Source organism: Tenacibaculum finnmarkense genomovar ulcerans, from assembly GCF_900239495.1.
GTDB lineage: Bacteria > Bacteroidota > Bacteroidia > Flavobacteriales > Flavobacteriaceae > Polaribacter > Polaribacter ulcerans.
Window position 1 is genome coordinate 51,249 of record NZ_OENE01000003.1, and the last position, 57,671, is coordinate 108,919.

Annotated in this window: 49 protein-coding genes and 1 tRNA gene (2 of these 50 cut by a window edge); 28 read left to right on the forward strand and 22 right to left on the reverse strand. The window is 31.4% G+C overall.

Features of this window, described 5'->3' with window-relative positions:
* The 4 genes in view from DPIF8902391_RS00235 to DPIF8902391_RS00250 are tightly spaced (at most 14 nt apart) and all read left to right on the forward strand, a layout consistent with a single transcriptional unit that may run on beyond the window.
* A protein-coding gene (locus DPIF8902391_RS00235; protein ID WP_172504702.1) for an NAD(P)/FAD-dependent oxidoreductase crosses the window boundary here: on the forward strand, nt 1–700 show its 3' portion. 320 nt of this gene lie to the left of the window's left edge; the window shows 700 of its 1,020 coding nt (coding positions 321–1,020); its start codon lies beyond the left edge, outside the window; its stop codon occupies nt 698–700.
* Between the two features lie 13 nt (nt 701–713).
* Complete coding sequence (locus DPIF8902391_RS00240) at nt 714–1,610, forward strand: sterol desaturase family protein (RefSeq protein ID WP_172504703.1); 897 nt, start codon at nt 714–716, stop codon at nt 1,608–1,610.
* A 2-nt stretch (nt 1,611–1,612) separates the two neighbouring features.
* Nucleotides 1,613–1,951, forward strand: coding sequence for a 2Fe-2S iron-sulfur cluster-binding family protein (locus DPIF8902391_RS00245; RefSeq protein ID WP_058884031.1), 339 nt, complete (start codon nt 1,613–1,615; stop codon nt 1,949–1,951).
* A 14-nt stretch (nt 1,952–1,965) separates the two neighbouring features.
* The gene (locus DPIF8902391_RS00250; protein ID WP_058884032.1) at nt 1,966–2,778 is read left to right on the forward strand and encodes a formate/nitrite transporter family protein; all 813 of its coding nucleotides are present in this window, start codon (nt 1,966–1,968) and stop codon (nt 2,776–2,778) included.
* Between the two features lie 8 nt (nt 2,779–2,786).
* Here the strand turns inward: DPIF8902391_RS00250 and DPIF8902391_RS00255 are convergent, their stop codons facing one another.
* The 5 genes from DPIF8902391_RS00255 to DPIF8902391_RS00275 all read right to left on the reverse strand — a co-directional run bounded on the left by DPIF8902391_RS00255 (nt 2,787) and on the right by DPIF8902391_RS00275 (nt 8,879).
* Nucleotides 2,787–3,302, reverse strand: a complete 516-nt coding sequence (locus tag DPIF8902391_RS00255) for a flavodoxin (protein WP_058884033.1) — start codon at nt 3,300–3,302, stop codon at nt 2,787–2,789.
* A gap of 75 nt (nt 3,303–3,377) precedes the next feature.
* The gene (locus tag DPIF8902391_RS00260; protein ID WP_172504704.1) at nt 3,378–5,438 is read right to left on the reverse strand and encodes a PepSY-associated TM helix domain-containing protein; all 2,061 of its coding nucleotides are present in this window, start codon (nt 5,436–5,438) and stop codon (nt 3,378–3,380) included.
* 11 nt (nt 5,439–5,449) lie between these two features.
* Complete coding sequence (locus tag DPIF8902391_RS00265) at nt 5,450–5,752, reverse strand: hypothetical protein (RefSeq protein ID WP_172504705.1); 303 nt, start codon at nt 5,750–5,752, stop codon at nt 5,450–5,452.
* A 2-nt stretch (nt 5,753–5,754) separates the two neighbouring features.
* Nucleotides 5,755–6,084, reverse strand: coding sequence for a hypothetical protein (locus DPIF8902391_RS00270; RefSeq protein ID WP_058884035.1), 330 nt, complete (start codon nt 6,082–6,084; stop codon nt 5,755–5,757).
* Between the two features lie 125 nt (nt 6,085–6,209).
* The gene (locus tag DPIF8902391_RS00275; RefSeq protein ID WP_058884036.1) at nt 6,210–8,879 is read right to left on the reverse strand and encodes a TonB-dependent receptor; all 2,670 of its coding nucleotides are present in this window, start codon (nt 8,877–8,879) and stop codon (nt 6,210–6,212) included.
* Between the two features lie 207 nt (nt 8,880–9,086).
* Between DPIF8902391_RS00275 and DPIF8902391_RS00280 the strand changes: the two genes are divergently transcribed.
* Nucleotides 9,087–9,608, forward strand: a complete 522-nt coding sequence (locus tag DPIF8902391_RS00280) for an acyl-CoA thioesterase (RefSeq protein WP_058884037.1) — start codon at nt 9,087–9,089, stop codon at nt 9,606–9,608.
* A gap of 68 nt (nt 9,609–9,676) precedes the next feature.
* Here DPIF8902391_RS00280 and DPIF8902391_RS00285 read toward each other — a convergent pair whose 3' ends face one another.
* From DPIF8902391_RS00285 to DPIF8902391_RS00310, 6 genes are all read right to left on the reverse strand, one after another.
* The gene (locus tag DPIF8902391_RS00285; RefSeq protein WP_058884038.1) at nt 9,677–10,711 is read right to left on the reverse strand and encodes an AI-2E family transporter; all 1,035 of its coding nucleotides are present in this window, start codon (nt 10,709–10,711) and stop codon (nt 9,677–9,679) included.
* Between the two features lie 10 nt (nt 10,712–10,721).
* A complete protein-coding gene (locus DPIF8902391_RS00290) occupies nt 10,722–12,152 on the reverse strand; it encodes a murein hydrolase activator EnvC family protein (RefSeq protein ID WP_058884039.1) in 1,431 nt (476 codons plus the stop codon).
* Nucleotides 12,152–12,922 carry a DUF4292 domain-containing protein gene (locus DPIF8902391_RS00295; RefSeq protein WP_172504706.1) on the reverse strand — a complete coding sequence of 257 codons (771 nt, stop codon included), beginning with the start codon at nt 12,920–12,922 and terminating at the stop codon, nt 12,152–12,154. The genes DPIF8902391_RS00290 and DPIF8902391_RS00295 overlap by 1 nt, the downstream gene beginning before the upstream one ends.
* A gap of 24 nt (nt 12,923–12,946) precedes the next feature.
* Nucleotides 12,947–13,849 carry a tetratricopeptide repeat protein gene (locus DPIF8902391_RS00300; RefSeq protein WP_172504707.1) on the reverse strand — a complete coding sequence of 301 codons (903 nt, stop codon included), beginning with the start codon at nt 13,847–13,849 and terminating at the stop codon, nt 12,947–12,949.
* Nucleotides 13,850–13,922: 73 nt separating this feature from the next.
* Nucleotides 13,923–14,939 (reverse strand): sugar phosphate nucleotidyltransferase, encoded by a 1,017-nt coding sequence (locus DPIF8902391_RS00305; RefSeq protein ID WP_172504708.1) that lies wholly within the window; start codon nt 14,937–14,939, stop codon nt 13,923–13,925.
* 54 nt (nt 14,940–14,993) lie between these two features.
* The gene (locus DPIF8902391_RS00310) at nt 14,994–16,655 is read right to left on the reverse strand and encodes an ABC transporter ATP-binding protein (protein WP_058884043.1); all 1,662 of its coding nucleotides are present in this window, start codon (nt 16,653–16,655) and stop codon (nt 14,994–14,996) included.
* A 301-nt stretch (nt 16,656–16,956) separates the two neighbouring features.
* Here DPIF8902391_RS00310 and DPIF8902391_RS00315 point away from each other — a divergent pair, with 301 nt between their 5' ends.
* A complete protein-coding gene (locus DPIF8902391_RS00315; RefSeq protein WP_172504709.1) occupies nt 16,957–19,380 on the forward strand; it encodes a GEVED domain-containing protein in 2,424 nt (807 codons plus the stop codon).
* A gap of 76 nt (nt 19,381–19,456) precedes the next feature.
* A complete protein-coding gene (locus DPIF8902391_RS00320) occupies nt 19,457–21,331 on the forward strand; it encodes an ABC-F family ATP-binding cassette domain-containing protein (RefSeq protein ID WP_172504710.1) in 1,875 nt (624 codons plus the stop codon).
* A gap of 86 nt (nt 21,332–21,417) precedes the next feature.
* Here the strand turns inward: DPIF8902391_RS00320 and DPIF8902391_RS00325 are convergent, their stop codons facing one another.
* Nucleotides 21,418–22,137, reverse strand: a complete 720-nt coding sequence (locus DPIF8902391_RS00325) for a 3'-5' exonuclease (RefSeq protein WP_058884046.1) — start codon at nt 22,135–22,137, stop codon at nt 21,418–21,420.
* Nucleotides 22,138–22,349: 212 nt separating this feature from the next.
* Between DPIF8902391_RS00325 and DPIF8902391_RS00330 the strand changes: the two genes are divergently transcribed.
* Both DPIF8902391_RS00330 and DPIF8902391_RS00335 read left to right on the forward strand, forming a co-directional pair.
* Nucleotides 22,350–23,045, forward strand: coding sequence for a response regulator transcription factor (locus DPIF8902391_RS00330; RefSeq protein WP_058884047.1), 696 nt, complete (start codon nt 22,350–22,352; stop codon nt 23,043–23,045).
* A gap of 57 nt (nt 23,046–23,102) precedes the next feature.
* Nucleotides 23,103–24,146, forward strand: a complete 1,044-nt coding sequence (locus DPIF8902391_RS00335) for a sensor histidine kinase (protein WP_058884048.1) — start codon at nt 23,103–23,105, stop codon at nt 24,144–24,146.
* Between the two features lie 88 nt (nt 24,147–24,234).
* Here the strand turns inward: DPIF8902391_RS00335 and purD are convergent, their stop codons facing one another.
* The 4 genes from purD to rnpA all read right to left on the reverse strand — a co-directional run bounded on the left by purD (nt 24,235) and on the right by rnpA (nt 29,313).
* Entirely contained in the window at nt 24,235–25,509 is a 1,275-nt protein-coding gene (gene purD / locus DPIF8902391_RS00340) for a phosphoribosylamine--glycine ligase (RefSeq protein ID WP_172504711.1), read from the reverse strand.
* An 88-nt stretch (nt 25,510–25,597) separates the two neighbouring features.
* A complete protein-coding gene (locus DPIF8902391_RS00345) occupies nt 25,598–27,277 on the reverse strand; it encodes a DUF6909 family protein (protein ID WP_172504712.1) in 1,680 nt (559 codons plus the stop codon).
* A gap of 37 nt (nt 27,278–27,314) precedes the next feature.
* Entirely contained in the window at nt 27,315–28,940 is a 1,626-nt protein-coding gene (locus DPIF8902391_RS00350; protein WP_198912910.1) for a S41 family peptidase, read from the reverse strand.
* Entirely contained in the window at nt 28,930–29,313 is a 384-nt protein-coding gene (gene rnpA / locus DPIF8902391_RS00355; RefSeq protein ID WP_058884051.1) for a ribonuclease P protein component, read from the reverse strand. The genes DPIF8902391_RS00350 and rnpA overlap by 11 nt, the downstream gene beginning before the upstream one ends.
* 266 nt (nt 29,314–29,579) lie before the next feature.
* Here rnpA and DPIF8902391_RS00360 point away from each other — a divergent pair, with 266 nt between their 5' ends.
* The 3 genes from DPIF8902391_RS00360 (at nt 29,580) to DPIF8902391_RS00370 (ending at nt 32,498) form a co-directional block, all read left to right on the forward strand.
* Nucleotides 29,580–30,758, forward strand: coding sequence for an acyl-CoA dehydrogenase family protein (locus DPIF8902391_RS00360; protein WP_058884052.1), 1,179 nt, complete (start codon nt 29,580–29,582; stop codon nt 30,756–30,758).
* A 691-nt stretch (nt 30,759–31,449) separates the two neighbouring features.
* On the forward strand, nt 31,450–32,157 hold the full coding sequence (locus DPIF8902391_RS00365; protein ID WP_172504713.1) for an energy transducer TonB: 708 nt from the start codon (nt 31,450–31,452) through the stop codon (nt 32,155–32,157).
* Between the two features lie 44 nt (nt 32,158–32,201).
* Nucleotides 32,202–32,498, forward strand: a complete 297-nt coding sequence (locus DPIF8902391_RS00370) for a carboxypeptidase-like regulatory domain-containing protein (protein WP_172504714.1) — start codon at nt 32,202–32,204, stop codon at nt 32,496–32,498.
* 138 nt (nt 32,499–32,636) lie between these two features.
* On the opposite strand, the gene DPIF8902391_RS00375 is transcribed toward DPIF8902391_RS00370, so the two are convergent.
* Nucleotides 32,637–32,718 (reverse strand) — tRNA-Leu (locus DPIF8902391_RS00375).
* A 125-nt stretch (nt 32,719–32,843) separates the two neighbouring features.
* On the opposite strand from DPIF8902391_RS00375, the gene DPIF8902391_RS00380 reads away from it, so the two are divergent.
* The 5 genes from DPIF8902391_RS00380 to DPIF8902391_RS00400 all read left to right on the forward strand — a co-directional run bounded on the left by DPIF8902391_RS00380 (nt 32,844) and on the right by DPIF8902391_RS00400 (nt 36,438).
* On the forward strand, nt 32,844–33,785 hold the full coding sequence (locus DPIF8902391_RS00380; protein ID WP_172504715.1) for a ribose-phosphate pyrophosphokinase: 942 nt from the start codon (nt 32,844–32,846) through the stop codon (nt 33,783–33,785).
* A gap of 26 nt (nt 33,786–33,811) precedes the next feature.
* The gene (locus DPIF8902391_RS00385) at nt 33,812–34,387 is read left to right on the forward strand and encodes a 50S ribosomal protein L25/general stress protein Ctc (RefSeq protein WP_058884056.1); all 576 of its coding nucleotides are present in this window, start codon (nt 33,812–33,814) and stop codon (nt 34,385–34,387) included.
* A gap of 115 nt (nt 34,388–34,502) precedes the next feature.
* Nucleotides 34,503–35,069, forward strand: coding sequence for an aminoacyl-tRNA hydrolase (gene pth / locus DPIF8902391_RS00390; protein ID WP_172504716.1), 567 nt, complete (start codon nt 34,503–34,505; stop codon nt 35,067–35,069).
* 116 nt (nt 35,070–35,185) lie between these two features.
* Nucleotides 35,186–35,677, forward strand: coding sequence for a hypothetical protein (locus tag DPIF8902391_RS00395; RefSeq protein ID WP_172504717.1), 492 nt, complete (start codon nt 35,186–35,188; stop codon nt 35,675–35,677).
* Nucleotides 35,678–35,682: 5 nt separating this feature from the next.
* Nucleotides 35,683–36,438, forward strand: coding sequence for an LVIVD repeat-containing protein (locus DPIF8902391_RS00400; protein ID WP_144430004.1), 756 nt, complete (start codon nt 35,683–35,685; stop codon nt 36,436–36,438).
* Nucleotides 36,439–36,562: 124 nt separating this feature from the next.
* Here DPIF8902391_RS00400 and DPIF8902391_RS00405 read toward each other — a convergent pair whose 3' ends face one another.
* The 5 genes from DPIF8902391_RS00405 to mutS form a co-directional block, all read right to left on the reverse strand.
* Nucleotides 36,563–37,015 (reverse strand): 6-pyruvoyl trahydropterin synthase family protein, encoded by a 453-nt coding sequence (locus DPIF8902391_RS00405; RefSeq protein WP_058884060.1) that lies wholly within the window; start codon nt 37,013–37,015, stop codon nt 36,563–36,565.
* Between the two features lie 106 nt (nt 37,016–37,121).
* The gene (locus DPIF8902391_RS00410) at nt 37,122–37,307 is read right to left on the reverse strand and encodes a hypothetical protein (protein WP_058884061.1); all 186 of its coding nucleotides are present in this window, start codon (nt 37,305–37,307) and stop codon (nt 37,122–37,124) included.
* A gap of 3 nt (nt 37,308–37,310) precedes the next feature.
* Entirely contained in the window at nt 37,311–38,078 is a 768-nt protein-coding gene (locus tag DPIF8902391_RS00415; protein ID WP_172504718.1) for an enoyl-CoA hydratase/isomerase family protein, read from the reverse strand.
* 91 nt (nt 38,079–38,169) lie between these two features.
* The gene (locus DPIF8902391_RS00420) at nt 38,170–39,489 is read right to left on the reverse strand and encodes an MATE family efflux transporter (protein ID WP_172504719.1); all 1,320 of its coding nucleotides are present in this window, start codon (nt 39,487–39,489) and stop codon (nt 38,170–38,172) included.
* A gap of 9 nt (nt 39,490–39,498) precedes the next feature.
* Entirely contained in the window at nt 39,499–42,117 is a 2,619-nt protein-coding gene (mutS, locus tag DPIF8902391_RS00425) for a DNA mismatch repair protein MutS (protein WP_206758859.1), read from the reverse strand.
* Between the two features lie 64 nt (nt 42,118–42,181).
* On the opposite strand from mutS, the gene DPIF8902391_RS00430 reads away from it, so the two are divergent.
* The 11 genes from DPIF8902391_RS00430 to DPIF8902391_RS00480 all read left to right on the forward strand — a co-directional run.
* Nucleotides 42,182–42,709 (forward strand): RNA methyltransferase, encoded by a 528-nt coding sequence (locus DPIF8902391_RS00430; RefSeq protein WP_058884065.1) that lies wholly within the window; start codon nt 42,182–42,184, stop codon nt 42,707–42,709.
* Nucleotides 42,710–43,081: 372 nt separating this feature from the next.
* The gene (locus tag DPIF8902391_RS00435; protein WP_172504720.1) at nt 43,082–45,031 is read left to right on the forward strand and encodes a tetratricopeptide repeat-containing sensor histidine kinase; all 1,950 of its coding nucleotides are present in this window, start codon (nt 43,082–43,084) and stop codon (nt 45,029–45,031) included.
* Nucleotides 45,024–45,701 carry a response regulator gene (locus tag DPIF8902391_RS00440; RefSeq protein ID WP_058884067.1) on the forward strand — a complete coding sequence of 226 codons (678 nt, stop codon included), beginning with the start codon at nt 45,024–45,026 and terminating at the stop codon, nt 45,699–45,701. Before DPIF8902391_RS00435 ends, DPIF8902391_RS00440 begins: the two co-directional genes overlap by 8 nt.
* 496 nt (nt 45,702–46,197) lie before the next feature.
* Nucleotides 46,198–47,679 carry a glycerol kinase GlpK gene (gene glpK, locus DPIF8902391_RS00445; RefSeq protein ID WP_172504721.1) on the forward strand — a complete coding sequence of 494 codons (1,482 nt, stop codon included), beginning with the start codon at nt 46,198–46,200 and terminating at the stop codon, nt 47,677–47,679.
* A gap of 201 nt (nt 47,680–47,880) precedes the next feature.
* Nucleotides 47,881–49,041 carry a homogentisate 1,2-dioxygenase gene (locus DPIF8902391_RS00450; protein ID WP_058884069.1) on the forward strand — a complete coding sequence of 387 codons (1,161 nt, stop codon included), beginning with the start codon at nt 47,881–47,883 and terminating at the stop codon, nt 49,039–49,041.
* A gap of 233 nt (nt 49,042–49,274) precedes the next feature.
* Nucleotides 49,275–50,438 carry a 4-hydroxyphenylpyruvate dioxygenase gene (hppD, locus tag DPIF8902391_RS00455; protein WP_058884070.1) on the forward strand — a complete coding sequence of 388 codons (1,164 nt, stop codon included), beginning with the start codon at nt 49,275–49,277 and terminating at the stop codon, nt 50,436–50,438.
* A 103-nt stretch (nt 50,439–50,541) separates the two neighbouring features.
* Nucleotides 50,542–51,462 carry a tryptophan 2,3-dioxygenase family protein gene (locus tag DPIF8902391_RS00460; protein WP_172504722.1) on the forward strand — a complete coding sequence of 307 codons (921 nt, stop codon included), beginning with the start codon at nt 50,542–50,544 and terminating at the stop codon, nt 51,460–51,462.
* Between the two features lie 120 nt (nt 51,463–51,582).
* Entirely contained in the window at nt 51,583–52,368 is a 786-nt protein-coding gene (locus DPIF8902391_RS00465; protein WP_172504723.1) for a DUF3108 domain-containing protein, read from the forward strand.
* Between the two features lie 84 nt (nt 52,369–52,452).
* On the forward strand, nt 52,453–53,724 hold the full coding sequence (locus DPIF8902391_RS00470) for a peptidoglycan DD-metalloendopeptidase family protein (RefSeq protein ID WP_101955450.1): 1,272 nt from the start codon (nt 52,453–52,455) through the stop codon (nt 53,722–53,724).
* A 9-nt stretch (nt 53,725–53,733) separates the two neighbouring features.
* On the forward strand, nt 53,734–55,302 hold the full coding sequence (gene pgi, locus DPIF8902391_RS00475) for a glucose-6-phosphate isomerase (protein ID WP_172504724.1): 1,569 nt from the start codon (nt 53,734–53,736) through the stop codon (nt 55,300–55,302).
* A gap of 136 nt (nt 55,303–55,438) precedes the next feature.
* Nucleotides 55,439–57,671, forward strand: partial view of a TonB-dependent receptor gene (locus tag DPIF8902391_RS00480; RefSeq protein ID WP_058884074.1) — the 5' portion only. Its footprint extends 272 nt past the window's final position; only the first 2,233 of its 2,505 coding nucleotides appear in the window; its start codon is at nt 55,439–55,441; its stop codon lies beyond the right edge, outside the window.

Here is a 57,671-nt window from a genome sequence, read left to right on the forward strand (position 1 = left end):
AAGTTTTGAACCAAGAAAACCACCGATTCCAAATATCGCTGATTTTGAAGATAAGGGCGTGGAATACATGATTAAAGAACCTGAATTATATCGTAATAAAGACGTGGTAATTGCAGGTGGAGGCGACTCTGCTTTAGATTGGTCAATCTTTTTAACCGACATTGCAAAATCGGTTACTTTAGTTCACCGAAGAAATGAATTTCGTGGTGCCTTAGATTCTGTTGATAAAGTACAAGAATTAAAAGATGCAGGAAAAATCAACCTAATAACACCTGCAGAAATTAAAGGAATTATTGGGGATAATCATGTTGAAGGTGTTGTAATTGCCGAAAAAGAGAAAGAAGAATACACGCTAAACTGTGATCATTTTATACCTCTTTTTGGTTTATCACCTAAATTAGGACCTATCGGAAATTGGGGCTTAGAGATTGAAAAAAATGCCATCAAAGTAAATAATGCCTTAGATTATCAAACAAATATTCCAGGAATTTATGCCATTGGCGATGTAAATACCTATCCTGGGAAATTAAAGTTGATTTTATGTGGTTTTCACGAAGCAACTTTAATGTGTCAAAGTGCGTTTAAAATTATTTATCCTGATAAAAAATACGTAATGAAATACACCACAGTAGGCGGTGTTGATGGTTTTGATGGAACTCGAAAAGAAGCGCCAAAGGCGGTGATTAAAAAAATAGAATAAACGTTTTTTAAACATGATTTTTATCGAATATATAGCGCAATTATCAGAAGATAAACTCTTGTATTTTGCCTTGCCTATATTTTTTATAAGCATGTTTGTTGAATATCAATTCGCAAAAGAAAAATACCAGCTAAAAGATACTGGAATATCGCTATTAATGATGGTTTTTTCGGCTATTATAGAATTTATTCCAAAGATTTTAGCTTTTATTGTATTTGTATATATACATGAAATCAGCCCATTTAAAGATGTTGTTCAACGTCAATGGTGGGCTTGGATTTTATTGCTGTTTGCCGATGATATTTCATACTATTGGTTTCATCGCTTAAACCATGAAGTGCGGTTGTTTTGGGCAGGGCATGTACCGCATCATTCATCAATATATATGAATTTAGGAACAGCATTGCGCCAAGGTGTAGGGGAGCGAATTCATAAATTCTTTTTTTGGTTGTGGATACCCTTATTGGGTTTTGATCCATTAATGATGTTTACCGTGATGGGAATTAGTTTAATATATCAATTTTTTGTACATACAGAATTGGTTGATAAACTACCCAAACCAATCGAGTTTATATTTAACACACCCTCACATCACAGAGTGCATCATGCGTCTAATATTCGATATTTAGATTGTAATCATGCAGGTATTTTAATTATTTGGGATCGACTTTTTGGTACTTTTTCAAAAGAATTAAAAGCTGTTGAAAAACCTGTTTATGGGTTAACAGTAAATATTGAAACTAAAAATCCGATAAAAGTAGCAACACACGAATATGTTGCTATTTGGAAAGATGTTAAACGTGCCAATAAGTTTTCAGACAAATTAAATTATATATTTAATTCACCTGGTTGGTCACACGATGGCGAAGATCATCGAGCGAAAACGTTACGTAAAAAAATGAATTTGTAAAAATGGAAGTACTACAAGATATTACACTAAAAATAACCGATCGAGAAGGCGTATTACACGAAGTTGTTGCACCAACCGATATGGCAATGAATTTAATGGAAGTTGTTCGTTCCTACGAGCTAGCTCCTGAAGGAACTATTGGAATTTGTGGCGGAATGGCAATGTGTGCTTCTTGCCAGTGCTATGTAAAATCAGCACATGAACTGCCTGAAATGGGCGATGATGAAGATGCCATGTTAGCCGAAGCTTTTTATGTAGAAGATAATAGCCGTTTAGGGTGTCAGTTACAAATAAAGCCTGAAATGGATGGTTTAGAAATTGAATTAGCTCCTGAGAGTTAAAAAATAAATTTTAGATGTCAACAAAAGTATTTAGTCCCGAAGAAATTGTAAATCAAACATTAAACTCAAGCGTTAAAAAAGTTGAAAAATCATTTTTAACCAGTTTGTTATTAGGAATATTAGCAGGTTCTTTTATTGGTTTAGGGGCTTTATTTTACACTATTGTAAAATCTGACCAAACCTATAGCTTTGCTACCAAGCAAATTTTGGGAGGCTTTGTATTTTCTTTAGGATTAATTTTGGTGATAATTGCAGGTGCTGAATTATTTACAGGAAATAATTTAATTGCAATTGCTTGGGCAGAAAAAAAGGTTTCTACCAAACAAATGATGCGTAATTGGGGCATTATTTTTTTTAGCAATATGATTGGTGCTATAAGTTTAGCGGTTATGGTTTATTTTTCAGGACACCTTGATATGAATAACGGAGCAATAGCCGAAACCTATTTAAAAATGGCAGATGCAAAATGTAATTTGCCTTTTATGACCGCATTTTTTAGAGGAATATTATGTAATATTTTAGTTTGTTTAGGGGTTTGGATGGCAATGGGCGGAAAAACAATTACCGATAAAATATTGGCAATAGTCTTTCCGATAACCTTATTTGTAGCCGCAGGTTTTGAACACAGCATTGCTAATTTATTTATTATTCCGCTAGGTTTGCTGATTAAAACTTTTAGCGATGTTCAAATTACTACGTCGTTTTTAAGTATTTCAGGGATGATAAAAAACCTGATTCCTGTTATTTTAGGAAACATAATTGGGGGAAGTGTTTTTATTGGATTAATGTATCATTTGATATTTTTAAACAACAAAAAAAAAGCCTAAATTAATGGTTAACCTAAAAGCTCTTTTTGAAGCTGATCGATCCATTTATCAATACGATTAGGTGTTAAATGAGCCTCATTGTCTTGGTCAAGGGCTAGTCCATAAAATAAGTTTCCAGGGGCTATTAAGGCTTTCGATTCTGTAAAATCGTAGTCTTTAGTGGGCCATTTTCCAATTATTTTTCCACCATTTTTTAAAACTACTTCGGCAAGCATTCCTACGCCATCTATAAAATATTCACCATAACCGTATTGATCGCCTAAACCAAAAAGAGCAATGGTTTTATGGGTGAAATTAATGGTTTTAAACTCGTCAAAATAATCTTCCCAATCACTTTGTAAATCGCCATCATACCAGGTAGAAAGTCCTAAAATGATAAAATCAAACCGCTCAAAATCGGCAGGGCTTACATTGCTAACTTCTATAACTTCTAGTTCTGAAAGTGTCCATTGATCAACAATTGTATGGGTAACTTCTTCGGTCATTCCTGTGTCTGAACCGTAAATTAAACCTACTTTTTTCATTGCTTATTTTTTTAAGGTTACTAATGTATGTTTTTTCTGATTATTTTCTTCTTTGGTCAAAAATATTTTGCTTTTTTAGATATTAACAGCTTGTTTTCTCCATTGATTTAGGTTAATAACTAAAAGAATACTGGCAATAGCGGTAAGTAATAATATCCATATTTTTGAAAGTTCATCAGGGTGTCCTATTGCTTCTTCAATAACATGATAACAGTTAAAAATTGCAACAATTACTCCCCAAATTAACGAGGTTATTTTAAACCATTTTTTTGATAATTGAATGGTTAATAAAGCGAATAAAAATACTGTTCCTTCCATTAAAATACGCCATTGATGCGCCCAAAATGGCGTGCTACCATCTGAACCTTCAATAAACACGGTTTGATTAAAAAATACGGTTGCTAATCCGTAAATATGATGAAAAATATATCCGAAGATAATAAGCATCCAAAGGCTAATAATTTTTGTTTTCATAGGTAGTTGATTGTTGTTTTGATGGGCTACAAGAGCTTGCTCTTTTATAATGTTTTGCTTTTTTAAGGCTTTAATTTCGTTGTAATTAATGGGGTTTTTAGCCAATGAACTTTTTTCTTGAATAGCTGGCTTTAATTTTACGGCAAAAATAATAGCGGTTATTGCTAAAAATATCCAAAGTAAATCAATAGTTAGTATATCGTATTGTTGGGCTTTGTAGGTTTTCCAAATCCAATTGTTGGTTACAAATCCGTTTATTATAGGGATTAGTAATCCTAAAATACCACCTGTCCATAGGGTGTATTTGTTTGTTTTATAATTATTTCGAACATATCGTAAAATAATAATTGCAATAAGCCAACTGATAAAAAAGAAATAATAAATCAGCGATTTCCTGTCATTATTATACGCTTGTGGAAGTAATTTTACAAAAATAAAGGATAGGGCTATTACAGGAAAAAGCGACAAACAGATGGCCATATATATATGTCCTACTTTGTTGGTGTATAGTCTTTTTGATAAAGGAATGCTTTTTTTATTTCTTGCTTCGAGCCAAATAAGTACGCCTGTAATAATAACAAAACAAGTAATTAAAGCCAGGATAAAATAAATGATTTTTAAGCCAATACCACCGTAATGCCCAAAGTGTAGTTTTCCGATAGATGCCTGAATGTTTTCAAGATAGACTTCTTTTTCAGGTGCTTTTATGTCTTCTATTTTATTGGTAAAAGCATCTATGGTAATTCGACCTTGTGCTAAAAAATGTATTTTTTCTGATTGATTGACCATTAATTGATACTTCATATTTGTACCGCCATAATTTTTAATGGTAAATCGTTTTATTTTAGTGTTTTTCCATCTTTGGGCATTTTTTACCACAAAATCATTTGCACTTGGTATTTGTTGGGTAGTTTTAGCAATCCAAGGATAGGTTTTTAACTGTGGTCTTAAATCTTCTAGTAGTTTATCTTGATTATTATTGTATAAAAAATTAGCAGGTAGTAGGACTAAAATACTTAATCCGAAGTAAGCACCTGTTAGTGCGTATATCAATTGAAAAGGCAAACCAATAACGCCTAAAGCAGTATGTGCATCAGCCCAAACTCGTTTTAAAATTAGCTTGGGATTAAATGTGTAAAAATTTGAGACTATTTTTTTCCAATGAACAATAATTCCTGTAACAATGGCAAATAGAAAAAATACCGAAACAAGCCCTGCTAAATAAATGCCGATATAGGGTAATTGCGAAAAAAAATGAAGTCGGTAAATAAATTCGCCTAACGAATAAAATTCAGTGTACGATTTTCGCTCGTAGGTATTGGTGTTTAATGAAAAATAAGCAGCTGTTTTAGCTTTTTTAGAAGCGAGTGAATCTTTAGATGGGCTAAGAGATATAAATGCTTCTTCGCCTTTTTTTTGAAGCCTGAAAAGAATGTCTCTACCTTCTAATTGATAGTCGTTTTTTAAGGCGTTTAAAATGCCGTCATAATTAACGTTTTCTTTAGGTGTTTGCTTTACAAAAGTTCCTTTTTCCCAGTTAATTATTTCTTCTTTAAAAAAAGAAAAAGCGCCTGCAAAAAAAATAACATACAAGGCAACACTAATAACAATACCACTTACGGTATGGGTATTAAAAAAAACATTGTAATTTCGTTTACTCATAGTGTGGTTTTTTAAACAATCGGGTAGTGTATTTTTCCGTAGTAAACAATGCTAAATAATACGAGTATTACTAAGCTATAAATTAAAAACACTTTCCAGGCGTTTTTAAATAAAAAAGGAACAATAATTAGGGTTACCCATATAATAAATAAGGTATATATCGAGGTAATTAATAGTTCTTTTTGATACGGTAAAAACAGTGTTAAAGCCAAATGTAGTAAGGCACTTATTATATAGCCTCCTAGTATTCCTGAAATAATTTTAATAGCTTTTTGCCAGGCAGATGTTGTTAAATACTTTGTGTTTGCAGGCATAATTATTGAATTAAAAATTCTAAAGCAGTTATGATTATCAAAATAATTAAAACACTTGTATAAAATATTTTTTTAAAAGGATTTATTAAAATAAGCAAACTTCCTACTAGCGTTATGGCTAGTAAATTAAATAGAATACCTGCGGTAATTCCGTTTGTTTTTATTGATATGTAAAAAGAAACTAGTAGTAAAATGCTTCCAATTATTTTAGAGATAAAACTATTTTGTTGCATCCAAATTTCTAAAAAACTACTATTTAAAACGGCCTTTTTAGAGGTGTTTAGTAAGAAAATAAAACCGATAATGTTTAAAAGTATAGCAATGGTGTTCATACTTGTTTTTTTGCTTTTAAAATTACACAGCCCAAAGCATGAGAACTATGGGCTGCGCTGCATTTAAAGATAAAATAATTCAAAATAATTCAACACAATAAAAGGTAAAGTCGGGGGACTTTGTTTTAGAATTTATAAGAAACTGTTCCTAAAAAGGCTCTTGAAGGTTGTGCGTTAATTGTGGTCCAACCGGTATAATATGTTTTGTTTGTTAGGTTGTTTACTTTAAAACCTACTCGAATTTTTTTAAGATTATAATAAGCCGAAGCATTTAAAATAGTATAGCTAGGTAGGGTAAAAGTTCCTGATGTTTTATTGTTTACCGTTAGGTTTTCAGAGGCTCCATTAAAACCAAATCCTAGACCAAAGTTTTTAGCAAAGCTATCTTCTTGAAAAGCATAATCTGCCCAAAAATTATACAAACCTTTTGGTCCTGCAGCTTCGGGTCTTCTGTTTTTAAATTCGATAATTTCTCTTTTTGCTTTTTGGCTATAAACATTGGTGTATTTCATGTCGTTAAAAGAGTAAGAACCTCTTAAGTTTAACCCACTAATAGGGTTTGCATTTAATTCGAATTCGAATCCTTTACTAACTACCTCTGCAATATCAATTGTTTTAGGAAATAAAGGTATTGTTGGGTCGGAGGTTGTAAAATCTTTAACGGTTATGTTGTAATAACTAGCACCTATATTTAATTTATTGTTAAAGAAATTAGTTTTTATTCCTCCTTCAAATTGCTTGGCTTTTTGTGGTTGAAAAACATCAACAGTTCCCGAAGCATTTACAACAGGATTTACGTTTACAAAACCAGTTTGATAGTTGGTAAATACCGATAATTTATTTTTTAATGCCTGATACGACACTCCAAAATTTGGTGATAAGGTAGTTTTGGTATAATCATCTTCTTTTCTAGATAACTGCCCGTCTTGAATAAAATGATCTAAACGCAAACCAACATTAACAATTAGTTCAGGTGTAATATTTATTACATCAGAAACATAGGCTGCTAGTGTTTGTTGTTTTGTTTGATTTTTAAAAGCGGGTATTTTTTTAAAATCAGCATCTAATTGCGCTTTATTAGGGCTGTAATTCGCATTAGGTGTAAATGAATTGTTCGCGATTGTTCCATTACCATTTAAAAAGGCATCAATATATGGAAATCTGAAAAAGCTAGCGGTTATTCCATCAGAAACGGCACTTAAACCTAGGGCGTTTAAAGTACCAATTAATTGCGGAAATTGGCTTTGCTTGGTCAAATTTGGATTTCCATTTTTATTTCGATTATTTCGAGTATTAGAAACATAATCAACACCAAAAACAAGCCTGTTACGCAATTGACCAATATTGAAATTTCCTGTAAAATTTTGCTGTAAATTAAACCTTGTTTCGTTGGCGTCTCTTTTACTGTAAGTTCTAACAAAAGAATCAGTAGCTAACATTTTTCCTGCTTCGGTTGTTATTTGAGTAGTAAATGGGTTTATGTTAGCGTTAATAAAAGCAAGTTGAGGCGCTGTTATTAATCCATTATTTTTTGCATTTTCTAATTGATTATATACTTGGTTTATTTGTAAAAGTGCTGCAATACCACCATCAAACTGATATTGATAATAGCCTTTAGTTTGGGCATAACTACTAGAAAATACTGTTTGAGAAGTCCAAGTATCCGATAGTTTATAATCAGCAATAGCCCTTGTATTAAATGTAGGATTGGTTAAATTAATGTCGTTATTGGTAAAGGATTTTTTAGGATCGACTCCCATTTCTTTAATATTTTTAGATATTAAAGGCAGTCCTCTACGTAAAAATAGCATTGAAGGATTGGTTTGTTTTGTTTTAGAAAACTCTAATCCTGCCGATATATTTAATCGGTTATTTACTCTTAAAGAAAGCGAAGGCGCTATAAAATAAGTGTCTTTAAAACCAGCATCCTGAAAACTACCTTGCGTTAAAAAAGAAGCATTAACTCTAAAGAACGCTTTTTTAGAAGCGTCTAAACTTGTATTATAATCAACCGATGCTCTATGAAGCCCAAAAGAACCTGCGGTGTACGAAACACTTCCACCAGTACCTTGGTAAGGTTTTTTAGTTACGATATTAATTAAACCACCTAAAGAAGTTTCAGTACTACCAAACAGGGTAGCAGCGGGGCCTTTTATAACCTCAATACGTTCAATATAAGAAGGATCTATGGCACTAAAAGTAACACCAGCAATACCATCAATAAGTCTTGGTTGTACAGAAAATCCTCTAGTAGAAAAAAAAGAAGTTCCATTTCCAGGACCTCTTCCTGTAGCTTCCCAAAGCTTGTAAACCCCTGTTGCATTCGCCATTGCTTCATCTAAATTAGTTACAACTTGAGATTCTAGCATTTCCGAAGTAACCGTAGTATATACTTGAGAATTTTCTATATCTTTTAAAGGCAATTTAGATACATAAGCTGTTTTTTTACGAGAAAACTTGTTGTTTCGACTCGTTAAAAGAACCTCTTGAAGCAATTCATTTCCTTCATATAAAATGATATTAGAAAGGTTTGCAGGCGCATTTACTAAAATTTCTCTGGTTTTAAAACCGATATATGATACGATTAAGGTAAATTTTCCTTTTGATGTTTTAATTTCAAAATTTCCATCAAAAGCTGTTTCTGCTCCTATATTTTTTTCTTTTATTAAGATATTAACACCAACCAAAGGTTCGTTATTATTATTTAACACACGACCACTAATACTATTTCCTTGCGCTACTGTATTTGATATTCCAGCTACTAGTATAAAAAGCGCTATTATAAGTTTATTCAATTTACTTATTTAGATTTAATAAAATTTATTTTAACAAAAGTATTAACTAGAAATCAAACTTCAAAAGTTTATTTAGATTAGTTTTAAATAAAGAGCCAATAAAGTTGTATCTATTTATAAATCAGTCGTTATAAAGCAGGTAAATAATCAATAGTTAAATAATCTATTTTTTAGCTTTATGTATATCTTTGTATAAAAATTTAATTGATGACAGCTAAAACACCCATAGAATCATTAACGGTATTAACCGACCTTGTTTTACCAGGAGAAACAAATTATTTAGACAATCTTTTTGGAGGAGAATTATTGGCTCGTATGGATAGAGCCTGTAGTATTGCGGCACGCCGTCATTCAAGAAGAATTGTGGTTACCGCTTCGGTAAACCATGTGGCTTTTTCAAAAGCAGTGCCTGTGGGAAGCGTTGTTACTGTAGAAGCAAAAGTTTCAAGAGCCTTTAAATCATCTATGGAAATTTATGTAGATGTTTGGACAGAAGACCGTCAGTCAGGGGTAAAAACAAAGGTAAATGAAGGAATTTATACTTTTGTTGCAGTAGATGAAACAGGAAGACCTGTACCGGTAGCGCCTATTGTTCCAGAAACTGATTTAGAAAAAAAGCGTTTTGAGGGGGCTTTACGTCGAAAACAATTAAGCTTGGTTTTAGCAGGGAAATTAGATCCGAAAGAAGCAACAGAGCTCAAAGCATTATTTTTAGGTAAAGAAGAATAGTTTTGTGAAATTTTATGATAATTATAAAAAAATAGCCTGTTTAAAAATTTTAAGCAGGCTAATCTTTTTTATATTGTATCAATTTCTCCGTTTTCAGATAAAAAGATAGCCACTGTTTTTGTTCTTTCAAATTGAGAGAAAACAATAATCATAATTACGGTAATTGGCACACTTAAAACCATGCCTGTAACACCCCATATTTTACCCCAAATAGCTAAAGATAAAATGGTTACCAAAGGGCTTAAATTTAATGATTTTCCAAAAACCTTAGGCTCTATAAAGTTACCAACAATTACCTGAACCGCGCCAACGGCAATTAATACAATTAAAAATGGCGAAAGTTCTCCAAATTGAATTAAGCTAAATACGGCAGGGAAAATGGTGGCAATTAATGAGCCAATAGTTGGAATATAGTTTAATAAAAAAATTAAAAAAGCCCAAAAAGGAGCACTATCAACACCCATTAATAGCAAAATAAAGTAACTTAAAATACCGGTAAGCAAACTTACATAAGTTTTTAATCGAAGATAATTTGATATAGAAACTTCAATTTTAGATAAAATAAATTGGATGCTAGTGTTTTTAGTGTCTTTTCCGTTAAATAATTTATGAAGTTTTTTCTTGAAGCTACTTTCTTCTAAAAACATAAATAAGGCATAAATTATAATCATAAAAGTATCACCAAGTAAGCCACTAATAGCGTTTGCTGTTTCTGCTAAAACAGCTCCATAGTTAAAATCACCAACAATTAATTTTGCCGATTTGATAATATCAATATGAAAATAATTGTTTAAGTTTTTTATAACAACATCAATATTAGGTTCATATTTTGAATAGGAAGTAGATAAATCAACAATACTATTGGTAATAATTTCAGACATAAAACTAAAACTGAAAATAATAATAGTAAATACAAAAACATTGCTCAACCAAATAGGAATGAATTTTTTAGCAAAGGGTATTTTATAAATGTTCTTACGAATTTCACGAGTTAAAAACCAAAAAATTAAGGCAAAAATAAATGGAATTATAATTCCTTTACCAATAACTAAAGTTGCTATAATAACACCAATTATGATGATAAAATTTGCTGAATTTTTCATGTGTTTATCTTTATTTTTTGCGAATCCATTTTGCGGGGTTTAATTTTGCGGTATCTTTAAATAAAACAAAAAGTAACTTGGTTTTTCCTGAAATTTTATTGGTAAAAACCCTTCCTATTTTATCTCCAGTTTTTATGAGCGTGCCTTTTGCTACATATACCTTTTCAAGATTGTTATATGCCGATATATAATTAGCGTGCTGTATTAATACCGATTTTTTACCACCAGACTGCGATTGTATAGCAAGTACTTTACCATTAAAAATACTTTTAGCATCTGTATTTACCTTGGTTACAATGTGTAAACCAGGGCTATTAATATTAATTCCTGAAAATGTTGGATGTGGTTGTACGCCATATTTTCGGGTAATAATTCCTTTTACAGGCCAAGGTAAATTTCCTTTATTTTGCTCGAAGTTGTGTAATAATTTTTTTTCATCAGCATCTAAAACAAAGCTGTTTGCTGTTTTTTTCTTTTCATTTTTACTAGCGAGTTCTTTCTCTTTTGCTTTTTTATTGGCAGCTGTAATTTCTTTTTTTGTTGTTTCGGCAAGTTCTCTCGCTTTTTGAAGCGCAATTTCTCTTTCTTTTTTATCAGCAAGTTTATTTGCTCTTTTTCTTGCGTCAGTAATTGCTTTGAGTCGTGCTTTTTTTCTTCTTTTGGCTTTTGCAAGTGCTTTTGCTTTGGCTATTGCTCGTTTTTTTCGATTAGCTTTCGCTATTTCACGTAAAATTAACTTATCAATACGGGCTGTAATTTGTTTTTCTTCTTTTATTTTACTGCGTAAATTTTGTTTGTACTTTTTTTCAGCTCCTTTGATTTTAGTAACTAAGGTTTCTTGGTTTTTTTTATCGGTTTCAATGGCCGATTTTTGCGATTTTTCATCAGAAATTAATACTTCTTTTTTCTTTTTCTTCTGAATTAATGCGTTGTTAATCTTCTTAATTTCATTTAATTTGACAATAATTGCGAGCCCTTGATTTTTCCGATACTCATTATATTGCTGCATATATTTTAAACGTTTATACGCCTGATAAAAGCTTTCAGAAGATAGCAAAAACATTGTTTTACTTTGTAAAGACCTACTTTTATAGGTTTTTACAACCATATTTGTATATGCTTCTTTTAAGCTTTTAAGCTGCTTATTATAGCTGTTTAACTGCTTTTGATTATTGTTTATTTCTTTAGAAATTTTCTGAGATTCTAATTCAATCACTTTAATTAACTGTGCTCTGGTGTCAATTTTTTGTGTTAAATCTTTTAAATCATCTAAGGCATCACCTTTTTCTTTTTTGGTTTCAAATAATAAATGATTAATCTGTTTAATTTCATTTTTTAACTTCTTATGTTTTCTTTCAAGGGTTTTCCTTTCTTGGCTAAACGAAGAAAAACTCCATAAAACGAAGCATAAAAAGGAAAGATATAAAACAATTTTTTTCATTATAATTTAATTTCTTTATAGCCTTTTGGTATGCTAAAATTAATGTTTAGTTTGGTGTTAAAATTTACCGAACGCGTAGTAATATCAATTGCAGTAAGTGCTTGTTTTTGTTTCGCATTTATGATTATTTTCTTAGGAAATAAAACACCATTATTTGTTGAATAACTAGGATATTTAATCTCTAAACGTTGTTTTTTAGCAGTATTTACAATTGATTGTTTGTTCAGTTTATAATGCAGCGGGTTTACCTGAAAAAAGATATCAAATAATTCTGATTGTTTTTTAGGCGAAAGCTGGTATGCTTTATTAGTAATAACTACTTTTTGTCTTTTATTTTTTACATTTAATAACGACTGCCCTAATAACATATTTTGTAGCTGTTCAAAATTAATAGCTGTTCCTAGTAATTTTTGAAGCATTTTAAAATCTCCATCAAAATAATTTTTATAAAATGGCGAATAAAATTGCACTCTTGTAGGGGTGATTTTTGCTTTAAAAACAGTAATAAATTTAACACCTTTTAGCCATATAACATTCCCTTTTTCTATTTTCATTCGAACAGAAAGCGCTACTTTTTCTTTTGTTGTGCTGTAGTTTACTTTTAAACGAGCATCAATTGTTTTTTCATCAAAATTAGCGGCAACGTGTTTTTTAGCTACTTTTCTTGCTGATATTTCTTTAATTGTTGTTGAATTATTCGTTAAATTTTTACTTGATTTACAAGCCGTAAAACTTAAAAATAAGAAACTAAGTGCTACAAGGTATTTCATAAGTGTTATAATGCTGAAGAAAAATTATTTTAAAATTTTAGCAGCTTTGTTTTTAAAATCAGCGGCTTTTTTAAGCTGTTTCAAACTTTTATAAGCTCTTGCCATTTCTAAATAAAATTTTGCTTCAATTTGAGGATTATCAATTACAAAATCAATGCCATTTTGCAAACTTTGTAATGCTTTTTTATGTTTTTTATTGTTGTTTAACGCTTTCCCATTCATTAAATAAACAAAAGGCTGTGCAGGAAATAAGGCTACACCCTGAGTACTGTATTTTAATAAATCGATGTGTTTATTTGTGGCTAATTTGAGTAATAAAGGCTGTAAGTTTTTAAATGATTTTTCATTTTCAAAAACAGCTCTTATCGTAGTATTCGCTAATTTTTTAGGCTGTTTTTTAATTGTTGTTTTATCATTTTTTTGATTTTCTTCGAGCCTTTTTAAAATTTTCTGTAACCTTGAATTTAATAATTTAGCCTCTTTTAACTCTAATAAAACTCTTTTTGCAGCTAAAACATCGCTGTTTTTTAAATGAAGATATACTAATTCTTGTTTTTTCTTCGGATGTGTTTTTGCAATTTTTTCTTGTACTTCAATGGCATTTTCAAAATTAGCCATTTTTTTTAAAATACTAACCTTATGTGTTAGCATCCATAAATTATCGGGAGCTATATGTAGGCCTAATTCAATATATTCTAAAGCCTCAATGTATCTACCTAATTTTAGGTTGTTTTTAGAAAGTTCAAAAAAAACTGCTTCATTATTAGGTAGTAATTCATTGCAGTTATTTAAATATTCAATGGCTTTTTTATGATTAAAAAGTGCTTTTTGAGAAAGCGCTTTAAAAAAATTATTTTCAAATAAACTGTTGTCTTTTTTACCGCTAGCAATTGCTGAAGTAGTGCTGTGCTGCGCGTTTAAGAACAATGTAAAAAACAACAAGAAAAAAGGCAATAGCACGTGTTGTGCTATTGTCTTTCCTTTTTTTGGCTTGCTATTTTTATGTAAGATCTGTATAATCACCTATACTTACTGATGTATAATTAGCATTATATTTGGCATGATTACCAATCATTGCATTGTCTAATGTTGCATTTTGAATGCGAACATTTGTTTGAATTAATGAATTTTCAATCGTTGAATTTTCAACAATACTATTTTCACCAATAGAAACATAAGGTCCTATTTTAGTATTTTTTAAAATTACATTTTTTCCAACATAACAAGGCTGAATAATTTCTGAATTTTCTAAAATAACATCATCAGAAACTAAATTATTACCATCGGCTTGTTCAAAACCTAACACTTGTTTGTTAGTATCAACCGTTGGATCTTTTTTACCACAATCCATCCAAGCATCTACTTTTCCAGGGATAAATTTAGCGCCTTGTTGTTTTAAAGATTCTAAAACTTCTGTTAATTGAAATTCACCAGAAGGTCTGATATCATTATCAATTAAATGCTTAATTTCTTCACGAAGTTTATCACCATCTTTAAAATAATAAATTCCGATAATGGCTAAATCAGAAACAAATTCTTTTGGTTTTTCAACAAAATCAGTAATAAAACCATCATTTAATTTTACCACACCAAAAGCGCTTGGGTCTTCCACTTGTTTTACCCAAATAGCACCATCAGCATTGGCATCTAAAGTAAAATCAGCTTTAAATAAAGTATCAGCAAAAGCGACAACACAAGATCCGTTTAAGGCTTCTTTAGCACAGTAAATTGCGTGTGCAGTTCCTAAGGCTTCTTCTTGAACAAATACAGAACCCTTAGCACCTAAACTTTTAGCAATTGCTATTAATTTATCTTTAGTATCCGAAGGAAAACCCTTGGCAGTACTTCCAATAATAAAGGCAATTTCATCAATAGGTTGATTTACTACCGCAGTAATATCTTCCACCAAACGCTGTACAATCGGTTTACCCGCAATAACGGTTAATGGTTTTGGAGTAGTTAAACTATGAGGTCTTAAGCGCGACCCGATTCCTGCCATTGGAACTATAATTTTCATATTTTTTTGTTTTTTTAACGCTGCAATATACCATTAATATAGGTTTGAAAAAAGTTACAAACCTTTTGGTATTGCTGCAATCAATGTTTTTGTATAGCTTGTTTTAGGATTGTTATAAATTTCATCGGCATCGGCAATTTCTTCTATTTGTCCTTTATTCATAACAACCAACTGATCTGACATATATTTTACGACCGATAAATCATGAGAAATAAACAAATATGTAAAATTAAATTCGGCTTTTAACTCGTTTAATAAATTTAAAACCTGTGCTTGTACCGATACATCTAAGGCAGAAACCGATTCATCACAAATAATTAATTTTGGTTGTAAAGCGATGGTTCTGGCAATTCCGATTCGTTGTCGCTGTCCGCCAGAAAATTCATGTGGATATCGGTCAAAATGTGCTTTTTCTAAGCCTACTTTTTCTAATAAATTGAGCACATATTCTTTGCGTTCTTTAAAGGAATTTAAAATATTGTGTACTTTCATCGGTTCGACAATTGCATTTCCTACGGTAATTCGTGGGTTTAACGATGAAAAAGGATCTTGAAATATAATTTGGATATCTTTTCGCAGTTTTTTTAAGGCTTTTTTAGAAAGCCTTGTAATATCTTCTCCTTTATAAATTATTTGCCCTGAAGTTGCTTTTTCTAGCTGTAAAATACTGCTGCCAAGTGTTGTTTTTCCGCAGCCACTTTCGCCAACCAGCCCAACAGTTTCACCTTGGTAAATTTTAAACGAAACATCATTTACAGCCTTTACAACAGTCCTTTTTGAAAACCAACCTACTTTTGATACATATTCTTTATGCAGATTTTTAATTTCTAAAAGCGGTGTTTTTGCATATATTTTTTGATGAAATTCCTTGCGTTCTTCATCGGTATATACTTCGGTTTTTACGGTGTTTTTGATAAAATCAATAACGGTTGGTAATATTTTAAAGCGTTTTTTTAGGGTTGGTTTTGACTTGATTAATGCCTTGGTATAATTTTCCTTCGGATGTAAAAAAAGTTCTTTTGTTATACCTTGTTCCACTACTTTTCCTTTGCGCATTACAACAACAGTATCGGCAATTTCTGATACCAAGCCTAAATCGTGAGAAATAAAAATAATGCCCATTTTATATTCCTGTTGTAGTTCTTTTAAAAGTGCAATTATTTCTTTTTGAACCGTAACATCTAAAGCTGTTGTAGGCTCATCAGCAATTAAAAGTTGGGGTTTACAGGCAATTGCCATCGCAATCATGACACGTTGTTTTTGTCCGCCACTAATTTGATGCGGATAGGCATTAAAAATAGCCATTGGTCGTGGTAATTTAACCTTTTCAAAAAGTAAAATTACGGCTTGTTTTATCTCTTTTTTAGATAAATTAGTATGTAATTCTAAGACCTCAGCAACTTGAAAACCACAGGTTAATGTTGGGTTTAAAGAGCTCATTGGTTCTTGAAAAATCATGGCTATTTGGCTGCCTCTAATTTTTTGAAAATCGCTATTTTTATAATTTAAAACATTTTGTTCTTTAAATAAAATTTCGCCTGTTATTGTAGCGTATTTAGGCAATAAGCCTAAAATAGCTAAAGAGGTTATTGATTTTCCACTACCACTTTCGCCTACAATACCTAGTATTTGGGTTTGTTGTACATTAAAAGAAACTTCTTGAATAACAGAAGCGGCGTTTTTAAAACTTATTTCTAAATTTTTAACTTGAAGCATTTGTGTAAAATTTCAATAAAAATACAATTAATATCTTTCAATTCTTTTTAAAAAATGATGACAATTGCAATTCTTTGATATGCCCTTGTAAATGAGTATCCCGCTGTTTTAATATGATTAGGGTGTTTTTTGTGTGATTTTTATAATAAACAATTGTTTTTGTTACGATAAAAATACTTTACGCGCTAATTTTTTATATATTTGCTACTTGTACAGTGGCTTTTTACTGTTTTTTTATCAAAAATATAATAGTTTAAACAGCCCCTTTTAATTTATAATTAATTTTTTAAAACTCTTCAAAATGACTAAAAAATTTACACTAGCACTCTTGTGCTTAATTTTTACTGGCGCAACTTTTGCACAGCAAAAAAGAACTTGTTACGCAATGGACGATTTAGCCGAGCGACAAATTAAGGATCCTGGGCTTAAAAAACGAATGGCAACTATTGAGGAATTTACCCAAAGAAGCTTAAAGCGTATGCAAAACCAGCAAAGTAAAAAAGTTGGTGAAATTATAACACTTCCAGTGGTAGTACATATATTATATACCAATGCTACCAATAATATTAGTACGGCACAAATTGAATCGCAACTAGCTGTTTTAAATGCCGATTTTAGAAGAACAAATGCTGATAGAACAAATAAATGGGCACAGGCTGCTGATTCTCAAATTGAATTTAAATTAGCAACTATAGATCCTAATGGAAACGCAACCACAGGTATTACTAGAACACAGGTAAGTAAATCTACTTGGTTAACGGGTAATAACTTTATGAAAAAATCGGCTGAAGGAGGAGTTAATCCATGGGATACTTCTGAGTATTTAAATATGTGGATTGTTGATAATATAACAAGACCAACAGGAGGAACTATTTTAGGATATGCACAATTTCCAGGAGGATCAGCAGCAACCGATGGGGTTGTAATGGCAGATCAATTTTTTGGAACAATAGGTACTGCTGCAGCGCCTTTTGATGGAGGAAGAACTACAACGCACGAGGTAGGACATTTTTTAAATTTACGTCATATTTGGGGAGATGGTCCTTGTGGATCTGATGATTTTGTATCAGATACTCCAGAATCTGATGCTGCAAATTATGGCTGTAAATCGGCACATACTTCTTGTGGATCGTTAGATATGGTTGAAAATTATATGGATTATTCAGATGATTCTTGTATGAATTTATTTACTTCAGGGCAAAAAGATAGAATGCGTACTGTTTTAGGTGTAGGCGGTTCTAGACATGCCTTAGCTACCTCGGATAAATTTGGAGAAGTAGTGGTTGTTCCTGCTTCTTATTGTGTATCAAAAGCAGAAAATACCACTGATGAATCTATTCAAAAAGTAGTATTAGGAGCAATTAATAATACTTCAACAGCTGGCTCTGGATATGATGATTATACATCAATTTCAACTGATTTAACCAAAGGTGAATCAACTACAATTAGTATTACACCAAAATGGTCAGGTACAGTTTACAAAGAAGGATATGGTGTTTGGATAGATTATAATAACGATGGCGATTTTGACGATGAAGGAGAGGCTGTTTTTACAAAAGCACCATCAAAAGACACAGCAGTAACAGGAACTTTTACAGTGCCTTTATCAGCAACAAATGGGGCTACAAGAATGCGTGTTGTTTTAAAATATAACGCAACACCAACCGCTTGTGAAGCAGTTATTAAATATGGAGAAGTAGAAGATTATACCGTTGTTATTGGAGAAAATACCGCCGATACAACAGCACCAACAGCACCTACAAATTTAGCGGTGTCAAATGTTGATAAAACAAGTGTAACTTTAAATTGGTCAGCAGCTACAGATAACGAAGCGGTAACAGGATATAATGTATATCAAGGAGCTACTAAATTAGGAACAACTACAAATACAGCTACCGATATTACTGGTTTAAGCCCAGCGACAAGCTATACTTTTTCAGTAAAAGCAATTGATGCAGCAGCAAATCAATCAGAAGCAAGCAATGTAATAAATGTAACAACCCTAGCAAATCAACTTGTTTATTGTGAATCAAAAGGAACTAATTCATCTTATGAATGGATTGATGCTGTTTCTTTAGGAGGAATGACAAATACTTCTGCTAGTAATGGCGGATATGCTGATTTTACTTCAAAAACAGCTACTTTAGGGCAAGGAAGTTCAAACGAAATAACTGTAAGTGCAGGTTTTAAAAGTACTGCATATACCGAGCATTGGGCTGTTTGGATAGATTTTAACCAAAACGGAATATTTGATACTTCAGAAAAAGTAGTAACAGGGGCGTCGTCAAGTAAAGACTATTTAACATCTACATTTAACGTTCCTGCTTCAGCACTTTTAGGGCAAACAAGAATGCGTGTTTCTATGAAATATAACGCAAGTCAAACTGCTTGTGAAACATTTAAAGATGGTGAAGTTGAAGATTATACGGTAAATATAACTGCTACAACTACCAAAGAAGCTTTACTAAGTGGTAATAGATTAGTAAATGAAGCAAGTACTGCATTGCAAGTATATCCAAACCCTGCGGTAAATTTTGTACATGTTAATTTAGCTTCAAAAGCAAAAAACACTAGCTATAAAATTATAAATATAACAGGAAGTACTGTGCAAAAAGGTCGTTTAAATACTGCTAAATTAAATGTTACAAACCTTAGTTCAGGAATGTATATTTTAGAAGTTTATGATGGGCAAAAAGTACTAACATCAAAATTATTGAAGAAATAAGAAGCCTTTCTTATTAAATAAATAAAACCCGAGCATTTGCTCGGGTTTTTTGTTTCTTTGCATTAAAATATAGAATATGAATTACCTATCAGTTGAAGGCATTGCAAAAGCGTATGGAGAAAAAGTGTTATTTGAAGACATTTCTTTCGGAATTAATAAAGATCAAAAAATAGCTTTTGTTGCTAAAAATGGTAGCGGTAAAACCTCTATTTTAAATATTGTAGCAGGAGTTGATACCGCTGATGCTGGGCAAGTTGTTAGTCGAAAAGATATTGACATTGCTTATTTATCGCAAGCGGATACTTTAAACCCCGATTTAACTATTGAAGAAACTATTTTTTCTACGGATAATAAAGTTTTATCAGTAATTAAACAATATGAAAAAGCCGTAGAAAATCCTGAAAATGCAGATGCTTTTCAAGAAGCTTTTGAATTAATGGAGCAATACAATGCGTGGGATTTTGAAACGCAATACACACAAATTTTATCGAAATTAAAACTAGACAACTTACAATTAAAAGTAGGAAAGCTATCAGGAGGACAAAAAAAGCGTTTGGCATTGGCAATCGTACTAATCAAAAAACCCGATTTATTAATTTTAGATGAGCCAACAAATCATTTAGATTTAGAAATGATTGAATGGTTAGAGGCTTTTTTCGCTAAAGAAAAAATCACCTTATTTATGGTTACGCATGACCGTTATTTTTTAGAGCGTGTGTGTAATGAAATTATCGAATTAGATAACGGACAATTATATAAATACAAAGGTAATTATTCATATTACTTACAAAATAAAGAAGAACGTTTAGCCCTTGAAGCAACCAATTTAGGGAAGGCAAAAAGTTTATTCAAAAAAGAATTAGATTGGATGCGTCGTCAACCAAAGGCACGTACTACAAAATCTAAATCTCGTACCGATGATTTTTATGAAATCAAAGAAAAAGCACACAAACGACGTAACGAACACGAAGTACAGTTAGAAATTAACATGGAGCGTTTAGGAAGTAAAATTTTAGAGCTTCATAAAATGCACAAATCATTTGATGATAAAGTTATTTTAAAAGGTTTCGATTATGTTTTTAAACGTGGCGAACGCATCGGGATTATCGGTAAAAATGGTACAGGAAAATCTTCTTTTTTAAATATGCTTACTGGCGGAATTGAATTAGATTCAGGAAAAGTAACTATTGGTGAAACCGTTAAATTTGGATATTATACCCAAAACGGAATCGTTATAAAACCAGGGCAAAAAGTAATTGAAGTTGTTAAAGAATTTGGAGAATATATTCCATTATCAAAAGGACGTAAAATATCAGCAAGTCAATTATTAGAACGTTTTTTATTCGACAGAAAAAAACAATACGATTTTGTAGAGAAATTAAGTGGAGGAGAGCAAAAACGATTGTATTTATGTGCCATTTTAATTCAAAACCCGAACTTTTTAATTTTAGATGAGCCTACCAACGATTTAGATGTTGTTACTTTAAATGTATTAGAAAATTTCTTATTAGATTATCCAGGTAATTTAATGGTAGTTTCTCACGACCGTTACTTTATGGATAAAATTGTAGATAACTTATTTGTTTTTAGAGGCGAAGGAGTTATTGAAAATTTCCCTGGTAATTATTCTGATTTTAGAGCTTATGAAGATTCTAAAGTAAAAGAAGCTAGAGAGGTAAAAAATGATGTGAAAAAAGCAGTTGCAACTCCCGCTAAAACAACTAAAAAAGCAGCATTAAGTTTTGATGAAAAACGAGAATGGGGTTTATTAGAAAAAGATATCGAAAAACTTCAAAAGAAGAAACAAGTTATTGAAGCAAAGTTTATGAATGTGGAGTTTTCTGCTGATGAAATTAACGATAAATCAAAAGAATTACAAGAAATAATCGAAGCTTTAGAAACCAAAGAAGAACGTTGGTTTGAGCTTTCAATGAAAATTGAAGGAGAATAATTTTAAAAGAATAGTTGTTTAAAAACAGTAAAAAACCACGTTTAAAAATATTTTAAACGTGGTTTTTAGTTAATTTATTAGATACTTTACACTTTTATAATATCTGATTTTTCAAGTAAAGGTTTATTTAAAAAACGCAAAATAAGTTGAGCTACTGCAACAGTATCACGTTCACAATATTCAACAATACGAGGCATATTTTTTTCTTGATAATACACTTGGGCTACTTCACTGCCGTCAATATCTTGCTTTGGCGAAGGAATATCTAAAATAGCAGTTAATAATTTTAAGGAAGTATAATGTTTATAATCGCCAAATTTCCATAATTCTAAGGTGTCTAAATGCGGTATTTCCCATGGCTTTTTTCCAAATAAATTTAGTTTTTTAGGCAAGTCAATTCGGTTTATAATCATGCGACGAGCAATGTACGGAAAGTCAAACTCTTTTCCATTATGAGCACATAACACATATTTATCTTGGCTAAAATGGGTGTCTAATAAATTTTTAAAATCAGTTAAAATACGGGCTTCATCATCCCCAGAAAAAGAAGTAATTCTAAGCTGGTTTTCGGAAGTTTTATTGGTTAAATACCCTACGGAAATACAAATTATTTTACCAAATTCAGCCCAAATTCCTGCTTTGTGATAAAAATCTTTGGCATCAATACCATCATCTTTTCGTTTATAATCGGTCTTTAAAGCGTAAAGTTCTTGTTTTTCTTCGGATAAATCAGAAAAAAATTCAGTTTCAGGAACAGTTTCAATATCTAAAAATAAGATGTTTTGTAAGGCTATTTTATGTAACATTTTTTTCGATTAAAAGCGAGCGTTATTTTTGGTTAAAACGAGTTTGATAAAGATACAAAAAACAGCTAAGTAAATAAAAAATCTGTTATTAGGATAGCAAATGTAATTTAAGCAAATGTTTATGAATAATTAAATGAACGTTAAGTTAAAGAACAAGAGGGATGATTTATAATTTTATCGTTACTTTTGGATAACATAATATAAAATGACCTATGAACACGAATGATGTTAAAATTTTACTAGTTGATGATGAGCCAGATATCTTAGAAATAGTAGGATATAACTTAAAATCAGAAGGCTATCAGGTTTTTACAGCCAACAACGGTGCGGAAGCAGTAAAATTAGCAAAAAAAGTAACTCCGCATTTAATATTATTAGATATTATGATGCCTCAAATGGATGGTATTGAAGCCTGTGAAAAAATCAGAAATATTAAATCGTTAGAAAACGTAATTATTTCTTTTTTAACCGCTAGAGGTGAAGACTATTCGCAAATGGCTGGTTTTGATGCTGGTGCCGATGATTATATTACAAAACCTGTAAAACCAAAAGTTTTAGTAAGTAAAATAAAGTCGCTATTAAGACGCTTAAAAACCGAAGATAAAACCGATACAACAACAACATTAGGCGATATTGTTATCAACAGAGATGAATATGTTGTATTAAAAGGTGATAAAAAAATAGCCTTACCAAGAAAAGAATTTGAATTGTTATCATTATTAACATCAAAACCAGGAAAGGTATTTAAAAGAGAAGTGATTTTAGATAGCGTTTGGGGAAATGAAGTCGTTGTAGGAGGAAGAACTATTGATGTTCATATTCGTAAGCTTCGAGAAAAAATAGGTGATGATTTTTTCAAAACAGTAAAAGGTGTTGGGTATAAGTTTGTTTTAGAAGAAGATAAATAAATAAAAATAAAACGTAATAATTATATAGATTGCTGAAAGGCAATCTATTTTTATATAATGAAAAAAATTAAAAAAACATACCGTTATGCGCTTTGGTCAGCGTTTTATTCTACAACAATTTCATTGGTTATCGCTTTAGTTTCTTATTTTGTTTTAATAGATTCATTAGGAGTATGGGCGGTTGTTATTTTCGGAATTTTAATGTTCATGGTTTCTTTTTTGATCATTCAATACAGGGCAGAACATTTTATTTATCAACGTGTAAAAAAGTTATATGAAGATATTTCTATTTTAGATGTAAACGATTTAGAGCGAAAAGAGGTAACCACCGATGTAGAAGCGTTAACCAAAAGTTTGCAAACTTATGTAGAGGATCGTAGCAAACAAATTGTGGTATTAACACAAAGAGATTCTTTTAGAAGAGATTTTTTAGGCAATGTAGCCCACGAATTAAAAACGCCACTTTTTACTATACAAGGCTATATTTTAACTCTAATTGAAGGCGCTGCCGAAGATGAAGAAATTCGTACTAAATATTTAGGAAGAGCCAATAAAGGTGTAGAAAGATTGACCTCGATTATTAAAGATTTAGACATGCTTGCTAAATTGGAAACCGAGGGCATGAAAATGGACATTCAAACTTTCAATATTATAGAGCTTATTCAAAATGTTTTTGATTTGTTTGAAATGAAAGCCAAAAAACGAAATATTACCTTATTATTTGATACGCTTTATGAATTCCCTCGCTTTGTTAGGGGTGATGTTGAGCGTATTGAGCAGGTGTTAATTAACTTGGTTGTAAACTCGATTAAATACGGTAAAGTAGGCGGTGTTACTACGGCAAGTATTGAAAGTTATAACCCAAATAAATTTATCATTAAAATAATCGATAACGGCGAAGGAATAAAAGAAGACCATCTTTCTCGTTTATTTGAGCGTTTTTACAGGGTAGATCAAAGCCGTTCACGCGAACAAGGAGGTTCAGGTTTGGGGCTTTCTATTGTAAAGCATATTATTGAAGCTCATGATGAAACTATTTTGCTAAAAAGTGAGTATGGTAAGGGTTCAGAATTTTCGTTTACCCTTGAAAAAGCCAATTAAAAAGTTATAATAGACTCTAATAAACAAGCACAAAAAAAAGGAGTTGATTAAATCAACTCCTTTTTTATTTTATAATAATTTCGATTATTTATACTAAATCAAAACCAATATCTTTTCTGTAATTCATTCCTTCAAAAGAAATTTTGTCAATGCTTTTGTATGATTTATCAAGCGCTTCTTGAATAGAATCTCCAAAAGAAGTAACTGCCATAACTCTTCCCCCGTTTGAAACTACTTTACCATCTTTATCGGTTGTTCCTGCATGAAAAACAGTAGAATCTGTCGCCAATTCAAAACCTGTAATTTCTTTTCCTTTTTCGTAGGCTTCAGGATATCCGCCAGCAACCAACATTACTGTTGTTGCTGTTTGAGAGGTAACTTGGTATGATTTTTCATCCAAAGTTCTGTTTGCCACACCTTCGAATAAATCAACTAAATCAGATTTAATTCTTGGTAAAACAACCTCTGTTTCAGGATCGCCCATACGTACGTTGTATTCAACAACAGATGGGTTTCCGTTGTCGTTCATTAATCCGATAAAAATAAAGCCACGGTAGTCAATTCCATCTTTCTGTAAACCATCAATTGTTGGTTTTACCACTAAATTTTCTACTTTTTCAAGGAAATCATCCGTAGCAAAAGGAACAGGAGAAATAGCACCCATTCCACCAGTATTTAAACCAACATCGCCTTCGCCAATACGTTTGTAATCTTTTGCTGAAGGTAAAATTTTATAATTTTTTCCATCAGTTAAAACAAATACCGAAAGTTCAATTCCTTTTAAAAATTCTTCAATAACTACGGTTGCCGAAGCTGCTCCAAATTTTTCATTTGAAAGCATTTCTTTTAATTCAGATTTTGCTTCTTCTAAATCGTTTAAAATTAAAACACCTTTTCCACCGGCTAATCCATCAGCTTTTAAAACATACGGAGGCGCTAAGGTTTCTAAAAAAGCGTGTCCTTTTGCTAGTGTTTGGGCAGTAAATGATTCATACTTTGCAGTAGGAATATTGTGCTTAATCATAAATTGTTTCGAAAAATCTTTACTTCCTTCTAATAAAGCACCATCTTTTTTAGGACCAATTATAGCAATGTTTTTTAATTGCTGATCAGCTAAAAAGAAATCGTGAATACCTGCTACTAAAGGCGCTTCAGGACCTACAACAACCATATTAATTTGGTGTTGTAAAACCACTTCTTTTACTTGATTAAAATTGGTTGGATTGATAGCAATATTTGTAGCTACAGCGCTTGTACCTGCGTTACCAGGAGCTACAAAAAGCTTTTTTGTTTTGGTACTTTCTGAAAGCTTTTTTGCAAAGGAATGCTCTCTTCCTCCTGATCCTAAAATTAAGATATTCATGGTATGTTGTGTTGTTGTGTTATCAATGCAAATATAAAATAACAAAAAAGGCTATTTAAAAAAATAGCCTTTTTTGTTGAAATAATTATTAAAATATCTGTTCTAGTATTTTTTGTGTAATGGCATAAGTTGGTGTAACGCCACTCATTCCTAAACCTCCAGAGGCAAGAGTTGCTCCTGTTTCTAGCGGGTTGTCAGATGCGTAATAAGCATATCGAACTTTTACATCTTCACGGATATTTCCTCTAATTTTAGAGGCCGATTGAATGGCTTTTTGATAATGTGCGCCTTCCATTTCTAAACCAATCACATTCCAGGTAGAATCATGGAAAAATTCAAGTAAATCTTTATTTTGTAAAGAGGTTCCTAATACACTAACCATTGTTCCTTCAAAAACGTTTACACCAAAGCCTTCTAAATCATCTTTGGTTAATTCATTTTCAAACGGATAATTATCGGCAGTACCTTCAAAAATATGTGCCGAAGGAATCATAATATCACCTTTTCCACCTTCTAAAATTCCTGCTTTCCCCATAATAGAAACCGAATCAACATTTAAATGAACTGTTTTTTCAGCGGTTTTATAAGGTTTTAGTAATTCATCCATGGTTTCAAAAGCTTGTTCACCAAAAGCATAATCCATTACAATAATAACAGGTTTTTGATCGGCAGAATTTACTTTCTTAAAAGAAGTTGTTTTAAAATCTATTTTTTCGGTATCAATAATTTGAACATTGATATTGGTTCCTGAAGTATCTTTTAAATAAATTAACCCATTTTTAGACGCATGGTTTTTAACAGCTTTTTGTAAAGGTTGGCTGTTAGAGTTACTCAATACTTCAAAAAGTTCAAAACCTTTGTGTTTTTTAAATTCTTGAGGCAGGGCACTTTTGGCATAAATGCTATTCATAACACTGTGCATATTTGCACTAATAATATGAATAGGACGCTCTAATAAGTTGTTGTCAAGTAATGTTTTTTTAATGCTATTTGCCCAAATTTCACCATAAAAATGATGTCCAATTTCTTCAATTAAAGCGGTACTAAATTTTACAGAACGTTTTTGTTCGTTGGCTGTTTCGTTAATGGCTAATTTACCTAACCAGTAAATTAAATGGAAAAATCTGTTTGGTTTTTCTTCGGATGCAAAGGTATTATAGGCTTCGTAAACCTCATCATAAGTTCGCCCTAGAATGTTTCCAAGATGTACCACAATTACGTCTTTTTCTTGGTCTGAAAGCGTTTTGTTATAAAGAACAACATCTTCTAAAAGAAGCCATTCTCTAATAAAACCATCTTCGTTATCAGAAACAACACGGTCTTTTATTTTGTGAGATTCAATAAATAAAAAGGTAATATGTGTAAGAATATCGTAAATTTCAGAACGCCCACGCGTAATTTCGATATTCATTTGATCTTTATCAATACGGTAACAATTTCTTCTTCTTTTAGGAGGAATAATTGTTTCGAATTTTGAATTTCGATATCCTTCATCGGCAGTTAAATTGATAAACTGACACTCTTCAATACCTTCAGGCAATCGTTCAATAATGTAAACTAAACCATTTAATTCGGTTTTATCTTCGGCAATTGAACCATAAATTTCAGGTCTTAATTGCAGTAATGATTTACGCAATGTTTCTCCTGAAATTCCCATGGGTTTATAAAAACCACGACTAAATAAATGACGCATTGAAATGTATAATTTTTCAATAGCGTTGGTTGATTCTTGCGCTCTACTACGTTCTTTATGGTTGGGTTTTGACATTTTTTTTGGGTTCAAAGATACAAATATGTTAGAGATGTTATCTTGTTAAAATTTTGTTATACTTTTTTTGATTCTTTAATAGATGTACTGCTTTACTTATGGTTTTGTCATTTTGAAGCTGATGTGCAAATAGCCCTTGTTTATAAACGTATCTTTTTATAATTTGATTTTGTATTTCTGTACTTAAAAAAGCTTCGTTTAGGCTAATTTGATCAACTTTATCTGCCTTTAATTTGTTGATTATTTTTTGATATTCCGATACAATAGCGTTGTTCTTTTTTACAGAAATATAGGCTTTTTTAAATAATTTTTCTTGAGTTGTTACAAAGCTAGTATCGATTGTAAGTAAGTAATTTTTAAAATCATTAAAATTTGTAGCTTTAAAAAGAAAGTTATCTGTTGCTAAATTGGGGTTTTTATGGGTGAAATCGGTAACAAAATTAAAAATAGCTTTTGATTTTAGTAGCTTTTTTGTTTCTGTTGATTTTTTAGAAAACCCTGTTTTTACATCGGGTGTTACCCCACCGCCATCATAAACTGTTCTTCCGTTTTTTGTTTTGAATGTACTTACAATTCCATCAGAAAATTTAGGAACTTTGCCTGTTTTAATATTTCTGTTACTATAATCTAATTCTTGAATACAACGTCCGCTAGGTGTATAATATTTTGAAATAGTGGCTTTCATTTGTGTGCCGTAATTTAGTTTAAAATAACGTTGCACTAAGCCTTTACCGAAAGAGCGTTCGCCCATAATAACGGCACGGTCATAGTCTTGCAAAGCACCCGATACAATTTCAGAAGCCGAAGCCGAACGGTCGTTTATTAAAACAACAACAGGAATTTTAGTATCTAAAGCTTCTCTTTTTGTTTTATAAATTCTGGTGTTTTTTTTAGTTTTTCCACGAGTATCGACAACTTTTAAACCTTTATCGATAAATAAATTGGTAATATTTACAGCATCGAATAATGAACCACCAGGATTGTTACGCAAATCAAAAACCAAGTTTTTCATGCCTTTTTCCTTGAGCTCGTTGAAGGCATTGGCAACTTGTTCGGTGGCTTTTTGACTGGTGAATTTTGTTAAAACGATATAACCTGTTTGAGCATCAATCATGCGGTAAAATGGAACGGGGTTTACTGTAATTTTATCTAGTTTTAAGCTGATTTTTTTGGTGTTTCCGTTGCTGTTAACGCCTAAATAAAGTGCTTTGTTAGGCGTTCCTTTTAGCATTTGTGCGTATTGGCTTTTGGCTATTTCTGTTAAATTTTGCCCGTTGATAGTTGTAATAATATCGCCTGCTTTTAGCCCAGCTTTATCAGCAGGAAACCCCTTGTAAACCTCTGAAATAAGAATGCCTTTTTTAGTGTAATAAACAGCAATACCAATACCTCCGTATTCCCCTTCACGACCAATACGAGCGTCTTCAACGTCTTGCTCGTTGTAAAAACGGGTGTAAGGATCTAAGTTTTTAAGCGTATTTTTAATGGCTTTATCAGTCAATTCTCCAGGATTAATTTCATCAATATAATTGATGTTTAATTCCTTGAATAAATTGTTGTAAATTTCTATTTGTTTTGCAATTTCAAAAAATCGGGATTGAAATGAAAAAAAAACAGCAATAATTACAAGTAAACCAAAAAAAAGCGCTTTTTTATTCTTCATTTTTATGAGTTTCAGCGACAAATAGTGTTAATAATTTTTTCATTTTAACCTCCAAATCGGCATAAGTCCATTCATCTCTTGCAATATAAGAAATCATAAATACATATGGCTTATTTACAGCATCATACACGGTGTATTTTTCTTTTCGATAGGTTTCGCGTAGTAAGCGTTTTATGCGGTTTCTGTCCACCGCACTTTTAAAGTTTCTTTTTGGAACAGAGACTCCTACCTGAACAGGGAATTTTGAAGTGTGTTCGGTTTGTATATATACCATTCGAAGTGGAAAAACTTTAACTGATTTTCCTTCTTCATAGAGCTTGCCTATTAGCTTTTTGCTCTTTAATCTTTCTTGTTGTCCTAGTGTAAATTTCATGTGCTACAAACATACATAAACCTACACAAAACTGCACAAATCTATTGTAAAAACCTTTTTTAAGTATTTTTTAATTCTTGCTTTTAATTTTTTTATATTTAGACCTATAAAGTACTTTGTAAAGTTCAAAACTTTATAGTGATGCCTAGCCCCGATTGTAGCAATTGTTTGAGCTCCTTTTTTGATTTTTTTCAAAAAAGAGCGAGTGCGGAAAGCGGGAAATAGCTCCAAAAAAAAATCCTTTAAAAAAACCTTAAAACAACTGTATGAAACCTGATTTATTTCAAGCTCCTGATTATTATCAAACCGATGATTTATTAACAGATGAACATAAACTTATTCGTGAAACTACTCGTAATTGGGTTAAAAAAAAGGTGTCTCCAATTATTGAAAATGCCGCGCAAGAGGCTAAGTTTCCTAGCGAATTGATAAAGGGATTAGCCGATGTTGGTGCTTTTGGCTCATATATTCCTGAGCAATATGGCGGTGCTGGTTTAGACCAAATTTCCTACGGATTAATAATGCAAGAATTGGAGCGTGGCGATAGTGGTATTCGTTCAACTGCTTCGGTGCAATCGTCATTGGTAATGTTGCCTATTTATAAGTATGGAAATGAAACGCAGCGACAAAAATATTTACCAAAATTAGCGTCGGGTGAGTGGATCGGAAGCTTTGGTTTAACCGAGCCAAATCACGGGTCTAATCCTAGTGGGATGGAAACCAAATTTAAAGATATGGGAGATCATTATTTGTTAAATGGTGCAAAAATGTGGATTTCTAACGCACCTATTTGTGATGTTGCCGTAGTTTGGGCTAAAAATGAACAAGGACGGGTTCATGGTTTGCTTGTAGAAAGAGGTATGCAAGGTTTTTCGACTCCTGAAACTCATCATAAATGGTCGTTAAGAGCTTCGATTACTGGGGAGCTTATTTTTGATAATGTAAAAATTCCGAAAGAAAATATATTGCCTAATAAATCGGGTTTAGGAGCGCCTTTGTTATGTTTAGATTCTGCTCGTTATGGAATTGCTTGGGGTGCAATTGGAGCAGCGATGGATTGTTATGATACCGCCTTGCGATATGCAAAAGAGCGTACACAATTTGGTAAACCGATTGGGCAGTTTCAGTTACAGCAAAAAAAATTAGCCGAAATGATTACCGAAATTACCAAAGCGCAGTTGTTAACATGGCGATTGGGTGTTTTAAAAAATGAAAATCGGGCAACGTCGGCGCAAATATCAATGGCAAAAAGAAATAATGTGGAAATGGCAATAAAAATAGCCAGAGAGGCACGACAAATTTTAGGTGCTATGGGAATATCGGGCGAATATTCGATTATGAGACATGTAATGAATTTAGAAAGTGTAATTACCTACGAAGGAACACATGATGTGCATTTGTTAATTACAGGCTTGGATATTACTGGTTTAAATGCTTTTAAATAAGAAGAAATACGCTAAAAATTAAGCCCCCCAGCTTACATTGTAGTTATTTCTTCTTATAATAAAGCACACTAAATGAACTGTTTTAAAAAAAGAAGAAGGGCTATACACGTTAAACCACCAACATATATATAGAGAACTTCTTCTTAAAATCAACTATTAAAAATTTAAATACAATTTCTTATTCCTTTTTCTTGCTTGTACCTATAAGAATTAAAAGAGTGGCTACTAAGCCCACACAAACAAGTGCGAAAAATCCTATTATAACGGTACCGTATGTCCAAGAAACTAAAGGTAAATTAATCAATTGTATCATATTACTTACTTTTTGCGACAAAAATAGCAGTACTGTTTTGTTTAAAATATGACATTTATCATGTTTTTAATAACAACTAAGAAAGCTTGTTTTTTATAGAACGAAAAACACTAGGAAGTATTGGCTTTTTTTAAGTATTCGTAGGGGTTATACCTATAGAAAAAGAGATGAAATTAGGGTTATTTTGTTTATTTAAGAAAACTTTAACTTAACATTGAGTTAAAGTTTTCTTAATATTATTTTTTTCATTGAGCTTATTTTGTTCACTTTCTTTGTGGTTGTTATGATGTATTTTATTGCTAATTATTCTTATTAAGTCTAAATAATTATTAAATTAGCACTGAAATTAACATTATAAACAGTAAACCCCCCCGTGTTATGAAAAAGTTATTAGTATTGATTTTGACTGTTTGTTTATCAATAAACATATGTGCTCAAAAGGTGTGTGAATCTTCAAAAGAAATTGTGGAAGATTTAAATAGTATTAGCATTGCTAAATGTGATATTAAAAAAACGAAAAAGAAGCATACTAAAAAAACCAGAGAAATTCCTGTAACTAGAAGAAGTTTAAAAAAACGTAAAATAACCAAGGGAGTAGGAGCGGGTATTGCTAAAATTCATATTAGTCCTCAAAATGAAAATCAAAAATTAGCCCTTGAAAAAGAACCTTCTTTAGAGAAAGATATAATTAAAATCACCAATAAATTATCAAAAGAAGAGTTAGATAAAGCGGTTAAATTTAATAAGGTAGATAAAATTCCACTATTTAATGCTTGTAAAAATGTAAGTAAAACAAGACGTGCTTTTTGTTTTAATAAAAATATGGTAAATCATATTTCGACACATTTTAAGTATCCAACCGATGCTATTCGAAAATCAATACAAGCAAATATGTGGGTGAGTTTTATTATTGATAAAAATGGTGAGGTAAAAAATATTAAAACACTTGTGCATAAAAATGGGGCTTTATTACATAAAGAAGCGCTTAGGGTTGTTGCTAAATTACCGCAATTTATTCCTGGAAAAAAACAGGGTAAACGTGTTTCTGTAAAGTATGGTTTTCCAATTTCATTGGCGTTAGAATAATTAATTTGTAAACAAACCTAATCAAATAACTAAAACAATATAAAATGTTTAAAAAAACACCGTTCTTTTTTTTGATGATTTTTAGTGTTGCTTTATCGGCACAAATTAGTTTAAAAGGAAAGGTTTACGATGAGTATTTAGACCCTTTACCTAATGTAAGTATAAAATCGTTACAAAGTACTGCAGCAACAACTTCGACTAGTGCTGGGGATTTTACTTTAATAATAGCCCGAAAACTTCCGTGTATTATTCAAGTTTCTGCTACTGGGCATAAAAAAGAAGTGATTCAAATTAAAAGCTTAGATCAAGAATTGAATATTGTTTTAAAAGAGCTTAAATAGTAGTGGTTTTCTCTTTATTTTTTGTTCATATTTTATTTTTGATAAAAAAAAACTGAACAAAAACTGCTCATTTTTATCTTTTGAAAAAAATAACCTATTAATTATCAGTTATTTAATAATTAATAGGTTAAAAATATGTACTCGAGGCGGGAATCGAACCCGCACGACCTAAGTCACTGGATTTTGAATCCAGCGCGTCTACCAATTCCGCCACTCGAGCATTGTATTGGTACTGCAAATCTATAAAATTTTTTTAATTAAATTCACTTAAAATAACTTTTAAACTCTTAAAATAGTTTTACTTTTGTGGCAACAACAACATTAACTTTTAACAAAACCTTGTAAATGCCTACAGATCAACTAAGTCCGAAAATTTTTGCCTGTTCTCAAAGTATCGAACTTGCTAAAGAAATTGCTAAAGAGTACGGAATACCACTAGGAGATGTAACAACAACACATTTTAGTGATGGTGAATTTCAACCAGCCTTTGAAGAATCTATTCGAGGAAGAAGAATCTTTTTAATTGGATCTACATTTCCATCAGCAGATAACTTAATGGAAATGCTATTAATGTGTGATGCGGCTAAACGTGCTTCTGCAAGGCATATTACCGCAGTGATGCCTTATTTTGGATGGGCACGTCAAGACAGAAAAGACAAACCTCGTGTAGCTATTGGTGCTAAATTAGTGGCAAAATTACTAGAATCAGCAGGAGCTACCAGAATTATGACCATGGATTTACATGCTGATCAAATTCAAGGATTTTTTGAAAAGCCAGTAGATCACTTATTTGGTTCTACTATTTTCTTACCATATGTAGAAAGTTTAAACTTAGATAATTTAACCATTGCTTCACCTGATATGGGTGGATCAAAAAGAGCTTACGCATACTCTAAATTTTTAGAAAGCGATGTGGTAATTTGTTATAAACAACGTCAAAAAGCCAATGTAATTGCTTACATGGAATTAATTGGTGAGGTAAAAGGTAAAAATGTAATTCTTGTCGATGATATGATCGATACAGGAGGAACACTTACCAAAGCTGCCGATTTAATGATGGAAAGAGGTGCTTTAAGTGTGCGTGCAATTTGTACACATCCTATTCTTTCAGGTGATGCGTACGAAAGAATTCAAAACTCTAAGTTAACGGAATTGATTGTTTCAAATACAATTCCATTAAAAAAGAGTGTGTCTAAAATAAAAGTGGTAAATTGCGCCTCTTTATTTGCTGATGTGATGCGTAAAGTTCATAATAACGTGTCAATTAGCGATGAATTTTTAATGTAAATAAATTTAATAAATAAAACAAAGTAATGAAATCAATTACAATCAACGGATCAAAAAGAGAAAGCGTAGGTAAAAGAGCAACTAAAGACTTACGTAATGCTGGAAAGGTTCCTTGCGTATTATACGGAGGAGAAGAACTTGTTCATTTTTCAGCAGCTGAAAAATTATTCAAGCCTTTAGTATTTACTCCAGATGTATTTACTGCTACGATTGAATTAGATGGTGCAAAATACAGTGCTGTTTTACAAGATATCCAATTTCACCCTGTAACAGATGCTATTTTACACGTAGATTTTTATCAAATTTTTGATGATAAAGAACTTACTATGGATATTCCTGTACGTTTAGTAGGAGTAGCAAAAGGTATTATGTTAGGTGGGGCTTTACGTCACAACTTACGTAAGTTAAAAGTAAAAGCTTTACCAGCTAATTTACCTGACTTTATTGAAGCTGATATTACTGAATTAGCTATTGGTAATAAATTATATGTTACTGAGTTAAGAAACGATAAATATACTTTACTACACCCAGATAACACTGTAGTTGCACAAGTTCGTATGTCTCGTAATGCTGCAAAAGCTGCTGCTGAAGCAGAAAATTAGAAATTTTTATACAATAAAAGAAGAAGCGTTACCGTTGTGTAACGCTTTTTTTTTATTTTTGAATTTATTTTTTTACAAAAGCTTTTTTAAAGTATAATCAACAGATAAAAATCCGATGAAGAAATTTTTAATCGTAGGTTTAGGTAATATTGGAGAACAATACCACAATACTCGTCATAATATAGGTTTTAAAATAGTAGATGCTTTTGTAAAAGAACACGATGCTAGTTTTGAAACTGAAAAACTTGGTGACATTGCCAAGCTTAAAATTAAAGGAAAAACAGTCGTTGTTTTAAAACCCAGCACTTACATGAATTTAAGTGGAAAAGCGGTTATGTATTGGATGCAACAAGAAAATATTCAAGTTGAAAACCTATTAATAATCACCGATGATTTGAATATTGATTTCGGAAAACTTCGCATCAAACCAAAAGGAAGTTCAGGCGGACATAATGGTTTAAAAGATATTCAAGCAAAATTTAATACAGGCGCATATCCACGTTTTCGCTTCGGAGTTGGGGCAGATTATGGCAGAGGTCGTCAAGTAGATTATGTTTTAGGAACATGGAGCAAAGAGGAAGAAAGTGAATTAATTGAACGTATTCCAACTTCTGTAAACGCTGTTACTTCTTTTATTACCGCAGGAACGGCAAATACCATGAACGAATTTAACGGCAAATAAATTAAGAATATATTATTTTCTAAGCTTATTTTTTGATGAAAATTATTTATAATTATTATAAATAAATAATTGTTTTTTTAAAATTAGTATTATTTTTGATGTCTAAAGACTTGACTATGAAAATTCTAATACTATTCTCTTTTTTTATCTTTTCCAGTTGTTTTGATATTGGCTGTACTGATCCAGGATATGATAGTTTTAAATCGTCTTACGAACCTATTACCATAAAAAGAGCCGATTTAAACACTTCTATTGCTTTTCAAGATAATATAGAAATGACTGAATCGTCTAAAATTTATATTTTTAACGATTATATTTTTATAAACGACAAAAGAAAAGGCTTTCATATTTTTGATAATTCCGACCCAAAAAATCCCGTAAAGAAGAAATTCTTAAAAATACCAGGCGCTACCGATATTGCTATTAGAAACAATACTTTTTTTATCAACCAAGCAACCGATTTAGTATCGTTAAGCATCGATTTGAAGACCTTTAAGTTGAATATTGATAAACGATTAGAAAATGTTTTTCCCAGATTAGAATCACCAGATGGTTTTTATGAATCGGTTAAAAAGGAAGAAATTATTGTTAATTGGATAAAAAAATAAAGGCGATGAAAAAGATATATACGCTACTAATTATAGCTATTTTGACGCTTAGTATTTCTTGCAGTCAAGATTCGAGTAATAACGATGTTTCAAGCAATCAATCTGCTGACGGAATGGGTGGTTCTTTAGCTACTTTTATTTTAAAAGATGCTTATTTATACACCGTTGATTTTTTTAAACTAACTGTTTTTAATATTGCTGATACTAAAAACCCTGTAAAAGTAAATACTATTGATGTTGGCTTTAATATTGAAACCTTATTTAGTTTTGATAATTATTTATTTATCGGCTCACAAAATGCGATGTTTATTTATGATATTACCAACAAAGAATTGCCTAAAAAATTAGCCCAATCTAATCATTTTACATCTTGCGATCCTGTGGTTGCCAATGGCACAAATGCCTATGTTACTTTGCATACGAACAGCAATTGTCAGGGAGCGGTAAATGAATTAAAAACCTATGACATTACCGATATTAAAAACCCAATATTATTAAACAATAGAAATTTAACACAGCCTAAAGGATTAAGTTTATATGCCGATAATTACTTATTAGTTTGTGATGATTCGGTTAAAATTTTTGATATATCAAACCCAAAAGATTCAAAATATATTACTGAAATCCCTACAACAAATGCCACGGATATTATCATCAGAAATAATCATGCGTTTATTATTTCTGAAAACAGTATTGATCAATATCAATTAGATGCCACGAATATTTCAAAATTCACTAAAATAAGTACTTTTAATTTTTAGAGCCTGTTTAAATTTCATTTAAAAACGTTTTATTTTAAACGAGGACTTAAACAAAAAAAGCGATATAATTTTATATAATTATATCGCTTTTTTTATATTTCAATCTAAATTTTGTTAATGCTCACTATTGATTATCACTGGCAAACCATTCGGCAAAACTGCTGTCGGTTTCTTGTAATTTTATTGCGTGAAGCTTAATATTTTCAGGAAGTCTGTCTTTAATTTTTTTAGCAAAATCAATCGCCATCATTTCACTTGTTGGCTGATAATCAACCAAAATAACATGATGTCCTCTGTCTTTTAACTCTTTGGCTAATTCAATATGAGGCGTATTTTGATTAAAAACGGTTGCGTGGTCAAAAATATCAACAATTTCTTCTTTGACAATTTTCTTTAAATCACCAAAATCGATTACCATACCAAACTTTACGTTTGTACTATCAGCAATAGGCTGCCCAGTTACCGTTACATAAAGCTTATAACTATGCCCGTGAACGTTTTTACATTTCCCGTCATAACCGTATAAAGCATGCCCTGTTTCAAAAGTAAACTGCTTTGTAATTCTTATATTATTCACTATCTCTTAAATTTTTTGTTACCTCTATATTTATTATAAAAATACACGATTGCTACTCCTGCTGCTAAAATGGCAAATAAATAATCTCCACCCATAATTTAATTTTTTATTCGCCGAAAGTACGAATTTGTTTGGTGACTTTTGTTAAAATCCATACGAAACCTACCGAAACAACAACTCCTGAAACTAATAAAATTATTGGATTTTCAAAAATCCATTGCGCTATTTCTTTTCCTAAGCTATTATTTTGGGTGTTATTTTTAGTGTTTTCTATCGCTTGTAATAAGAACATTTTTTATTTTTTAAATTTTGATAAGGCTTTTTTAGTTGCTTCGGATAAAACCAATTTCCCTGATATTTCGGCATTTTCTAATAGTAGTTTTTGCCAATGTTCCGTACCAATCCACAAGGTTTTTTTCATTTCTGATAAAGCTACAGGATTGTAATCGGCTAATTTTTCTGTGAAAATTTCAACCTCTTTATCTAAATCATCAACCGATTCAAAAACACGGGCGTATAATCCTTTTTCTTTTGCCCAATAGGCATTTTTCCAACTTGTAGCATCTAAAGTTAATTCGGCTAAACCGCTTACATTAATCTTACGAGAAACCGCAGGAGCAATCACAAAAGGACCAATTCCGATACTTAATTCTGATAATTTAATACTCGCATTTTCGGTAGCAAAAACATAATCGCAAGCTGCTGCTAAACCAACACCTCCGCCAACGGTTTTACCTTGTACACGTCCAATAATTAATTTTGAACAACAACGCATCGCATTAAGTACGTTTGCAAATCCTGAGAAAAACTGTTTTCCTTGTTCAAGTGTTTCAATAGCGATTAATTCATCAAAAGAAGCCCCGGCGCAAAAAGCTTTATTTCCTTCGGATTTTAAAATGATAATTGCAACGTTATCATTATTTGATAAGCTATTAAATTCATTCGCTAAACGTGCTAATAATTCACTAGAAAATGAATTACTTGCAGGATGACCAAATTCAATAGTTGCTATTTTTTTATCAATATATGTGTATAAACTTCCGTTTTCTCTTGTTGTTGTCATGCTGAATTGTTTTAACCAAATTTACGTTATATTATTTAGAGCTTGTTTTAGACTTCACAGGTTTTTAAAATCTGTGAGGTCTTGATAAAAACTAGCTTCTAAATTTACTTCTAAATTTAAGAATTAAAGGAAGTGCACGTGCAATTATCCAAGCATAAAAAGCAATCCAAATGGCATGTAATTTATAATCTAAGGAATCAAAAAATAATAAAACAGGTATAAAAACAAGAGCCGTTGCTAGTAATAATAGGTTTCTTAAATACTTCATTTCGCCCATTCCTTTAAACATTCCATCATAAATAAAAGCGATAGCACAAATGGGTTGCATTATTAAAATAATCCAAAAAGTGCTGTGAAATTGTTCTAAAACGGCTTGTTCTTGTGTAAAAATACGTCCTATAAAATCATAAAAAATAAAACCAACGGCGGCTAAAAACACCCCAAATACAAAGCCATAAAGAAGCAATTTATTTCCTAATTTGATCAAAGCAGGATAGGCTTTTGCGCCCAATAATTTCCCTGATAAAATATTTCCTGCCGATGAATATCCATCAATCATAAAAGCACCCATTAGCCATATATTAAAACCAATTGTATAGGCTGCGATGTATTCTTTCCCATAAGAAACGGCATAAGAAGTAGCAAAATATAAAGCTAGATTCAAAGCAATAGTTCGTACAAATAAGTTTAACATCATATTGATAAACTTCGGAATTTCCTTATTAAAAGGAAGTGTAAATTTTAACGATATTTCCGTTTTAGTCAGTAATAAATACCCAGAAACAAGTGCCATAACTATTTGTGCAATTACACTTGCATACGCAGCGCCTGAAATGTTCATTGCAGGAATATATCCTTGAATTCCGTACACAAAAACAACATCTAATACAATATTTACAATTGTACCAATAATAGCAATTAACATCGGATACATCGTATTTTGTAAGCCTCTAAATGTTCCAAAAATAGCGATTACAAATAATGTAAACGGAAAACCAAAAACGCGTATTTTATAATATTCAATCGAAAAATCTAAAATAGCATCGGAAGCATTATAAAACTGAAATATTTCTTTAGCAAACGGATAGGTAATTCCTAAAATAACCAAACTTGTTACTAAAATAATGCCGATAGCCTGAGCAGGTAAATTTTTTACTTCGGATAATTTATCAGCACCAATATATTGCGAAATAATGGATGAAATACTGCTACGTGCTTGCCCAAAAACCCAAATTAGCATCGATAAAAAAGCACCGACAATTCCAATAGCAGCAATACTTTCGGTGGCATTATGATTGATATTTCCTACAATCGCTAAATCGGTAGTTGATAATAAAGGTTCGGCAACTCCTGCAATTAATGCAGGAAAAGCCAGTTTATTTATTCTTTTAAAACTGATGTTTTGTGGCATCTAAAAAAACTATTTTTTAATAAGCATTCGCTTAATTTCATTCAATTTCATTAAAGCTTCAATTGGCGTAAGTGTATCAATATTTGTGGCTAAAATTTCATCTCTAACTTCTTCTAATAAAGGATCATCTAATTGAAAAAAGCTCATTTGCATGTCTTCTTGTTGCGATTCTTTTAAAACATCTTTAACCTCTTTTACGTCTTTATGAGCGTTGTTTGCTTCTAATTGTTTTAGAATTTTTTGTGCTTTTGTAATCACTAAATTTGGCATTCCTGCTAATTTTGCTACATGAATTCCAAAACTATGATTACTTCCGCCTTCTACTAATTTTCGTAAAAAAATAATACTATCTTTTAATTCTTTTACCGATACATTAAAGTTTTTGATACGTTTAAAACTGCTAGTCATTTCATTTAATTCATGATAATGTGTAGCAAATAACGTTTTTCCTTTCGATGGATGTTCGTGTAAATATTCGGCAATAGCCCAAGCAATTGAAATTCCATCATAAGTAGAAGTTCCACGCCCAATTTCATCTAATAAAACCAAACTACGTTCCGATATATTATTTAAAATTGATGCTGTTTCATTCATTTCTACCATAAAAGTAGATTCTCCCATCGAAATATTATCGCTTGCGCCAACTCTGGTAAAAATTTTATCTACCATACCAATTCTAGCACTTTGTGCAGGAATATAACTTCCCATTTGTGCTAATAAAACGATTAAAGCGGTTTGGCGTAAAATTGCAGATTTACCCGACATATTTGGTCCGGTAATCATAATAATTTGTTGCGTATCACGATTTAAAATAACATCATTCGCAATATATTCTTCGCCAATTGGAAGTTGTTTTTCGATTACAGGATGACGCCCATTTTTAATATCAATATCCGTACTATTATCCATTTCTGGACGTACATAATTATTGTCCATCGCCAATTTGGCAAATGATAATAACACATCTATTTTAGCAATATTTTGAGCATTTTGCTGAACAGGTTGTACAAAATCAATAATAAACTGCACTAATTTTGAAAAAATATCCGCTTCTATTTGCTGAATTTTATCTTCTGCTCCTAAAATTTTAGTTTCGTATTCTTTGAGTTCTTCTGTAATATATCGCTCAGCATTTACAAGGGTTTGCTTACGAATCCATTCTTGTGGAACTTTATCTTTATGGGTATTTCGAACTTCAATATAATAGCCAAAAACATTATTGAAAGCGATTTTTAAACTGGTGATTCCCGTTCTTTCGGTTTCACGAGCCAACATCATTTCTAAATATTCTTTTCCTGAATTAGAAATACTACGAAGTTCATCTAATTCATCAGAAACACCACTTGCAATAGCATTTCCTTTATTGATATTTACAGGTGCATCTTCAAAAATAGTTTTGATGATTTTAGTAATTAAAATTTCACAATCGTGTAATTTTTTTCCTATTTCTTTAACTGTTTTATTCGTGCTTTTTTCTGCGGATGCTTTTATCGGAAGAATAGCTTTTAAGGAATTTTTCAATAAAATAACTTCTCTTGGCGATACTTTTCCTGTGGCGACTTTTGAAATTAATCGCTCGATATCAGAAATTTGTTTTAATTGATAGGTTACCGTTTCAAAAAAAGATTCATTATCAATTAAAAAAGCGACCAACTCATGACGTTCTTGTATTTGCGTCAAATCTTTTAAGGGCAAAGCCAACCAACGTTTTAATAAACGTCCGCCCATAGGCGAAATTGTTTTATCAATTACATTTAATAAAGAGACGGAATTTAAAGCGTTTCCGCCGTATAATTCTAGGTTTTTAACGGTAAACCTATCCATCCAAACATAATTATCTTCGGCAATTCTGCTGATCGATTGTATGTGTTGAATTTTATTATGTTGTGTTTCTGATAAATAATACATTGCCGCACCAGCAGCAACAATACCTTGCTCTAAAGATTCAACACCAAAACCTTTTAAGTTTTTAACCTTAAAATGCGTACTTAATAATTCATTTCCATAGTCCTTTTGAAAAACCCAATCTTCTAAATAAAAGGTATGAAAACGATTTGTAAACAATTCTGAAAATTGTTGTTTGTATTTTTTTTCAACTAAAACTTCGCTTGGCGAAAAATTTTGTAAAAGTTTATCAATATATTCTTGGTTTCCTTGGGCAATTAAAAACTCACCTGTAGAAACATCTAAAAAAGAAATTCCTATTAATTTTTTACCAAAATGTACGGCGGCTAAAAAGTTATTTGATTTTGCTTGTAAAACTTCATCATTTAAAGCAACCCCTGGTGTAACCAATTCGGTAACGCCTCTTTTTACGATGCTTTTAGTCATCTTCGGATCTTCTAACTGATCGCAAATAGCAACCCTTAAACCCGATTTTACTAATTTAGGTAAATAGGTATTTAACGAATGATGCGGAAAACCTGCCAACGCAATTTCACTGGCGCTTCCTGCACTTCTTTTTGTTAAAACAATTCCTAAAATACTGGATGCTTTTACGGCATCATCACCAAAGGTTTCATAAAAATCTCCGACTCTAAAGAGTAACATTGCATCGGGATATTTTTTCTTAATTCCGTTGTATTGTTGCATCAATGGAGTTACCTTTTTTGCGGTTTTTTTTGCCAATTTTTTAGTTTTTTTAAATTAGTTTTGCGAAGATAAATATTCGATTTTAAAGTGAACATTTTTTATGAGAAAACTAAAGAATAGTGAGTTAGGTAGAATTACGGTAAATGAGTTTAAAGAAACCGAAAAAACGCCCATTATTGTAATATTAGACAACATCAGAAGTTTAAATAATGTGGGTTCTGTTTTTAGAACTTCGGATGCTTTTTTAATTGAAAAAATATATTTGTGCGGAATTACAGCAACGCCTCCGAATAAAGAAATTCATAAAACTGCATTAGGAGCAACCGAATCTGTAGCGTGGGAACATGTTGAAAATACGATTGACTTAGTTGAAAAATTGAAAAAAGATAACATTAAAATTTTAGCCATCGAACAGGCAGAAAATAGCACGATGTTAAATGACTTTGCTCCTGAACCAAACCAAAAATATGCGGTTGTTATGGGAAATGAAGTAAAAGGCGTACAACAAGAAGTGGTTTCTGCATCTGATTTTTGTATTGAAATTCCGCAATTAGGAACCAAACATTCTTTAAATATATCGGTTACAACAGGTATTGTAATTTGGGATTTATTTCAGAAAATGTCTTAGAGCCTATTTAAATTTTAAAGAAAGTATTTTTTTAAACAGATTCTCGTCATGCTGAATTTATTTCAGCATCGCATCAATAGGATAACTACGGCAAATCAGGATGCGAACCTGAAATAAATTCAGGTTGACGGAGATGTTCGAATTCTATTTTTTACTATAAAACTTTTTTAGATAAAATTTACACTTAGTTAGAGCTTATCACCTACAATTCTCATCATTAGAATTATTTAAAATTCCGCAAAGCTATTGGCAGATAAATTCAAGAGAACACTCTTTAAATATATCGGTTACAATAGGTATTGTAATTTGGAATTTATTTGAGAAAATGTCTTAGCTTTGTTTCTCAAAAAAAAATAAATCCCCTTTTATTTTATGAAAAAAATTCTTGCTTTTTTCTTACTACTGACTACGTTTTTTGTTTGCTCGCAAGAGCAAAAAGATTCTATTTCTTTTTATTTAAAGAATGCTAAAAAGGTTAAAGGAATTACTAAATTATCATACCTCAAAAGAGCAGTGATACTTTCGGATGATTTAAAAAAAGACTCGCTTTTAAAGCAAACAAGCATGACCTATGGTAAACAAAGCTATTTTAGTAAAGATACTTTGGGGCTAACGTTTTCAAAGAACAAATTATTAAAACATTACGAACTAAAAAAAGACTCTTTATCTTTAGCAAAGGCCTATCATTTTGCAGCTTTAAACCATAAAATAAAAAATAATTTAGACAGTGCTTTTTACTATTATCATAAATCAAAGAATATATCTATCGCTTTAAAAGATTCTGCTGAAATAGGTAGAAGGCTTTTGTCTATGGCAATTCTTCAGGTAAAAGAGCTAGATTTCTTAGGCTGTGAAATAACTACAGTTGAGGGGTTAAAATATATAGAGCCTTTAAAAAAATATCGAACTTTAAGTTCTTTATATCAAACCTTAGGAAACACTTTAGCGAGTTTAAAAAGACCAGAAGAAGCTCGAACCTATTATTACAAAGCTCAAAATATTGTTAAGTATAATAAGGTAAAACGCAAAAGAGAAAAAAAATATTTAAATCTTTTGAGTAATATAGGGATGACCTATAAAGATCAAGGTGATTATGAAAAAGCAGTTTCGTTATTTGAAGAGGGTTTGCATACGGATAGTTTAGAAATAAAATATCCTAAAAATTATCAATCTTTTTTAGGGAACTTATCGTCCATTTATTTTTTGCAAGGCGATACAAAAAAAGCAATAGAAGGATATAAAATAGTTTTAAAAAGTAGAAAGAAACTTAAAAATGCCTATGCAGAAAGTTTTTCTCACACTTTTTTAGCAGAAGCATATATAAAAAACAAAAACTATACACTAGCAGAAAAACACGCAAATATTGGATTAAAACTAGCTAGAAAAACAAGAAATAATAAAAAAGTTTTAGAATGTTTAAAACTTTTATCAGAGCTTAGTAAAGGACAAAAAGCTAAAAAATATTTACAACAATACATACAACTTAATGACAGTTTATTTGAAAAAGAACGTCGATTAAAAAATCAGTTTGCTAAAATTAGGTATGAAACTGAAAAAAAAGAAACAGAAAATAAGGTTTTAAAAACAGAAAATAAAAGTAAACAACTAGAAATAGTGTATCATAAACAACAACGAACTATTGGTAAGTTAACAGCTGCTAGTGCTATTTTGTTATTTATTTTAAGTATATTCTTCTTCTTTTCTAGAAAGAAAAAATTACTATATCAAGCACAATTAGAAAGAATAACTGCTCGAGAAGACGAGCGACAACAAATTGCAAAATCATTACACGATGAAGTTGCGGGTGATTTAAGTTTATTACATCAAAAATTAAAAAAATCTAATTTAGTAGAAGAAGCTGAAAAATTAGAATCCGTTAAAGAAAATGTTCGAAATTTATCGCATCAATTAAGTAGTGTTAGTTTTAATAAAGTGTCTTTTAAAGATCAAATAATTAATTTGATAAGTGATTATTTTGAATTTGATTTTAAAATAAGTGTTACAGGTTTAAAGGAACATAATTGGCAAGAATTAAATAACGCTATTAACAGATTATTGTATTTAAGTGTACGGGAAACTATCCAAAATTGTAAAAAACATGCAAAAGCTAGTAAAGTAATAATAACATTTGCAATACATAAAAATCATGTATTTTTACAAATTAAAGATAATGGCATTGGTTTTGATGCCAATATCAACAAAAAAGGAATTGGTTTACAGAATCTACAAGAACGTATTGAAGAGTTAAACGGAACTCTACATATAAAAAGTGAAGTAGGCACTGGAACCTTAACTAGTATTCAAATACCCCTAAATGCTTGAACCAACAAAAATACTCTTAGTTGATGATCATCAATTAATACTCGAAGGAATACTCTCCTGCCTAAAAAACATTGATAATTTAGTTATAGAAACAACTAATTGTTGCGATGATGCTTTTTCTAAAATAAAAACAGCAATTCACAGCGCGCCTTTTGATATTGTTTTTACTGATTTAAGTTTTGAAGATACAAAAGGAAGTCTAATATTAGATGGTGGCGAAGCTTTAATAAAAGCCATTCAAAAAGAAAATATAGCTATTAAAACAGGTGTTATTACAGGGCATTTTGAAACCAATCGGGTTTTTAATGTTATTCATAATTTAAATCCTAATGCCTATATTTTAAAAGGAAGTTGTACTACCGATGAATTAACATTTGCTATAAAAAAAATGCTAAAAGATCAGGTATATTATACACATGAAATACATCAAAAGCTATCAAAAAGAGCTTTAATTGAAATTCAAATGGATGAGGTAGCTATTCAAATATTAAAAGAATTGCCAAAACATACTAAAATTACCAATTTAGAAGGTGTTATAAAAAAAGCAGATGGATCTTTAGTTAAAACAAGGTCTATAGAAGCCAAATTAGCAAAACTTCGAGGAGATTTACAAGCTCATAATAATACTGATTTAGTGTTAAAAGCAAAAGAATTAGGTATTCTAGATTAGAATATTGCGGTAATCTGCGTTTTTTATTAAGGCAATCCCTTTTTTAAGTTAATAAAGTGCTTGTATATTTGCAGTACAATTCAATATTATTTGGGGAAATATTTTGAAAAGAAAAAAGTTAAAAAACCTTTCAGTTTACTCTGAGAGGTTTTTTTGTGAATAATATTACTGTTTACGATAGAAAAAGCTAAAAAGATAGGTTTTAGGTATTCTAGATTAGAATATTGCGGTAATCTACATTTTTTATTGCGGTAATCCCTTTTTTAAGTTAATAAAGTGCTTGTATATTTGCAGTAGAATTCAATATTATTTGGGGAAATATTTTGAAAAAGAAAAAAGCTAAAAAACCTTTCAGTTTACTCTGAGAGGTTTTTTTGTGAATAACAATACTATTTATCATAAAAAAAATGAGACTTCTTATTAAAATTTATCTTTTTTTTTAATAGCCAAACTTTAAATTGTAGATTGCTATTTCATTTTATTATACAAATTTTAAATGGCTAAATATATTGTTGCCTTAGATCAAGGAACTACCAGTTCTCGTTCGGTAATTATTAACGAAAACGGGGCTATTGTAGCAATGGATCAGCAAGATTTTGAGCAAGTTTTTCCAAAATCGGGCAGGGTAGAGCACGATGCTCAACAAATTTTAAAAACACAACTTTCTACCTTAAAAAAAGCGATTAAAAAAGCAGGAATTCATCCATCAGAAATAATGGGTATTGGTATTGCAAACCAACGAGAAACTACCGTAGTTTGGAGTAAAAACACTGGGAAACCTATTTACAATGCTATTGTTTGGCAAGACAAACGAACAGCGGATATTTGTGAAAAATTAAAAGAAAAAGGACTACAAAACCATGTACGTAAAACGACAGGTTTGGTTATTGATAGTTATTTTTCGGCAACAAAAATACATTGGATTTTAAACAATGTTCAAGGAGCAAAGCTAGCAGCCGAAAAAGGTGATTTATTATTTGGAACTATTGACACTTGGTTACTTTTTAATCTTACTAAGGGTAAGGTGCACGCCACCGATTACAGCAATGCATCTCGCACGATGTTGTACGATATTAAAAATTTATGTTGGGATAAAAAACTACTAGCAGCCCTTGATATTCCTATGTCAATGTTACCAGTGGTAAAACCGTCTTCTCATCATTTTGGCGATTATGAATTAGAGGGCTATAAAATTCCGATAGCAGGAATTGCAGGCGATCAGCAAGCAGCACTTTTCGGGCAGGCTTGTTTTACAAAAGGCGCTGCAAAAAACACCTACGGAACTGGTTGTTTTATGCTAATCAATACAGGCGAAAACCTTGAATATTCTAAAAATGGATTACTAACTACAATTGCTTGGGGAATTGACAATAAAATATATTACGCCCTTGAAGGAAGTGTTTTTGTGGCAGGATCGGCAATTCAATGGTTGCGAGACGGTTTAAAAATAATTGAAACCGCTGCCGAAAGTGAAATTTATGCAAAAAGTATTACTGATGAAAATCCTGTTTATGTAGTTCCTGCTTTTGCTGGTTTGGGCGCTCCTTATTGGGATATGTATGCCCGTGGCGCTGTGTTTGGTTTAACGCATAGCACAGGTAAAAATCATTTGATAAAAGCAACCTTAGATTCCCTTGCCTACCAAACAAAAGATATTTTAGCGGTAATGCAAAAAGACAGCCAAGTTACATTAACATCATTAAAAGTAGATGGTGGCGCAAGTGCAAATAATTATTTAATGCAGTTTCAAGCGGATATTTTAAACGTAAAAGTTGAACGCCCCGAAATTATTGAAACCACTATTATGGGCGCTGCATATTTAGCAGGTATTTGTGTTGGTTTATGGAAACAGGAAGGTATTTTAAGAAGACGAAAAACTTCTGAAATTTTTCAGCCTACTTTTAGTTTAGAAAAGCGTAACAAATTATATTCAAAATGGCAAAAAGCAGTAGCACGCACCAAAGATTGGATTGATTGAAAACGCCCTATTTTAAGACGGATTTTTGTGTTTACATAGTTTTTATAAATACTGTATATTTGTAAAAAGCATCTTAAAAACACAAAAAATGTATGTAGACCTGCTATCATATTTAAAATATCTGATAAAGCGTAATCCTGAATAAAATTAATAGCGCACTGTAATTATTACAATAATCTATTAATTTAAAACATTAAAATTATGCCATTTTATCATAAACTAGGGAACATACCACCCAAGCGCCACACCCAATTTCGCAAAGAAGACGGAAGCTTATATTACGAACAATTATTTGGAACAATAGGATTTGATGGAATGTCAACAAATTCTTACCACGAATTTAGACCAACTATGGTCAAAGAAATTCGCAGGCAATATTCGGTAAAGCCAAAAATCGCCAAAGCAAATAATATCCAATCGTATCGTTTTAGAGGGTTTCAGGTAGCCCCCGAAAATGATTATCTAGAAAGTAGAAAAATCGTTTTAACAAATTCCGATTGTAATATTATTTTAGCAGCGCCAAAGCAATCAACAACAGACTATTTCTATAAAAACTCTGATGCCGATGAGGTAATTTTCATCCATAAAGGAACAGGAAAGTTACGTACCATGCTAGGGAATATCAACTTTAAATATGGCGATTATTTAGTAATTCCAAGAGGTATTATCTACAAGCTAGATTTTGATGATCAAAATAACCGACTTTTTATTGTCGAATCTTATTCGCCTGTTTACACGCCAAAAAGATACCGAAATCATTTTGGGCAATTATTAGAACACGCCCCTTTTTGTGAGCGAGACATCCGCCGACCACAAGAATTAGAAACCCATAATGAACTTGGCGATTTTTTAATCAACGTAAAAAAACAAGGCGAAATTATAGAAATGATTTACGCTTCACATCCTTTTGATGTGGTTGGTTATGACGGTTATAATTACCCATACGCTTTTTCAATTCACGATTTTGAACCTATCACAGGACGTGTGCATCAACCGCCACCAGTGCATCAAACTTTTGAAACAAACACCTTTGTAATTTGCAGTTTTGTGCCTCGTTTATACGATTATCATCCAAATGCAATTCCTGCCCCATATAATCATAGTAATATCGATTCTGATGAGGTTTTATACTACGTTGATGGCGATTTTATGAGCAGAAACGACATCGACCAAGGGCATATTTCATTACATCCCGCAGGAATTCCTCACGGACCACATCCAGGAGCCGCTGAAAGAAGTATTGGGCATACAAAAACCGAAGAATTAGCCGTTATGGTTGATACTTTTAAACCCTTGCAAGTTACCGAAGAAGCCATGAAAATTGCCGATGAAAATTATTATAAATCGTGGTTAGAACACTAAAATCAGATTTATAAAAATAATTATTAGAAGCTAATCCTGCTTTCACTACTCGCTTTTTTTTGAAAAAAAATCAAAAAAAGAGCTCAAACAAACCGTTCAATCAGGGCTAAACTCATCTACGAAGTTTAGTATTATTTTAATAATTTATCATTTATATAAAAAGATAATAATCTATTAAAAATAAAAGATTTCCTAGGTTTTTAAAACCTGTGAAGTCTATAAAAACATAAAGCATGAGTAAAAAAGAAGTAACATCAGTAAATTACGGTTTAGAAAAAATATTCGAAGGAGCACAAGATTTTTTACCACTTTTAGGAACCGATTATGTAGAATTTTATGTTGGAAATGCAAAACAAGCGGCACATTTTTATAAAACAGCTTTTGGTTTTCAGTCACATGCTTATAAAGGTTTAGAAACAGGCTCAAAAGACACGGTAAGTTATGTGTTAAAACAAGATAAAATCCGTTTAGTATTAACAAGCCCATTAAACAGTAAGTCAGCAATTAACGACCATATTGTAAAACATGGCGATGGCGTAAAAATAGTAGCATTATGGGTAGAAGATGCTAAAAAATCATACGAAGAAACTATTAAAAGAGGTGCCAAATCATACCTAGAGCCAACCGTTGAAACAGACGAACATGGTGAGGTAATTCGTGCAGGTATTTACACTTATGGCGAAACAGTTCATATCTTTGTAGAGCGTAAGAATTATAAAGGTGTATTTTTGCCAGGGTTTACAGCGTGGAAATCCGATTATAATCCGCCAAGTGCAGGTTTAAAATATATCGACCACATGGTAGGAAACGTAGGTTGGAATCAAATGGACGTTTGGGTAAAATGGTACGAAGATGTTATGGGATTTGTTAATTTTTTATCTTTTGATGACAAGCAAATTCACACTGAATATTCGGCTTTAATGAGTAAAGTAATGAGTAACGGAAACGGTCGAATTAAATTCCCGATTAACGAGCCTGCAAAAGCTGCAAAACGTTCACAAATTGAAGAATATTTAGATTTTTACGAAGGCGAAGGCGTACAACATATTGCAGTTGCTACCGATGATATTATTAAAACAGTATCGCAATTAAAAGCAAACGGAATAGAATTTTTACCGCCACCACCACAGGCATATTATGACGGTATTCCTGAGCGTTTAGGCGAACACATGAGCATGATGAAAGAAGATATTTCTAAATTACAAGAATTATCAATTATGATTGATGCCGATGAAGAAGGTTATTTATTACAAATTTTCACAAAACCAGTAGAAGACCGTCCAACGTTATTTTTTGAAATCATCCAACGAATGGGTGCTAAAGGTTTTGGAGCAGGTAATTTTAAAGCCTTATTCGAATCAATAGAAAGAGAACAATCAAAAAGAGGAACCTTATAATTAGAATCTAATTATAATATAGATAAATCAAGAGCCATTATAATAAGTTAAACAGCTTATTTTAATGGTTCTTTTAATACTAATTTTTATATAAAATATAAAAATGAATAAAGAAGAAATTTTAAAAGCAATAGAAGAAAAGTCTAAAAGAATAGGTGTTCCGTTAGAAACCCTACTAGAAGGATTACTTCATGGTATTCCAATTACCTATTGGGATTATATTCAAACCGATGCTTTGTTAGGTTTACAAATTCCTAGAACAACTCAAAAAGATGAAATGGTTTTTATCATGTATCATCAAGTAAATGAGTTGTTATTTAAAATGATTTTGTGGGAAATTGATCAAATTTCATTAGCTAAAGAAGTTATTACAGCTCAGAAATTTTCAAAACACCTAATGCGTGTGAGTCGTTATTTTGACATGCTATGCAATTCTTTTAGCGTAATGCAAGACGGAATGGATGTAGATCAGTATTTGAAATTTAGAAATACTTTAGCGCCAGCAAGTGGGTATCAAAGTGCGCAATATCGTAAAATTGAATTTGCATCTACAGAGCTAATTAATTTAATCGATGCACGTTTTAGAGATACGATTGATAGAGAATCATCTTTAAAAAATGCCTTTGATCATTTATATTGGCAAGCGGCAGGGAAAGATTATAAAACAGGTAAAAAATCAACATTATTACGCTTGTTTGAAAAAAAATATATGGGTGATTTTATAGACTTTATGGAAGATTATAAAGAATGTAATTTATCTAAAAAATTTCAAGAATTACCTAAAGAAGCTCAAAATGACCCTGAATTAATAGCCGCAATGCGTCATTATGACCATACGGTAAATATAAAATGGGTGATGGCACATTATAATGCTGCAGGAAAATATTTAGGTGGTGGCGATAAAGATTTAGAAGCTACAGGCGGAAGTAATTGGCGTAAATACATGCACCCAAAATACCAACGAAGAATATTTTTCCCTTATTTATGGAGCGAAGAAGAATTAAAAAATTGGGGTATTTTTTAAGGATTTAATACTTTAAAAAATCATAAAATAAATAAAAAAAAGACTGTTCGGATTTTAAATTCAAACAGTCTTTTTTTTTGGAACAGTATTTGTCTAACTTTAGACACAAGTTTGAACATTATGAAAAACCATTTTTTAGTTATTTCCGTATTATTTTTTAGCCTATTTGCTTTTGGTCAACAAAAAAATGCACCGTTTAAAGATGGTGAATTTCTTGCGTTTAAAATGAGTTATAGTGGTTTTTTTAAAGCAGGAACCGCTACTTTATCTTTAAAAGAAGAAGCGTTAAACGGGCAAAAAATATTTCACGCAACCGGCAAGGGTTGGACTACCGGTATGATTAAATGGTTTTTTGAGGTGAATGATGATTATCAATCTTATTTTGATAAAAAATCAGGAAAACCCTATGTTTTTAAAAGGAAAATAAACGAAGGAGGACATAAAAAACACAAACAAATAACTTTTAATCACGAAAAAAACACGGCATATGTTCAAAATTTTCGAAACAAAAAAGACACACTAATTAGGGCTGTAAATGTGCAAGATATGATTTCTTCTTTTTATTTTTTAAGAAGTTACAACACTAAAAACATGAAAAAAGGAGAAGAGATAAAAATTGATATGTTTTTTGACAACCATACCTATCCTTTTAAATTGCGTTTTTTAGGAAATGAAACAATAAAAACAAAGTTTGGAAAAGTAAAAACTCAAAAATTTAGACCCATTGTAAAAGCGGGGCGTGTATTTAAAGCGCAAGAAAGTGTTACCGTTTGGATAACCGCCGATGAAAATAAAATTCCTGTAAAAATAAAAGCCTCTTTAGCTGTAGGTTCACTTCGTGCCGAGCTTTCTGCTTATAAAGGATTAGCAAATCCATTCAAAACAGTTTTGGACTCAAAACAATAAGTTGTTTACTTATTGTTAAAGTGTAATAAGGGATAGTTTTTATTTGTATTTTTGCAGGTACACATAAATTTAAATTACTTTTTTTTGAAAAAATATATTCATTTACTACTTGCCTGTTGTTTGTTTTTCTCTTGTAAAACAGCTACTGAAAAAAAGGTAAAACTTCCTGTTGAAATAGTAAAACCAAAAGCTGTTTACGCTTATGGTTTTAATTTAGATAATTTTAAAATAGTTAACGACACCATAAAAAAAGGAGAGAGTTTTGGTGTTATTTTAGATCGTCATCATGTATTGTATCCTAAAATTAATAAAATAGCAACGACTATTAAAGATACTTTTGATGTTCGACGCATTCGTTCAGGTAAAAAATATACGGTTCTTACCTCAAAAGATTCTTTGCAAAAAGCCCGTGTTTTTATTTATAAACACAATAAAGTCGATGCTACAATCATCAATTTTAACGATTCAATAATATCAGCTTATCAGGTTCATAAAAAAATTACAACCATAGAAAAACAGGTTTCAGGTAAAATTTCATCAAATTTATCGGTAACTATGGATAGTTTAGGCTTAAAAGCGAGTTTAACCAATACGGTTGCTGATATTTATGCTTGGACCCTTGATTTTTATAGCTTACAAAAAGGCGATAGTTTTAAATTAATTTATGATGAAAAATTTATTAATGATACTACTTTTGTTGGTTACGGCGCAGTAAAAGCAGCTGTTTTTAATCATAAAGGAGAAAACTTATATGCCTATAAATTTGTAGGTGACTCTATTTCTAAAACACCTGAATTTTATAACGAAAATGGAAATATGCTTCGTAGGGCATTTTTAAAATCGCCCATTAAATTTCAATATCGAATTTCATCACGCTATAATTTAAGAAGAAAAATTGCACTTTATGGAAGGGTACGCCCACATAAAGGAACTGATTTTGCTGCAAAATATGGTACCCCAATAATGACTACTGCAAGCGGAACTGTTATCGCATCTGCAAGGCGAGGTGGTAATGGAAATTATGTGAAAGTTCAGCATAATACTACCTACACCACACAGTATTTGCATATGAAAAAAAGAAATGTTAAGGTTGGCGATTATGTAAAACAAGGTGCTATTATTGGCTGGGTAGGGATGACAGGAAATACTAGTGGTCCTCATGTTTGTTATCGTTTTTGGAAAAATGGTAAACAAGTAGACCCTTTTCGTCAAAAACTTCCAACAGCCGAACCTTTAGATGCTAAAATTAAACCAAGATATTTTGAGTTTATAAAGCCCTTGAAAATAAAATTAGATGCTATAAGTTTAATTCAAAAAGATACCATTTATACTTCTTCTAACGAAAGAAAAAATTAGCGATATGTTATGCCTTTACAAAACATCAACCCAGTGCAAACTGATGCTTGGAAAAAATTAACAGCTCATTTTACCCAAGCAAAGCAGTATGAGTTAAAAACGCTTTTTAAAAAAGATAAAAACAGAAAAGAACAGTTTTCTATTTCTTTAGATGACTTTAAGGTTGATTACTCAAAAAATCACATTACTCAAGAAACCATTGATTTATTAGTTTTATTAGCTGAACAAACAAAACTTAAAGACGCAATTTCTAAATATTTTTCTGGTGATAAAATTAACGCAACAGAAGATAGAGCAGTATTACATACAGCTTTGAGAAGCAATTCAAGCAGGCCTATTTTAGTTGATTCAGAAGATATAAAGCCTAAAATACAAGCCACATTAAGTAAAATGAAGGCTTTTAGTGATGCTGTAATTTCTGGAAACTGGAAGGGTTTTACAGGCAAACCAATTACCGATGTTGTTAATATAGGCGTAGGAGGTTCTGATTTAGGACCAAGCATGGTGGTAGAAGCCTTGCAATTTTACAGCAATACATTGAACTCACATTTTGTATCAAATGTAGACGGAGATCATGTATTTGAAGTATTAAAGAAGCTTGATCCTGAAACAACATTATTTGTAATAGTTTCAAAATCATTTATGACTGATGAAACCATTACAAATGCAACTACGATTAGAGATTGGTTTTTAAAATCGGCAGCAATCACGGATGTCTCTAAGCATTTTGTGGCGGTGTCGTCTAATGTTGAGCAAGCAATCGATTTTGGAATTAATCAAGAGAATATTTTTCCGATGTGGAACTGGGTTGGCGGTAGGTTTTCTTTATGGTCAGCTGTTGGTTTATCAATTAGTTTGTCTATCGGATACGATAATTTTAAAGAATTATTAAATGGTGCCGAAAAGGTTGATGAGCATTTTAAAACAACCGATTTTGATAAAAATATTCCTGTAATATTAGCCTTGATAAGTGTTTGGTATAATAATTTTTTTAAATCAGAAACCGAAGTTATTTTACCATATAGCCAGTACTTATGTAAATTACCTGCTTATTTACAGCAAGCAATTATGGAAAGTAACGGTAAAAGTGTTGACAGAAACGGTCAAGAAATCAACTATCAAACAAGTGGTGTTATTTGGGGAGGTACTGGTACTGATATTCAACATGCCTTTATGCAGTTATTACATCAAGGAACAAAATTAATACCTGCCGATTTTATTGGCTTTGAAGAACCGTTACATGGTTTAACAGCGCAACATAAAAAATTAATGGCTAATTACTATGCTCAAATGGATGCCTTGGCATACGGTAAAACAAAACAGGAAATACATTTAGAATTAAAATTAGCAAATAAATTAGCTAAAATAAATCAATTATTACCTTACAAAACTTTTGAAGGTAACCGACCAAGTACTTCATTTCTCTTTAAAAAGTTAACACCAAAATCATTAGGAATGCTTATTGCAACCTACGAACATAAGATTTTTACACAAGGAGTGTTGTGGAATATATTTTCATATGATCAGTTTGGGGTTGAGTTAGGTAAAGAATTAGCAAAAAAAATGCTAATTAATTAGTAAAAGTGTTATTTATAGACTTTTTGTTTATTTTATTATTAGTTAACTCTTGTTAAAAAGCTTAACATTAAGTTAATATTGACAAAATGTAAAAGCAAGACCTTTGCAGCGCATTTAATAATAATTTAGATTAGAAATGAAGAAAATTAAAAATGTTTTACTAGTAGCGCTGTTCTTTGTAGCGGCAACGGTTTTAGGACAAATTCAACTTATCGGTAAGGTAGTTGACGAAATGGGAGAACCCCTTCCTGGAGCTGGTGTTATCGTTAAAGGAACTGCCAACGGAACAGCAACAGATTTTGATGGAAATTTTAAGCTAAGCGCTAAATCGAAATCAGGAGTTGTAGTTGTATCATTTATTGGTTACGTTAATCAAAAAATAGCTTATACAGCTTCAAAAGGTAATTTAGGAACTATTAAATTAGCGCCTTCAAATGTTTTAAACGAAGTTGTAATTACAGCAACATCTTTTGCGGTTGGTAGAAAAACACCAGTGGCAGTATCAACACTTAAAGCTGCTGATATTCAAGCAAAATTAGGAACACAAGAATTTCCTGAAATTTTAAAATCTACTCCTGGAGTATATGCTACCAAAACAGGAGGGGGTTATGGAGATTCTCGAATTAATTTACGTGGTTTTGCTTCTGCAAATGTAGCGGTTATGATTAATGGAGTTCCTATTAATGACATGGAAAGTGGTAAGGTATATTGGTCTAACTGGGCTGGTTTATCAGATGTAACTGCAGCAATGCAGGTTCAAAGAGGGTTAGGTGCTTCTAAAGTAGCTGTGCCTTCTATTGGTGGTACGATTAATATCATTACAAAATCTACTGATGTTAAAAAAGGTGGAAGTATTAATAGTTCAGTAGCGAATGATGGGTACCTTAAATATGGAATGACGCTTTCTACAGGTTTAACTGATGATGGTTTAGCAGTTACTGCTTCTTTAAATAAAATGTCAGGAGACGGATACGTAGACGGTACGCAATTTGAAGGATTCAATTACTTTTTAAATATCTCAAAACGTATAAACGCTAAACATAAGTTATCTTTTACAGGATTTGGTGCAAAACAAGAGCACGGGCAACGTTATAATAGAAAATCTATTAAATTTAATAGAAATACCGAACAGGGAGGAAGAAGATTTAATTCAGACTGGGGATATAGAAATGGAAAAGTTGAAAATTCAGCATATAACTTTTACCACAAACCTCAGTTATCATTAAACCATGATTGGACTATTTCAGAGAAAGCATTTGTAACTACTGCTTTGTACGCTTCTGTAGCTTCAGGAGGAGGTAGAAGAACTCAAGGAGATGCGTTTAGTGCTAGTCAACTTGATAATTACAGATTAGGTGGTGTTGATCAACCTATCGGTTATGATAAAATTGTTCAAGAAAATATTGCAAATGGGGTAAATGGAGCTTCTAATGTTTTTACATCTTCAATGAACGATCATAAATGGTACGGGGTATTATCTACCTTAAAATATGATATCGATGAAGAATTTACTTTCTCTGGAGGTTTAGACGCAAGATATTATGTAGGTTCTCATTATTATGAAGTAAATGATTTATTAGGAGGTGACTATTGGTTAAACAATAACAAAGCCTTAAAAGTTGGTGATCGTTTTAGTAAAGATTACGATGGTTATGTAAAACGTAACGGAGTATTTACACAATTAGAATACTCTAATGGAGATTTATCAGCATTTTTCTCTTCTTCTGTATCAAATACAAACTACAGTAAAGAAGAAAATATGAATGCTTTAGGAATGTCTGATAATTATAATTTTATTGGTTTTGGTAACAAAGGTGGTGTTAATTATAATATAGATGAAAAGCATAACGTATTCGGAAACATCGGGTATTTATCAAATGCACCATTTATGAATGCCGTATTTACAAATCAAAGAAATAATGAATTCAATAAAGAAGCTGTTAACGAAAAAGTATTTAGTGCAGAATTAGGGTACGGTTTTAAATCGGAAATTTTTTCAGCGAATTTAAATGTTTATAGAACTTCTTGGTTAGACAAGTCGGTTACCAGCTCTATTGTAGACCGTGTTACAGATGAACGTTTGTATGGTAACTTTACAGGTTTAGATGCATTACACCAAGGTGTAGAATTTGACTTTGTTTATAAAGTAACAGATAAGTTAAAGTTAACAGGTATGGCATCTCTTGGAGACTGGACATGGCAAAGTGATGTAAAAGGAATCATTGAAAATGAATTAGGAGATCAGCGATATGAAAAAGAAATTAACGCAAAAGGGTTAAAAGTAAATGATGCAGCACAAACTACATATGCCGCAGGATTATCGTATGAGCCAATTAAAAAGACAAAGTTTTTTGTTGATTATAATTATG

Bases quoted from the DNA above. Each gene is read 5' to 3' on its own strand.
- DPIF8902391_RS00240 (WP_172504703.1), top strand. From the start codon at position 714: ATGATTTTTATCGAATATATAGCGCAATTATCAGAAGATAAACTCTTG.
- DPIF8902391_RS00245 (WP_058884031.1), top strand. From the start codon at position 1,613: ATGGAAGTACTACAAGATATTACACTAAAAATAACCGATCGAGAAGGC.
- DPIF8902391_RS00250 (WP_058884032.1), top strand. From the start codon at position 1,966: ATGTCAACAAAAGTATTTAGTCCCGAAGAAATTGTAAATCAAACATTA.
- DPIF8902391_RS00255 (WP_058884033.1), bottom strand. From the start codon at position 3,302: ATGAAAAAAGTAGGTTTAATTTACGGTTCAGACACAGGAATGACCGAA.
- DPIF8902391_RS00260 (WP_172504704.1), bottom strand. From the start codon at position 5,438: ATGAGTAAACGAAATTACAATGTTTTTTTTAATACCCATACCGTAAGT.
- DPIF8902391_RS00265 (WP_172504705.1), bottom strand. From the start codon at position 5,752: ATGCCTGCAAACACAAAGTATTTAACAACATCTGCCTGGCAAAAAGCT.
- DPIF8902391_RS00270 (WP_058884035.1), bottom strand. From the start codon at position 6,084: ATGAACACCATTGCTATACTTTTAAACATTATCGGTTTTATTTTCTTA.
- DPIF8902391_RS00280 (WP_058884037.1), top strand. From the start codon at position 9,087: ATGACAGCTAAAACACCCATAGAATCATTAACGGTATTAACCGACCTT.
- DPIF8902391_RS00285 (WP_058884038.1), bottom strand. From the start codon at position 10,711: ATGAAAAATTCAGCAAATTTTATCATCATAATTGGTGTTATTATAGCA.
- DPIF8902391_RS00290 (WP_058884039.1), bottom strand. From the start codon at position 12,152: ATGAAAAAAATTGTTTTATATCTTTCCTTTTTATGCTTCGTTTTATGG.
- DPIF8902391_RS00295 (WP_172504706.1), bottom strand. From the start codon at position 12,922: ATGAAATACCTTGTAGCACTTAGTTTCTTATTTTTAAGTTTTACGGCT.
- DPIF8902391_RS00305 (WP_172504708.1), bottom strand. From the start codon at position 14,939: ATGAAAATTATAGTTCCAATGGCAGGAATCGGGTCGCGCTTAAGACCT.
- DPIF8902391_RS00310 (WP_058884043.1), bottom strand. From the start codon at position 16,655: ATGCTTCAAGTTAAAAATTTAGAAATAAGTTTTAAAAACGCCGCTTCT.
- DPIF8902391_RS00315 (WP_172504709.1), top strand. From the start codon at position 16,957: ATGACTAAAAAATTTACACTAGCACTCTTGTGCTTAATTTTTACTGGC.
- DPIF8902391_RS00320 (WP_172504710.1), top strand. From the start codon at position 19,457: ATGAATTACCTATCAGTTGAAGGCATTGCAAAAGCGTATGGAGAAAAA.
- DPIF8902391_RS00325 (WP_058884046.1), bottom strand. From the start codon at position 22,137: ATGTTACATAAAATAGCCTTACAAAACATCTTATTTTTAGATATTGAA.
- DPIF8902391_RS00330 (WP_058884047.1), top strand. From the start codon at position 22,350: ATGAACACGAATGATGTTAAAATTTTACTAGTTGATGATGAGCCAGAT.
- DPIF8902391_RS00335 (WP_058884048.1), top strand. From the start codon at position 23,103: ATGAAAAAAATTAAAAAAACATACCGTTATGCGCTTTGGTCAGCGTTT.
- purD (WP_172504711.1), bottom strand. From the start codon at position 25,509: ATGAATATCTTAATTTTAGGATCAGGAGGAAGAGAGCATTCCTTTGCA.
- DPIF8902391_RS00345 (WP_172504712.1), bottom strand. From the start codon at position 27,277: ATGTCAAAACCCAACCATAAAGAACGTAGTAGAGCGCAAGAATCAACC.
- DPIF8902391_RS00350 (WP_198912910.1), bottom strand. From the start codon at position 28,940: ATGAAGAATAAAAAAGCGCTTTTTTTTGGTTTACTTGTAATTATTGCT.
- rnpA (WP_058884051.1), bottom strand. From the start codon at position 29,313: ATGAAATTTACACTAGGACAACAAGAAAGATTAAAGAGCAAAAAGCTA.
- DPIF8902391_RS00360 (WP_058884052.1), top strand. From the start codon at position 29,580: ATGAAACCTGATTTATTTCAAGCTCCTGATTATTATCAAACCGATGAT.
- DPIF8902391_RS00365 (WP_172504713.1), top strand. From the start codon at position 31,450: ATGAAAAAGTTATTAGTATTGATTTTGACTGTTTGTTTATCAATAAAC.
- DPIF8902391_RS00370 (WP_172504714.1), top strand. From the start codon at position 32,202: ATGTTTAAAAAAACACCGTTCTTTTTTTTGATGATTTTTAGTGTTGCT.
- DPIF8902391_RS00380 (WP_172504715.1), top strand. From the start codon at position 32,844: ATGCCTACAGATCAACTAAGTCCGAAAATTTTTGCCTGTTCTCAAAGT.
- DPIF8902391_RS00385 (WP_058884056.1), top strand. From the start codon at position 33,812: ATGAAATCAATTACAATCAACGGATCAAAAAGAGAAAGCGTAGGTAAA.
- pth (WP_172504716.1), top strand. From the start codon at position 34,503: ATGAAGAAATTTTTAATCGTAGGTTTAGGTAATATTGGAGAACAATAC.
- DPIF8902391_RS00395 (WP_172504717.1), top strand. From the start codon at position 35,186: ATGAAAATTCTAATACTATTCTCTTTTTTTATCTTTTCCAGTTGTTTT.
- DPIF8902391_RS00400 (WP_144430004.1), top strand. From the start codon at position 35,683: ATGAAAAAGATATATACGCTACTAATTATAGCTATTTTGACGCTTAGT.
- DPIF8902391_RS00410 (WP_058884061.1), bottom strand. From the start codon at position 37,307: ATGTTCTTATTACAAGCGATAGAAAACACTAAAAATAACACCCAAAAT.
- DPIF8902391_RS00415 (WP_172504718.1), bottom strand. From the start codon at position 38,078: ATGACAACAACAAGAGAAAACGGAAGTTTATACACATATATTGATAAA.
- DPIF8902391_RS00420 (WP_172504719.1), bottom strand. From the start codon at position 39,489: ATGCCACAAAACATCAGTTTTAAAAGAATAAATAAACTGGCTTTTCCT.
- DPIF8902391_RS00430 (WP_058884065.1), top strand. From the start codon at position 42,182: ATGAGAAAACTAAAGAATAGTGAGTTAGGTAGAATTACGGTAAATGAG.
- DPIF8902391_RS00435 (WP_172504720.1), top strand. From the start codon at position 43,082: ATGAAAAAAATTCTTGCTTTTTTCTTACTACTGACTACGTTTTTTGTT.
- DPIF8902391_RS00440 (WP_058884067.1), top strand. From the start codon at position 45,024: ATGCTTGAACCAACAAAAATACTCTTAGTTGATGATCATCAATTAATA.
- glpK (WP_172504721.1), top strand. From the start codon at position 46,198: ATGGCTAAATATATTGTTGCCTTAGATCAAGGAACTACCAGTTCTCGT.
- DPIF8902391_RS00450 (WP_058884069.1), top strand. From the start codon at position 47,881: ATGCCATTTTATCATAAACTAGGGAACATACCACCCAAGCGCCACACC.
- hppD (WP_058884070.1), top strand. From the start codon at position 49,275: ATGAGTAAAAAAGAAGTAACATCAGTAAATTACGGTTTAGAAAAAATA.
- DPIF8902391_RS00460 (WP_172504722.1), top strand. From the start codon at position 50,542: ATGAATAAAGAAGAAATTTTAAAAGCAATAGAAGAAAAGTCTAAAAGA.
- DPIF8902391_RS00465 (WP_172504723.1), top strand. From the start codon at position 51,583: ATGAAAAACCATTTTTTAGTTATTTCCGTATTATTTTTTAGCCTATTT.
- pgi (WP_172504724.1), top strand. From the start codon at position 53,734: ATGCCTTTACAAAACATCAACCCAGTGCAAACTGATGCTTGGAAAAAA.